This is a genomic window from Flavobacterium petrolei (assembly GCF_003314435.2).
Taxonomy (GTDB): domain Bacteria; phylum Bacteroidota; class Bacteroidia; order Flavobacteriales; family Flavobacteriaceae; genus Flavobacterium; species Flavobacterium petrolei.
Window position 1 is genome coordinate 230,687 of record NZ_QNVY02000004.1, and the last position, 57,671, is coordinate 288,357.

The following is a 57,671-nucleotide window of genomic DNA, read 5'->3' on the forward strand; positions in this document are numbered from 1 at the left end:
AACACCAACTTGAAATTACTCATAACGACCAAGAGTATAACGTTAATTTAGTAATTGAACTCCGCCAAACATGACCGTAAGAAAATGTATTATTGTTGATGATGAACCTGCTGCGCATTATGTGTTGGTGAACTATATCAGCCAAAACCCGCAGTTGGAGCTGGTACAGCAGTGTTACAATAGTATTGAAGCTTTAAATTATCTTCGGTCGAATCCAGTTAATCTGATGTTTTTGGATATTGATATGCCTGAGATTAGCGGACTGGAACTTTTACGAACCTTGACAGATCCACCCAAAACAATTTTGACCACAGCATATTCAGAATTTGCATTGGAAAGTTATGAATTCGGTGTTTTTGATTATCTATTGAAGCCCATTTATTTTCCGCGTTTTTTGATATCTATGGAGCGCTTCTTTTCCGCTTATGCTGATGAAAAGGCCGAAATAATAAATCCGATTATTGCAGTAAAAATTGATGGATTTATGCTCGATTTGAATGTAAATGACATTCTTTTTGCCCAAAGCTGCGGTAATTATGTCAAAATTTTTACGTTAAAAAAAGTTTATCTTGCTTCGATGACGACAAATGAACTGGAAAATAGTCTTTCTCCGGAACTTTTCATGCGAGTTCATAAATCCTATATTGTAGCCATTGCAAAAATTAAGGATTGGGAGCGGAATATGGTCATCATCAATAACGAGAAAATCCCGGTGGGCATTACTTATAGAAGGGCATTGACGGAGCGATTAAATCTAAAATAGTCTACAGACTAGAAATTGAAATTGAGTATGAAATTGATATTACTCATATTTGTTTTATTGAAAATATAATTTTTATTCCCGTAAGTTTCTCCCACATTGAACTTGTGTACATACAATAATTGCGCATCAAACCCTTTTAGAATTCCTTGAAATTGGTAACGAACATCAGCATTAGTCTGCACATAAGAAGGTAATCCGTATTTATTCATTGCTACGTTTTTTACATCCGGTAAATCAAAATAACCTACCGCCAGATGAGATTTGAAAGTCTTTTTAGGATTCGTGTATTGTATTTTAGTCATTACCGCTTGTACATCTCCAAAACCTTCATTTCGTTCTCTGGCCATGAAAGTATAAAACGGGTCTCGTCCCCATTCTCGCGGCATTAAATACCTTCCTTTAGCCGTTATTCGGTTGTAATTTAAAGTAATTTCTATTTTTTTATTTTGCCAGCCTAATCTTCCTCCAAAAGTTTGAGAATTGCCATTTTTTTCAAAATAGGTTTTGCTTGGATCCTCATTACCACCAGAATTCAAAGCGTTTTGGTATATCGTCTGAAAACCTAAAAGTAATTTTGAGTTTGGATTTAAATCGTATTTATAATCCATTTGGAACAATGCCGAATTGAATATATTTTCTGCGTACTGATTCCATAAAAGTGTTTTTAAATTTTTTATCGATTCATTTTGTATCCCAACAATGTAAATTCCATCACTGTCTAAATTTCCTGCATAACCGGATTTTGTTCCATCAGGATTCACACCAGTTGGATAAATCCCTATGGATTCACCAACTCTAAAATATTTCATGGTGCTTCGGGGTGAAATTCCGTATAGGTAACCCACATTAATTTTAGTTTTTTTTATTTCATTATAATCGATCCAAATTCCATCCACTTCTGTAGGCCGCATTCTGCCATCCTGTAGGTTTATGAAAGAAGTGTTCAATAACTGTTTTCCTAGGGTTCCATTAGAATTTTTGTAGTTGTATTTTAAATATAATTCTTCTAACCGGCTTAAATTACCTTTACTGGATGCATTTTGAAAATCAAACAGCGCTACTTCGTATCTGTTGGATAAATTGGTTACGGGGTCCTTTTTAGAAAAATCAGAGGAACCGATATCATAAATGTAATAACCGCTGACACCAAATTGAAAATTATGAAATTTAGCCGTTTCAAACTTCACACCGCCACCAAGGGCATTGGCATAATAATCAGATAAGCCACTTTCATTGTTAGTCGCCATGAAAAAATAGCGAAAATGACCACTGAAGTTTCCGTTTTTGAAAGCATTTAGAATCGATGTGGAATCAATTTTTTCATCACTTTTTTCTTTCCAAACAGTTGGTTTGTCGGAAATTTCTTGATGTTGTGCCGAGGATTGGATGCTTACTAAAAGTAAAAAAGATGAAATTAATATAGAGAAAAAAGATTTCATTTGTAAGTTTTTAATTTTTGACAAAAATAAACCCAACTGTGATAAATAAATGTAACATTTATCACAGTTGGGCAAATTATATAAAAACTAAATGGTCAGAATACTATCTGAAGGTATAATCAACACCAGTAACCTGAGTTAATAGGGTTTCTGGAGCATCAAGAATTATCGCATTTTTTTGCGGTGTAGGCGTAACGGGAGAGTTTTGTTTTAAATATTCTTTCATTACCGAATGCAAGGTTGCATTTGTGTTTTTGGCATCCATAACACCTTTCATTCTGCAGAGCATGTCCACAGGGTCTCCGTCACGTTCACAGGCCATTATTGAATACATTTTTTCAGGATCTATTGGCGTGTTTTTTACAGTAATACTTTGCACTCTTTTCCCCATTTCGGCAAAAGCATTAAATTGCACTTCCATTCCCTTGAACTTCACTACCCAACCACCAAAACGTTTAGATGCGTCTTCGGCAAAAACATTGTTTAATTCTTTTTCTAACCAGTTTTTCAATTGTTTTCCGGTTACTTTTGCTGTTCTTACCGTGCTGTCCACGGGCAACATATCAAAAATAAATCCGTTTGTGATGGGGATATTTCCGGTTCGATCCGGAGTTGTTTTGGGCGGACAAAAACGAAATCCATTAGAAAGATTAATATCAATTTCCGGAAATTTCCAGTTCAAGGCATTGAGAATCATTGTGTCAATAGGATTTTCCACCACAAAATAGCGGTACAAAGGAATTGTGCTGTATCCAATAACCTGATTGATTTGTTCTTGATAAACAGACTCTTTTTCTATTAATAATTTTTCAATTGCAGCATCTGGTTTTATTTTTGGTGAATCAACTTCGAGTAGTTCATAGCTATCATCAATTACTTTTCCGTTTACAACGGTCAAATCTAATTTTCCAATAAATGAACCAAATGCTCCTGGTTCTACTACTTTTGAATATTTACAAATTATAGGTTTGCGGACTCTTTCGTGTGTATCACCTCCTAAAATATAATTGACACCCTCACATTCAGGGTGGTTTGCTAATGCTATTTGTTGCGATAAACCAAGGTGTGCAATCATAATTACATAGCTGCATTGTTCCTGATTTTTAAGGACATCCACGTAATGAGCCAGATTTTCTTCGGGATTGGTATAGATGATTCCTTTGCTGTAATTTGGGCTCTGTCTCAAGGGTACCAAAGGATCTGTGTAGCCTAAAAAACCAATTTTTGCTCCAGCTATATTCCAAATAGTATAGGGTTGAAAAATAAGTTCGCCTCGTTTTCCGTCGCCTAAATCATGGTACATATTGGTACAAATTTTTGGTGCATCCAGAGAACCCAAAAGGGTTTGCATTCTTTTTTTGCCGTAAATTACTTCCCAGTTTCCGGGTAAGTACAAATCGTAATCTAACGCATTTAAAATAGGTACAAAAGCTTCACCTGTTGTTTCTACACTTAATTCGCTGCCCTGAAACATATCACCAGTATCGATGATGTAGGTATTTGGGTTATTCTTTTTTAATTTTTTTAGCATCGTTGCCATATAAGCATAACCCCCCGTTTTTCTAAAAATAGCTTTTCCATTTTCCCAAAACAATTCGTCGTGCGGATGAATTTGGCAATGGACATCGGTAGTTTGAAGAATGGAAATTGTTTGAGGTTTGCTTTGGTCGATTGCTGCATCCAGTTTTATTCCCTCGGTTTCATTTGCATTTGCAATAGCAGAAAGGGGCGAAATAATCGCCGCTCCCAGACTTAGTGTTCCTACTGATTTTAGAAAATTTCTTCGATTGTTATTTGATTCCATTTTATTTATTTAAAATGATTATTATTTAAAACTATATTTTACACGAAATTTCCAGCATTAGTATACTTGTATTAAATTAAGACTTGTTATTATATTTTTCGGTTTAAAAGAACCAGACACTTAAAATTCAAATTAACAACATCTTATGCTAATTAGTACTGATTTAATGACCAATTGAATTCATCCTTATGTGGAAGATGGTTTTCATTTTAATATTTAAGAAATCGATTTCGTGTTTTTGCCACGAATACTCTATATATTTTCAAAACGATATTGTAAATTAAAAATATATCGAACGATTTATAATTGATTGGAAATGAAAAAATGTCGCGTAGCAGTTGTCATGTAAATTAGTATAACGATTTAAAACAAAACATAAACTTTAAATACGCTGATATCCCTGACAACTGCTAAGCGACATTGAATTTGCAGATATCTAATGGGAATTAATTAAAATCCTCCTATGATATAACTCCAACCTTGTTCTTGTTTTTCAACAATTTCGGCAATTCCGGCGGGCACATATTCTACTTCTGGAATCAATTGCTCTTTGGTTATCTTTCGGTTTTTCATGGTGTTTTCGCAAACTACAAAACGGACTCCTTTAGCATAAAGTGCTTTAATTGCTGCTATATGCTTTGATTTTGTAGCCATAACAAATTCTAATCCCATGTTGTAAACCACTACTTCATATTTTGCTTTAGGCCAATGGTCCGTTAAATTTTTCAGTTGGTTAGCAAATGCTTTTTGTTGTAAAGTATCGATAGCATTTGTAAACTGAAAAACTATTTTATGATTTTTCGGCCTTTTTTGGGCAAAGGTACTAACTGTAAATAATCCAAGAAGAATGAGTGTTGTTAGTTTTAAATTTTTCATTTGTTTTATGTCTTAGATTTCAATTTTCCCTCAGCTTCTTCCATTTTCTTTTTTTCCATTTTTATGGGTTTAAATGGCCCATATTTATGTTGTGTTTCGGTGTATTTATCGGAATAAGGTCCAAATGGATGATCTACTGGTTTTTTGGAAATATTGGGCCAATCCTGACTTAAATCTTTCGATGGTCTGTCCAGACTTTCCACATATGCCGCAATATCCCAGGATTCTTCATCTGATAATTGAGGGTTTTCGTACGTTGCACCCAGCGGCATATTGTATTTTATGTACCCTGCGAACCGACTAATTCTAAACAATCCCGCACCGCTATTATAGGAGTTTTTGCCCCAAAGTGGCGGGTAGGTGTATTCTTTTTTATCCGCTGCCAGAATCCCTTCACCATTTATTTGATGGCAACTGGCACATTTGGCATTATATAATGCTTTGCCTTTAAGAGGATCAGCAGCGCGATCTAAATATTCCAAATCATAGATTCCAGCCGCATTTGCTTCTTTGCCTTTTGGAACATTGCTGCCAATGTATTCAATATATGCAATCATGGCTTTCATTTCCCTTTCATCTTCTTTGAGAGGCTGACCGTTTAAGCTTCTTTCCATACAATCGTTGACTCTTTTGTATAGATTTTCTACTTGGCCACTACGCGCTCTCATTTTTGGATACATCGAATAAACGGAACCATAATTGTTTCCCCAAGGTTTTGTGCCGGCATCCAGATGGCAATTGTTGCAATTCATCCCGTTGGTGATTTGTTTCACACTGCCATTTGGACCCAAATATTTTGCCGTATGCGCAATTAAATCTTTGCCATATTCTACTTCTTGTTTTAAAGTGGCATCTGTAATCAAATTGAGATCAGCTGGCTTCCAGAATTTTGCCGTTTCATTTTGCACCATCACTTTTTTCTTAGCATCGATATAAAGAGAATCGAGGTTTGAATCACTATTTTGAAACCAAGAAGTGATGGATGAATTGAAAAACACTAGCAAGAACAACCCCATGACTAAGAAAATAATAGTCATAAAGAGATAAATCAGTCTTTTTACAAGCGATTTAAATTGTACGATATTTTGTTTTTCTGGAATCATAAATGTATTAATGAGGCAGTTTATCTCTAAAATAGCCATAAACCCAAGTTCCTACTATTGCAAAAAATAGGGTTACAATCATCACGGTTGCACCCGTTCCAATTTGTGCAAACAACGGTCCAGGACAAGCTCCGGTTACTGCCCAGCCCAATCCAAAGATGAGTCCACCATAAATCTGACCTTTGTTAAAGGTTTTGTCGTGGAACTCAATTTTTTCTCCATAAATGGTTTTAATATTGAATTTTTTTATCAGGAAAACGGAAATTATTCCCACCACAACGGCGCTTCCAATTACTCCGTACATGTGGAAAGATTGGAAACGAAACATCTCCTGAATGCGATACCAACTGATAATTTCTGCTTTGATGAAAACAATACCGAATAAAACACCAATGACTAAGTATTTTAAATTGTGGTACCATTTGTGTTCCAATTGACTCTCGTTGATACAAACCGTATCTAAGGAACGCGTTTCGAAATCTGTATTTTGATCTTTAATGTTCATAATTCGTAATTTAAAGTGAAAGAATAAATGGTAAAATAATGTTTGCCATAATCAATCCACCTATGAAGAAGCAACATGTTGCAATCAGTGACGGCAATTGTAAATTAGACAAACCGGAAATCGCATGACCACTAGTACAACCTCCCGCATAACGAGATCCAAAACCAATGAAAAAGCCACCAACGACCATCATAAAAAATCCTTTGAGTGTAAACAAACTTTCCCAAGAGAATAATTGTTCTGGCAACATTCCATAAATTTCAGTTATGCCGTAGCCTGCCAATTCAGTTTGTAGATTTCCATCAATGATAATCGGATTAGGATTTGACAAAAAGCTATACGCAATTACACCACCCAATAAAATACCGAAAACGAAAAACATATTCCAGATTTCTTTTTTCCAATCGTATTTAAAAAACTTAATGTTTGCCGGTAAGCACATGGCGCAAGTATGACGCAATGATGCACTAATACCAAATGCTTTGTTTCCAATGATTAACAAAGCCGGAACTGTGAGTCCAACTAATGGGCCTGCAATGTACCAAGGCCAAGGTTCTCTGATTAATTCTAAAATTTCCATATGTTTTTTTTATTCTTGTAAAATTCACTTTTAAAAAAGATAATTTGTGTAACTTATGTCACACAAGAAAAAAAAAATTGTAAAAAATGACATATATAAGAGAAATTATCCTATTTCATTTTTACTTAAATAGTTATTAATCTTGATGTATTAATATAAATAAGTGTTTTATTGAAATGGTGTTAAATAAAAAAGTGCTTGATTTCTCAAACACTTTTTAACAAATTAAAACTAGAATTTATGATTTTTTTTCGGCTTTTTTAGATGAACAACATCCATCTTTTTTACCTTTACCTTGCTCTTTTGTATCACTACCACAAGACTTTTTTTCTTCAGTAGAACATGATTTTTCTGTTCTTACTTTTTTCTTTTGTTTAGGTTCTTGCTCTTGAGCATTTATATTCATTGTAAATAATACTGTTGCTATTACTAATGATGAAACTATTTTTTTCATTTTATTATGTTTTATTTATTGAATTTGTAAAATTTTATTTTTTCTAAGTAAGAGTTAATCTCCGGAGGCTGCCAAATAGTATTAATGTAATTTGAAATTAGTTCTTTTTCGAAAAATAATTTTTGTTCACTTACAACCTCAAAATTATAGTTTTTTTTAAATATAAATTCTATTTGATTGATTATGAATTGCCCTATGTTAAAATTTAAAATACATCTCTCTTTTTGACAGCCATATGGCATACTGTTATTTTCAGCATTATTCTTTTGACAAGCCGACTCAGATTTTAGAGCATAATGCATTTTCACAAGTCTAACAGTTGGCAACACTGTCAGCATTATGATATAAAAGCACAATGTAGTTATCAAAAATTTCATCGTTATAAAAAGTTATAAAATATTTTTTTGTACTATTTTTTGAAATGATTTAAAATTTATATCGTCTTGTCTTCGGGTTTAAGCAGCTTTTCTATTCTGATTAATTATTTCCGCAGCCACCACTTGGAGTATTTATGATACTATTATATTCTTCTAAAGAAATAAATTGTGGTTCATAGCTTACCTCATTATTGCTCAGTTCAGTTGTAAAAGAACGAATGTGATTTTTTGAGCCACAGGTTAGATTATTATATACAGTTAATAAATCTGATTTTGAAGTATTTATTATAAAGTCATCAATATCATTTATATCTAAATCTTCAATAGTTGCACCAACTTTTAATGCTTCAATCAATGAAATATTAGATTGTGAAATTAAATTATTATACAACACTTGCAAATCCTGATTTACAAAAATGCCCATTTGAACAGAGGAAGGATCTGGAATTCCATATTTATTTAATAATGATAAAACACTATTCATGTGTGTTTGTTCACTTTGAGAAATGCTATTAAAAATAGCCAATTTGTATTTATTGTAGGAATAAATATAAACATCACGAGCTAGTTTTTCTTCCTCTCTTAAAAATTTAAGATCGTTTATTTCATTTTGTGTCAATGTAACTTCAGTATCGGTGTTAACATTGTCATTCGTACAGTTGCTAAACAGTAATACTGTTATAAAAGCAACAAATATTTTCATTTTCATAATTATATTTTTTGAATTAATATGAAGTAAATTTATTAAAAGAACTCTTTTTTAAATGTAACAATAGTCACTTAAAGAATTTAAAAAAGAGTCTTAAGTAAATATTAATTTTAATCACTTTTGATTAGCAGGAAACCTATTGTAAAATAATTAGGAGAGGAAGAGAACTTTCTTTCCCTTTTTTGCATTTAAAAGGATTAACTGTGCCATGATTAGATGGAAAAATAATATTTAAAGATGCTTGATAGTTTTTTATAAAGTCTTAAGAAAATTGATTAAGTCGATTTTATCTGTTTCTTTCATTACATACACCACGCCAGTATTTGCATGAGTATCATCGCTCTTGGTTTCGCTATCAATAAAGCGTTTAATCAAATCATCATTATAAACGGGAGTATAAATGGAAGTGTTTGTCAAGTCATAGTAGGTAATTGAGCCTGTTTGTTTGTCTCCGCCACCTCTAAATTTACCTTTACCGTTATCTCCATGACAATTTGCACATCCATGTACTTTTTTTATTTCAGATTGCGAAATATCTTGTAAAACAGTACCATGAATATTTATTCCTGTTCTAAAAATTGTTTCTCCATTAGTAGCGTACGTTTCATTATCATTTGAACAAGAGGTAAAACCTATAAGTGTAAATAATGCTATTATATATTTGAAATTTTTCATTTTTGTGTTTCTATATTAAAGAGGAATTAATTTACTAGTACTTTTTGTGAAACATAAAATTTGTGATCGAAAATAAATGTAAGTAGTACCATTTGCGTATTTGCATTTTCTAAACTAAAGTTCATGGTATTATTCCCAATTTTTACTCCTTCAATTTCACCGTCATCCAATATTTTTCCGTCTAGCGATGAAATGAAATAATCTAAAGTTGCTAGGTAAGGTAGATTAAATTGAATTTTAACGATTTTATTAGCGGTAGGATTTGGTGAAACAGTAAAAGTAAAGGGGTTTTTTCCATCAATTGTTACCACGCTCAAGTTCGTATTCTTAATTAGCTTAACTTCATAAATAGTGGGGTCAGCAGAAGTAACAGTAGTTACATTATCCGTAAAAGCGCTAATGGTCGGACTTTGAATTCCCCCATAGATATGACCAATTATAAATTCATCATCCGATATTTCACTCAACTTAATTACCTCATTTTCATAATGTGGCAGATTGGTGTTTGGAATAAATTCTGCGCCTGCACCTTTAAGATTAGGCATTTCTATCGGTAGATTGTGTTCTGTTAAAGTACCATCTGCAAGTCGGGTAACTCTACTGATTGTTTTTACAAATGGGACATTATTATCTTGGATTAAAGTTGTTCCATTATAATAATATTGGCTAATTCCTCCAAAAAAAACAGTATGCATTTGGTTTTCTGTTTGGTCGTATAAACCTACTTTTCCGGAGTGATAGTTGCTTAAATATTGGTTAAATTGTGTTTGTGGAAAATAGCCGCTGCTTTTAATGTCTACAGGATAGAGAAAAGGTAAATCAGCATTGATTTGAAAAACTCCTGAAGAAATTGTGTAGCCTTCTTCTCCGTTTGGAAAGACTTGAGGAACTAAGTTATAATCTCTTCGATGCAAGTTAACAGCATCAGTAACCGTTGAATAATTATCATAACTTAATTGTATTCCAGAATTGTCAATGGTAAATTTTTGAATTTGACTTAAATAGGATTGTACAAAAGAACCTCCATTATTTGGGTTATATCTACCTGTAAAAACCTGTCCACCTACTAAATAAAAATCAGTGCCGATTTTACCTAATTGTCCACCAGTATTCTGAAAAATAGGATCAGAAATTTGTTTAAAATAGGGTGTAATTGGAGTTCCTGCAATTACTGCTGTAATTAGGTTAGGAACATCGACTGAAGTTAGTTTGTCAAATGTAATATGATCATTTGCAGTTGCTGAAAAAGCATAACCACCAATAATATACAATGTATTTCTATCTTGGTGAAAATTCATATTGGTAGACTGTAATTGTTCTGCAATTCCAGCTGTTAGTGAATTTAAAGAAGCTGACCACAATTGTTTTGTATTTACATCAATCACATAAATATCGGTATTGTTTTGTGTTTGAGGAAATGCATTGAAAGGTTGTCTGGCATGAATGCCATCTTTTCTTCCTCCAATTACAAGCCATTTACCATTATGTTGTGCAAAAACATAAGAATGTAATCCAGGTAGATTAGCTATAGCAATGGGGGTAAGTTGCACATCAAAAGAAAACGAATTTTGTGCTACTGTTGCTTTGAAGGAAAGCAGCAGTATGATTATAAAAATGTATTTTTTCATTTTAATTGCGTTTTTAAATTATCCGTATTTTGAACATCGTTCAAATTAGTTTTTTCGATGTTGACTTGTTTGGTTTGAGTTTGAGTTTTTGAAACCTGAATTGATTTTTTATTAAAATTTTCAGAATAATCTTGTACACTAATTCTGGTACTATCTTGAACAATCGGATTCTCGTTTTGACAATCGTGACACTTTGCGCAACTCACCATTGCTTGTGAAAAATAGGATTTGTGCTTTTTTAAATCAAAATTTTTTTTTGTATTTTTTATGATACTCTTATAATTTTGACTGTTGTCTATAAGTTGAAAGCTTGAAAAAGCAAATAATGCTATCATGCTTGTAATTATTATTTTAGTTTTCATTTAGGTATATATTATAGTATTACCTCATAACTAGCAAACTGTTATGGGCTTTGTTCTTTCTTATTTAGAGGGGTATTAAACTAAAGAAATAATCTTTGGCGGTTGCCAAATGGAGTTGAAATATTGGGAGATAAAAATCTTTTCGTAATTGGATTTTTCTTTTTTTATCGTTTCAAATAAAGGTGTAACTGAAATAAATGGTATGAATTGCTCCTTAATGCATTGTGTAGGACTAAAGTTTAAATTCATTATAAAATTTCCCTTTTCACAACTTGATTGGGAATTATCAACTGTATTAGTTGTAGAACATGCGGATTGATTTCTTTCAATAAATTGCATCTTTAATACTCTAACAGATGGGAGTGCAGTTAGAGTAGTTAAATAAAAACATAATATATACGCAAAAAATTTCATGGTATAAATTTATTGTTCTAAACAATTAAATCAATTTTTTTATAAAAAATCAACTAAAAATCATAAAGAGTGCCATTAAAATCATAACTAGATCTTCAATAATAGTTACGGTACTCATAGGCAAATTAAATACGGAACCCAAACAAGCACATTTTATTTTTCGCTTATTTAGATTACTTTCTATAACACCTATTATGCTAATAGTCAATACAATTAAAGTAATGGTATTGATTAATTTTGGGTTGTAGTTGATGAGATAGGCGAGTCCTAAACCCAATTCAATAAATGGGTAAATAAATCCATAAGCAGGAATTTTCTTAGCCAAAATATCATACATAGCATAACTACTGGCAAAACCTTTTAAGTTTAATAATTTGAAAAATGAAAAAACAATAAAAAAACCAGCCATAAAACTATTCATAAATGACATCCATTTTATAGTTTCATTTTGATATGAAGTGATAAGTGAAATTCCAGTGATAAATGCTACAATGAGCAGTAATGGAAAATAAGTAGCTAACCAAGATTTTTTAATTTCAGAGTTTTCAATTAGTGGAACTATAGTTTCTTTCTTTAAAATTGTAAATTTTGGTTTTTGAGCTAAGGCTCTTACTAATTCATCCAATTTTATTTCATTATTGGCGTGTATCGTTGCTGTTTCAGTTTCTAAAATTACAATTGCTTGTGAAACCCCTTCCACTTTGGAAAGTATTTCCTCGACAGTAGTTCTGCAGCCATTGCAAGTCATTCCATTTATAGTAAATTCTGTAGTCATTCTTGTTTTATAATTCATTCAATTCCTCCGAAAAGTTAATTTACATTGAAATTCAATCATTCTGTTTTATTAGATTAATGTTTTTTTACTTGTTAATTTTTAATTTTTTTTCAGCAAACTATCTAATTTTTTTCTAAACGAATCACTATTCCAATCAGCAGCACCAATTTTTGCTAAAACTAAATTGTTTTGTTTATCAATAAGATAAGTAGCGGGTATCGTTGACGAGTCCATTTCTGAAGGAGGGTCTGATAAAGATTGATATACCGGAAGGTCTAAACTTTCTTTGATTAAAAAAGTATTTGCTTTTTCGAAGGAATCAGTCGTGACGAATAAAAAAACAATTTTATCTTGGTAGTCGGCATATAACTTCTGCATGCTTGGCATTTCGGCAATACATGGAGGACACCAAGTGGCCCAGAAATTAATGAATACTATTTTTCCTTTATATGCTTCTAATGACACAATCTTTCCAGTGGCGTCTTTTAATTTCCATTGGTAAGTGGAAAGCATTTTCTGATCACTTATAGCAATAGTTTTAGGTGAAAAGGCAATTAATCTATTCAGTTGTACTTTTACAAAAGTACCCAACGGACTGAACAGCAGCAGTGCAATCAATACTATAAAAACAATATTTTGAATAGTAGATTTTTTTGATTTTTTTGGTTCCATTTTTTAATTATTTTTATCTAGAAAGAGATTGTTTTCTATTCAATTTTAGCTGTTTATTCTTTTATATAGTGTCTTTTGGCATTCGGATTTCAATAATTAGCGACGACACAATGGTGATAAGGCCTATTAATATAATAGCATAATTTATTCCAAATATATCAGCTGTTATTCCTGAAATAATCGCGCCTATCGCATATCCTAAATCCCTCCAAAGTCGGAATGTACCTATGCTTTCGGCTCTCTGATGTGGATTTGTCGCTTGCGCAATGGCAGATAAAAAAGTGGGATAAACTAAGGCCGTCCCTAAACCTAAAAAGGCTGAAATGGCGGCCAATTGGTAGAAAGCTACCGCAAAAGGAATAAAAAGAATCGCAACTCCCTGCAGTAACATTCCCCAAAACAGCATCTTTTTTTTTGAATAAATATCAGACATTTTTCCCGTTAGTAATTGCCCAAAACCCCAAACGGTAGGGTAAATAGCGGTTATAATTCCAATATTTTGAGAATCATAATTCAAGGAAAGTAACACAATAGGCAAAAGCCCCCAAATCATACCATCATTCAGGTTATTGACTAATCCTGCTTGCGTTATGGCGCTTAATGTTTTGTTTTTGAAAGTGGTTTCGAGAAAAATATTTTTTAATTTTTCGGTTTTATTCGTTGTGTTTTCTTGGTGTACAAATACTCGAGTATCTTTCACAAAAAATAAAGTCAATATAAAACCAATTATTGAAATTCCAATTCCCAAGTAAAAAGGGTAGGGCGTAATGCCATATTTTTGAGCGATATAGCCAGAAAGAAATGCAACTAATCCAACGGCAAAATAACCAGCAAACTCATTAAGTCCCATCGCCAATCCGCGATCTTTTTCTCCTACCAAATCAATTTTCATCACCACCGTACTGCTCCAAGTAAGGCCTTGGCTAATGCCCAAAAGAATATTGGCGAAAATTACCCAGTTCCAAGATTGTGCATTTATCAAAATAAAAGGAATCGGTATGGCCAGAAGCCAACCAAATAAAAGCAAATTTTTTCTTCCAAAACGATTCGCCAATTTGCCCGTAAAATAATTGGTAATGGCTTTTGTAATTCCAAAGGCAACGATGAAAGATAGAATAGCCGATTTTGAAGCAATGCCAAATTCAATCTCAGCAAATTTTGGAATAATAGTTCTTTCCATTCCTATCATTCCGCCAACAAAAGCATTGACAATAACCAAAATGGAAAACTGTTTCCAATTTTCTTTCAGTCCCAGTTTTGTTGTATTTGTTTTCAATTGTTGTGTTGTTATTGATTATGAATCTTCGTTTGGAAAAGAAATTTGGTACAAAAAGAGTTACTGTTATATTTTATAATATTCTAACTGGTAATCTCCAATATGTTTTTTATTTTCTGAAATTGATATTTTATGTTTGAAATAGTTGATTGTTCCAAATACAAAAATCACAAAAGAAGTGATAAAAAGTACAATCTCTATAATTAGACTGTTTTCAATTTTCAATAAATTTCTTAAACTCAAACCTGCTATCAAGAAGTACATTGATGTTCTTAAAAATGCCAAGAAAGTAGATTGATTAGCTAAAATAGTTCGTTGTAAAGCTAACCTTTCTCTTAAGATTAAATCTTTATTAAGTGCGTTATCGGTTTTCATTTTTTTCGTGTATTTATTCCAAATGGCAAATACAAAGGACAAAAACTTGTAAACGATGTTAAAATGAAAATACCCGCAAAAGCGCCAAGTACAATTGCTAATGTGCCATTAATTAAGCCAGTATAGTATAGTACTCCAACAAGAATAGCACATGCAGAACGAATGATTTTATCAACAGTACCCATATTTTTTTTCATAGTAATCTATTTTAGATTTATAAAAGTAGTTTTTAAAAATAAAAAGCTATGTAACAAAAGTCACATCGTTTCAAATAATAACAATAATAATTTTTGTTATTATTATATTATGAAGTGATCTTCAATAATTTCAGACAAGGGCATTCCCTTCTGAAATTTTTTGATAATCGGTATTTATCCCTTATAAATCGTTAATCGTCAACGAATGGTATTCTTTCAAGGAAAAGATGGATATCCAAGTTTAGAAAAATAATTTTTAATTCAGCTTCTAAAGTAGTTCCATTCTAAAACCCAATTTCTTTTTTATAGATGCGTTTTATTCCTTAAGTATTGTTTTTGCACACAGATTTGAGTTAATAAAAGAAACAGTTGTTGATTAATATATTTTTCAAATAAATTGTAATCCAACTAATAAACCCAAAAGAATACTATTAAAAAAAGTAAAATAATTAGAAACTACTAATACAAATAGTCCTAAACCTAAAGAAAAAATTATTCCTAGGGGATTTGTTTTTATATTTTTCATAATTTTTTTTAGCTAATACTATTTTTAGTTTTTTGTATTTTTAAAGCTTTTACGGTTATATTTAACAATAGATATTCTGTTAATCCAGTATTTAAAGATGAATTAACAGTTTTTGTGTAGAGAATAAGTTGTAGGAATACAGTCTATATCTAGGTAGAATACATATGTGAAATAATTTTGATTACTATTGCAATTTCATTAATGATGACTACTATTTATATTATTTAATTACTTTTTTCTAAAATGACATTTATTATTTCATCGGTTGATAAAACACCGGATTGTCTCCACAATTGTTTTCCATTTTGAAATAGTAGTAATGTAGGAACGCCACGAACTTTATATTTTTCTGCTATTTTAGTATTTTTATCAACATCTATTTTGATTATCGTAACGCGTTTTCCCAGACGGTCTTTCACTTGCTGTAAAACAGGAGTTAACATTTGGCAAGGACCACACCAGGTGGCAAAGAAATCAACTAGAACTGGGTTTTCTGAATGAATAGTATCTTTAAAATTACTCTTTTCCATAGTCCTGTTTTTTTGATTTTGGAATAGCACAACCATTGCTGCCACAACATCCTGTGTTGAAAAGGGCCATGCCTGTAAACAAAACACCCGGGATGACGAATAAATAATTTTTGGTAAATATAGCTTGTGAGATTACTATTATACCCAGAATCAGTCGAATGGCTCTAATGAAACTCCAATTGGTGAACATTGTATTTAGCATACTTTTTAATTAAATAAATTTTTTGATATTTATCATAAAACCAAGGTGAATTGCCTCATGATAATTGTTGAAACTTATTGCTTCTTCTATTGAAGACAAATGAAAACCTATTGATGTCACATACTCCTTAAAGTTTAGAAATTTTCCGTCCTCATAGTCGTCTCTTGTTTGTTGAATATGACATAGTAACAGACTTTTTATTTCATCTACTTCTTCTTGTGTTGCTGGTTTTGTGGGGAATGTTCCAATTTTATATTTGTTGTGAAATTCTTTTGAAATTGTTACCGGTAAACCGGATAATCTGTAAATTAAACCTTGTTGAGTAGCTATAATATGTCCAATGTTCCAGATAAGATTATTTGTGAAACCAGAGGGGGTTTTATTGAGTTGTTCTAATGAAAATTGTTCTAAAAATTCGATATGTAGATTTCTGTTAGTTTCCCAAATTTTGAATGTTGATTTCATACATCGTTGTATTTAATAAAAATAGTCCAATGTAAAAAACAGGCATTAATCTGTTTCAAACTGAACTATTTCTGTGTGGTATTTACTATTTATTTGTTTATAATTGCATTTACATCTTGCCAGGTACCACCATTGGTAATATTAGTAAAACCATTTTGCTCTAAAATTGCTTTAGCCTGAGTACTACGATTACCAGTTCTACAGAAAACAACGATGTTTTTTTTACCTTTAAACTTTGGGAATTGGTTTTGTATTTGATCCAAAGGAATATTAACTGCACCTTTTACAGTGCCTTGAGCAAATTCATCAGGCGTTCGAACGTCTACTAAGAAAGGTCTTTTTTTCAACACTCTCTTTAGTTCAGTTGTTTTTGCTTTTTGGGATAAAGTTTGAGTTAATACATTTGGAGTATTTTGTGCAGCTATAAAATTGCTTATAAAAATTATTATAAAAAATAATATTCCTTTTTTTACTAAATTCATCCTTTATTTATTAGGTTGTTAACATCTTGCCAAGTGCCACCATTGGTAATGTTATTAAAGCCCTTTTGTTCTAAAATAGCTTTAGCTTGAGCACTTCGGTTTCCACTTCTACAAAAAACAATAATATATTTTTTTCCTTTAAATCGGTCAATTTTATTTGCTACCTGATCTAAAGGAATATTTATGGAACCTTTTACATTCCCTTCAGCAAACTCTGCTTGTGTGCGAACATCTACAAGTAAGGCACCTTCTTTAATTAAGTTTTCCATTTGAGAGTTATCTGATTTTGAAAACATTTTTTTTAATATTTTGAACATAATGATTGTAAGGTGTGTTTGTTTTTACTATTTTAAAACTTTGCTTTGGCAAACGAAATCGGTTTTAGGAATATTTGTTTTAGATATGGCTCCAAAACCACCCTCAATTTCAGAAAAATTCCTGTACCCTCTAGCTTGTAATATTGACGCAGCCATCATGCTTCGGTATCCACCGGCACAATGCATGTAGAAATGTTCTTTTGGGTTAATATCTTTTATCCATTCATTTATGGATGCTAATGGACGACTATAAGCTTCATTGACGTGTTCTGCTTCGTATTCACTTTTTTTGCGTACATCTATGACTTTACTTTCTCCAATTTTTACTTCGTTTTCAAATTTTTCTGCAGTTATTCTGTTGATGCTATCAACTTCATAACCTGATTGTTTCCATGCTTGAAATCCATATTTTAAGTGGCCAAGTAGGTTGTCAAAACCTACACGGCTTAAGCGTGTAACTGTTTCTTCTTCAAAACCTATTTCAGTAACTAAGACAATCGGTTGTTTTACATCGGCAATTAAAGAACCTACCCAAGGAGCAAAATCACCATCAATACCGATGTTTATCGATTGTGGTACATATCCTTTTGCAAAATCACTATTGTCTCTTGTGTCTAAAATTAATGCTCCGGTTTTTTCAACTACACTTTCAAATTCTATTGCATTAATACCTCTCATACCATTATTGAATACTTCTTCAAAACTTTCAATCCCCGTTTTATTCATAGCTACATTCATACCAAAGTAGGCAGGGGGAGGTAACAATCCTTCAGTAACTTCTTGTACAAATTCGGTTTCCGTCATATTAGCGCGTAAAGCATAATTGGTAGCTTTTTGTTCGCCAATTGTTGAAACAGTTTCTTTACTCATGTTTTTTCCACAGGCAGAACCGGCACCGTGAGCTGGATATACAATTACATCATCAGCTAGCGTCATTACTTTATCTCGTAAGGAATGGAATAAGACTGCAGCTAATTCTTCTTGCGTCATGTGTGCCACTTTTTGAGCTAAATCAGGACGGCCTACATCACCAATAAATAAAGTATCGCCAGAGAAAATAGCGTGGTCTTTTCCATTTTCATCAATCAGTAAGTAGGTCGTACTCTCCATAGTGTGACCTGGGGTGTGCAATACTTTTATTTTGATAGTACCAATTGTAAATTCCTGATTGTCTTTGGCCGAAATGAATTCAAATTCTGGCTTTGCATTGGGACCATATACAATTTTAGCACCTGTTTTTTTACTCAAATCTAAATGTCCAGAAACAAAATCCGCATGAAAATGGGTTTCAAAAATGTACTTTAATTTTACTCCGTCTTTTTCTAACCTTTCCATATAAGGTTCTGTTTCACGTAGCGGATCTATAATTGCTGCTTCACCATTTGAGGTAATATAATACGCTCCTTGTGCTAAGCACCCTGTATATATTTGTTCTATTTTCATCTTATTTCTAATTTGAATGTACTGCTATTAATTATGCTATTACCGGATTGCCTTCATTCACCCATTCATTCATTCCTGGGGAATAATTTAAAACATTCGTATACCCATTTTTTATTAATAGGGAATAACCAATTGAAGCTCTATCACCGCCTTGGCAATGGATTACAACTTTTTTGTCTTTACTTATTTTATCTAAATTATTTACCATAGTCCCTACAAAAACATTGTCTGCTCCTTCTATATGACCGGCATTAAATTCAGCAACGCCACGAAGGTCTATGATCTGAACATTTGGATCCCCTTTTAATGCTTTTAGTTCTTCAAGAGAAATGAAATGGGATTGATCCAAATTCCCGGTATAAGTCTCGGTAGAAGGGATGTAGCCATAAATGTTATCAAGGCCAATTCGCATTAATTTTCTGGTGAGATCATCTAATTGGGACTCAGGAGCAAGTATCATAAAAGGTTCCTCGTAAGTTAAAAACCATCCTGCCCAAGTGGCAAAAGAATTATTACCTTGAATGTTGATGCTTCCCGGTATAAATCCTTTTGAAAATTCAGATTTGTCTCTGGCGTCAATCAATTTGATTCCTTTTGCTAATGCTTCTGTTAATTCTATTTGATTTAACTTTCTTAATTTAGGAACCGCTGTCAAAAGTGGACGATCAACTTTATTTAAGTGCTTCATCATCGCAAAATATTTTGGTGGTTCGGGCTGATCCGTCAATAAATATTTTACAAAACCTTTTTCATCATGCTTGTATTGAAATGCCCAATTTCTCACTTTCTCGTATCCCACTGTTGTGCTTGGAACTGATCCTAAAGATTTGCCACAAGCAGAGCCCGCACCGTGCCCAGGCCATACTTGAATGAAATCTGGAAGTTTATTAAATTTTTGTACAGATTGGTACATTTGTAAAGCACCAGCATCAGCTGTACCAACAACACCAGCAGCTTTCTCTAGTAAATCTGGTCTTCCAATATCACCCACAAATACAAAATCCCCTGTGAAAAGCATTACTGGCTCATCGCTCGCAGGAGTATCTGTAAGAAGGAAACTGATACTTTCAGGAGTATGTCCCGGTGTATGTACAACTTCTAATATAAGATTTCCAAGTTTTATTTTTTGACCATCTTTTAATCCAATATGAGGGAATTCATATTCCCAACCTTCTCCACCTTCATCTGAAAGATACATATCTGCTCCAGTTAAAGCGGCTAATTCTCTTGATCCTGCAAGAAAATCTGCATGAATGTGTGTTTCAAGAATGTGAGTAATTTTCATGTTATTTTGCTTTGCAATTTCGAGGTAGGTATCTACATCTCTTTTTGCATCAATTACAGCTGCTACTCCTGCTTTTTGACAGCCAATAAAATAACTGGCTTGTGCTAAACTTTTATCGTAAACGTGTTGAAAAAACATATCTTTTATTTTTAGATTAATTACTAATTAGGAACCAAAATTACGTATTGCATTTATTAAAAACTGTGACATAAGTTACACAAGCTTTTTATAACTATAATTGTATTATTTTACCAGTATGAACATCGTAGCGCATGGATACAATTTTTGGATGCTTCTCTTTTACAATAGGATTTTGTTTGATTAAATTTGTTGAATGTGCAATGTTAGCATTTATTGATCCTAATAAATTTTTATCCTTCGGCATTTTTTTTTCTTCTTCTTGTTCTTCTTGTTCCTGAGCAAGAGTTTCTACAATATCATCAATGTGACTTAAATGTTTTTTATATAAATTATCTTTATCAGCTATATAGGCTTTAATGGCACCACATTCTGTATGACCCAAAACAACAATTAATTTTACATCAAGATGTTCTACGGCATACTCAATACTTCCCATGTCAATATCTGAAATTAAGTTTCCTGCATTTCTAATGACAAACAAATCACCTAATCCTTGGTCAAATAATACTTCAGGAGAAACCCTGCTGTCAGAACAAGTAAGCACTACAGCAAAAGGATGTTGTTCATTTTGGTTTTTTAGCACTGTTTTTTTGTCTTGATGCGGATGAATAGATTTTTCGTTTATAAAACGTTGATTTCCAGAAATTAGTTGTTCTATTGGTTCTTGGTTTTCAGCAATCGGGTTTGCTATTTCTTCTTTCTTGCAACCTATTGTAATACTTAAAATTGCAATTGCTAGGATTGTTTTTCTCATTTTACTTTCTAATATTTCTTCAAAAGTAGCTTGTGAATTTTGTATTTATTGTAACTTATATCACATAGCAAAAAAAGAGATTGCCTTTTTTAGACAATCTCTTTATAATAAAAAACAATGAATTATTTACAACAGCGTTGTTGGACAAACATAGTCTGATTTTAGAAGATTGGTGTTTTTGATTTCGGCAAATCCACCAATAACGTCAACAAAGTTATCCCATCCGCGTTGTTTTAAAATTGAGGCAGCAATCATACTACGATATCCACCGGCACAATGCAAAATAAATTTTTTCTCTTTTGGAAATTCTGCCAAGTGATTGTTGATTTCGTTTAAGGGAACATTAATTGCTCCGATAAGATGTTCCGATAAAAATTCGCTTTTCTTTCTGACATCAAAAATTAGTGTTGCATCAAAATCAATAGTGTCTTCCAGTTGTTTGGCCGTAATTCTGTTTACGGTATCCAATTCAAAACCTGCCTTTTTCCAAGCAGTAATTCCACCGTTCAAGTAGCCAATAGTATGATCGTACCCAATACGCGAAAGGCGTACCATACTTTCTTCTTCCTTACCAATTTCAGTAACTAATAAGATTTCTTGTTTGATATCAGCAATCATTTCTCCCACCCACATCGCAAAACTTCCGTCTAAACCAATGTTAATACTGTTCGGAATAAATCCTTTAGCAAATTCAGATGCGTCACGTGTATCCAATACTAAAGCTCTGGTTTCATTGGCCACTACTTCAAATTCGGTTGGATTTAAAGGTGTTTTCGCTTTTTTTAGTATTGCATCTAAACTGTCATAGCCATTAATATTCAGTAACACATTGGCTGGAAAATAGGCAGGAGGATTCGTTAATCCGGTCAAAACAGCGGTAACAAACTCATCTTCGGTCATCTTTGGGTTCAAGGCGTAATTGGTTTTCTTTTGGTTGCCCAAAGTATCGGTAGTTTCTTTACTCATCATTTTCCCGCAAGCCGAACCCGCACCGTGATTTGGATATACAATTAAATCATCTGACAAAGGCATAATTTTAGTTCGCAAAGAATGATACAAATGACGCGCTAATTTGTCTTGAGTTAAATCAGCCACAACATGTTGCGCTAAATCTGGACGACCAACATCACCAATAAACAAAGTGTCGCCGGTTATAATTCCGTGTTCTTTTCCGTTTTCATCAATCAGTAGAAACGTAGTACTTTCCATGGTGTGTCCCGGTGTATGAATCACTTTTACTTTATAGTTTCCAATTTCAAAAATCTGTCCATCTACAGCAGAAATAATTTCATACGCTGGTTTAGCCGTTGGTCCGTATACGATTTTCGCATTCGTTTTATTTGCTAAATCCAAATGTCCTGAAACGAAATCAGCGTGAAAATGAGTCAAAAATACATATTTGATTTTGGCGTTGTCTTTAAATGCTCTATCAATATACGGTTGTACTTCGCGTAAAGGATCAAAAATGGCGACTTCTCCATTATTTTCAATATAATAAGCTGCGTGTGCAATACATCCGGTATAAATTTGTTCGATTTTCATAATCAGGGTTTTTGAATTAATAATAGTTTCAGATCAATAAGATTGTGGCAAATTTAGAAGACACTTTTAATTTCCAAAGTGATAATTATCATACTAAAACAACTATTTTATCAGTAAATATAGTATGTGACAAAAGTCACAGAAGGAAATACAACTGTTGTTTTTTATTTATTACAAATAAAAAAACCATCACAAGGATGGTTTTAATTAATGAAAGATTAGAGTTGTTTAAAGTGATTTTTTGGCTAAATACCAGTCCACCATTTCTAAATTACTTTTCTTTCTTTCTGCTAAAGCTTCCACAGTTTTAGGCGCTGGGATAATTACTTTATCGCCCGGTTGCCAATCAAGAGGCATGGCTACTTTATGCTCATCTGAAGTTTGTAAAGCCAGTAGAGAGCGTTTAATCTCTGCCATGTTTCTACCTACATTTAATGGGTAGTACATGATCAAACGTACTTTTCCTTCTGGATCCATAATGAAAACGGCTCTAACAGCGGCAGTTTCACTTTCTCCTGGTTGTAGCATTCCGTATAATTTTGAAACCTCCATACTAATATCGGCAACTATCGGGAATTCAAATAAAACGCCTGTTTTTTCATGAACTGCATTAACCCACGCAATATGAGAGTGGATACTATCAATACTCAAACCCATCAGTTTAGTATTGTGTTCTGCAAAAAAATCTTTTTCAAGAGCAAAACCACTCATTTCTGTTGTACAAACTGGTGTGAAATCAGCAGGATGCGAAAAAAATACAACCCAACTACCTTTATTGTATTCTGAAAATTTTAATTTTCCTGTAGTTGTTACAGCTTCAAAATCTGGAGCCATATCGCCAATTCTTGGCATTAAAAATGCTTTCTCTTCCATAATATTATTTTTTGATTATTAATTTACTGATGCAAATATAATTTAGATAAATCTTACTAAAGGTGACTTTAGTCACATTAAATAGAAAAAAATTATAATATTTTTTTTATAATAGATTTTTACTATTATTAGATTTGTAGAATTTATTGTAAGCCATTTAGCTATGAATTAGAAATATATAAGTTATTTGCTATATACTATTTAAAAATAATATTCAATCAATAATAAATTGTACTAAGTAATTTAGAGTTTAAAAATAAAATTTTAAATTTGGTTGTTTAAAGGAAGTTTGGGTTTTCAATTTACTGTAATTTGATTTAGAATTTAAGAAAACAATTTTTAGAAATTTAAAAACATTTTAAAATGAAAGTCAGGTATTTTATTCTAATTCTATTGATTGGTTTTTCTAGTATACTAAGAGCTCAAACGGATACATTGTATGTTTATGGCCCTGGCGGTCCAGCAGCTGCAATAGAGGAATGTGCAAAAATATTTTCAAATAAAACTTCTATTCCTGTAAAAGTAAAAGCAGGTCCCGAAGTGGAATGGATTCAAAGAGCTAAACAAAATGCTGATCTAATTTTTGGAGGATCAGAGTATATGCTTACACAATTTACTATGCAGCATGAAGGTTTAATTGATACCGCTACACGAACGGAATTATATAAAAGAGGCGCTGCAATTTTAGTACGTCCAAACAATCCTAAAAATATTACTTCATTAAAAGACCTGACTAAAGTAGGTATTCGAATTTTAGATGTGAATGGTGCAGGGCAATTAGGTATGTGGGAAGATTTAGCTGGCAGACAAAATCTGATAGGAGGAATTCAAAAAAATATTTACAAATCTTTCCCTAATACAGCAATGGCTATTAAAGCATGGAAAGAAGATAATACCTATGATGTATTTATTAGTTATACATCATGGTATTTGAGATTAAAAGATGTCTCAACGTTAGTTACGATTCCTGTCAGAAATACGGTTTATAGAGGTACTCCTATTGCAATAACTACTGTTACTATACAGAAGGCAGAGGCACAGTTATTTATTGAGTTTATGCTTTCAAATGAAGGGCATGCTATATTTAAAAAATGGGGATGGGAATAATTAGCTAGAATTATAAAAGAATTGACAACTCTTTATCCACTGTTCACCTAACTATTTGGCAAGTTCTGATAGGTATGTTCAATCATAACTTAATTGAACCGCCTTATTTTTAGAAGCTTTCCCATAAATTTTGTGCATTTGTTTTAGAAGCTGAAATTAAGTTTTATTTTTTAACTTCCTTTGATGGCTAGGTTAGCATGCCCAGTTTATAAACTAAAATAATTTTGGATTACCATTAGCAATAATTTTTAGTGGAGCAGAAAAAAAGTACTATTTTTTAGCGGAAATCTTAATTTAAATTAATCATATTGAATGATAGAAATTAATTGCAAGTAAGCAAAGTAAATAAATTCAGTGATTGGATAATTTTAAATAATTTTGAGCCAATTTTATTCCGTTTTAAGGCGGTTATTCCAATAAAACATAAGTAGCATCGTAACAATTACTGAAGATGCTATACCTTCAATAAGTGTACAAATTATACAGACATTTATGGATGAATTTCCACCTAACCAAAAATTTTTGGGTAATGCTTCCATATAAGCATCGCCTCCTTTTATATAGCTGTAGATTACTAATCCTATTACGCTTAAGAGCACTCCTATTAATCCTGTACTTAATGCTGAAATGGAATCAGATGCAAAATTTATTTTGCCTTCTGCCAGTTTCATTTTTAGAGTTCTATTAATTCCGTAAAAAATAAAAAATACATTAAAGTACCGTAAATACATTATATCAGAAAAACCAAATATATTAATTAGTAAAAAATATACTCCTATTCCAATGAAAATAATAATTCCATTTAATAATTCTTTTGAGAGTTTCATTTATTTAATTTTTAAATTAATATTTGTTATTGACTTGATAATTAAACTAATAAGAATTAAAATTACAAAATAAAATTATGTTTTACTAATGATTAATAATCTATTCAAGTTATAGCTTTTATCATATTATTTGAGTTAATCATAGAATTAAAACTAATTAATTTTTTTGAAGGAATTATTTTTACGATATCGTTACCAATTTCCTGTTTTGTAAGAGGTTCTTAATTTTTTTTAATAAAAAGCGTATGCAGGTTGAATTTTTTTTTGTTTTTTAATTTAAAAAGGTAGAGTAGCTCATTTTGAGAGCATCTCTACCTTTTAGGATTTTACTTTTCTAAAGTATTCAGCGCATAAAGGTCCGTTTTATTCTTTGGATTTTGCTAAAATGTATAATTCACAAAAACGGTAAAATTTCTTCCTATTTCGGTTATTGGAGTTCTTGAAAATCCAGTTTGGCCGTTGAAAGCATAACTTAAATGATTGTTGTACTGCTTGTCAAAAAGATTCAAAATTCCCATTCCTAGATTTAGGTCTTTTATAGGAGTAACACCCGCTTTTATGTCCATGATTTCATATCCTGAAGTTGGAATTTCATCATAGGATTTTGATATTTTATTTTGCTCAGCAGTCAATGTATAATGAATTGCTGCCCAAAAAATGTCCTTTTCAAAACCAAGTTTCAATCGGGTTACCAAAGGCGGTGTAAGGGGTAAACTCTCCTTATAATCTTTATTCTCTGTGTAAACATAAGCAACTTCCGTCAGGAAATTAAAATGCGTTGCAAATTTTATATCTCCAAAGATTTCGAATCCTGTTTTGAAAGCATTTTCAATATTTCTAAAAACTTTTGGATGGATAGGTGGAGTAGTAGGGTTGTATTTTCTAATTAAGGTTTCATCAACCACTCCCATAATGTAATTTTCATAGATTGAATAGTAAATGGAACTTCCGAATTTTATTTGTTCAAAAAAACTGGAAATAGTTTCTTTTCCTGTCAAACCTAATTCAAACTGATTATTGGTTTCCGCTTTTAGATTTGGATTTCCAATGTATTCGTAAGGGTCACGACCGATATTGAAATAGGAAATATAACGCTCCTCAATATTGGCAGCACGAGTTCCTCTCCCGTAGGCAATTTCCAAAGTATAATCTGGAGAAAGTAATCTTTTATACGAAATGGTTCCGCTGAAGTTAGCCTCATTTCTTTGTTCTAAGTTTGGATACAATGCTGCAAAATTAGGATCTAGATCCCTTGCTTCAGAAGTAACAAAATCTATTCTTGCCCCTATATTGAAAATTGATTTTTCAGAAGCAAACCACTTAGCTTCCGCAAAGGTTCCAAAAGTATTATTGTAACTGTCTTGCCACACTTTGTCATAATAAGCCATTGGAGTTGGTAATACCATGCCCGCCATATTTCTTTTGACCAGTCGATCTCGTCCGCCTTCACGAGAAATGTTAACCATATCAAGACCAGTGAAAAGTTTCCAACGTTCAGTAAAATTCCATTCTGCTTCCAGTTTTCCTCCATAAGTCGTGGCATTTACTGCAGAAGACGCTTCGGTACTGGCATAAGCAGCTCTTCTTGTATTACTCATCAAGTGATCTACAAAAGAATAATAGACTTTAGCAGATAATCCTTTGAATGTTTTACTGTCGCTTATCCATTTGTAATCTAAACTTCCAATGGAGCTGTCATCAATGTCAGTATCCATAGACAATCCGGCATGAAGAACATCTCTTCCAAAATTCTGACGAAAATTGGCTTGTAATCTTTGATTATCAGTAAAGTTATAGCCTACTTTTAGGCCATAGCTGGTACTTTTAAAAGAAGAGGGGATTTCAGTACCGTCACCATCTTTATAATTCCCATAATCTCGATAACTCAGATTTCCTGATATATCAAATTTGCCAAAGTTTCCGGCTAAATGTAGCATGTTTACTAATGAATTGCCATTGCTTTCATAACCAGAAGATAAGGAACCGGATACTTTTTTATCACTATCCTTAGCGTTTCTAGTCACTAAATTTACGACTCCTCCAAAAGTATTTCCATAGCGAACCGAAAAGGGACCTTTGATAATTTCTATTTTGCTGACTTCCTCAGGATTTACTAATGTGGTAATCGGATCCATTCGGTTGGGGCAGGCGTGCGATGCTTTGGTTCCACCATCGAACTGGACATTTAACTGTTCGTACTGACTTGCTCTAAAAGCGGGATCTACGGCATAGCTTCCTCTTTTAATCAAAGAAAAACCGTTGATATCACTGAATAATTCCCCTGCATTTTTTGGTTGGACTACTTTTTCCTTGTAATCTTGTTTTACGATAGTAAGTGTTGGGTCCGTTTTTGTGTTTCCGGTAACGATAACCTCATTTAATAATATCGTTTTTTTGTTTACTGTATCTTGCTTGTTTGTAGTTTCTTTGGTTTGTCCAAAGGATACAACAGAACACCATAGCAAAGCCACAATGAATGTATTTTTCATTTTAAAGTTTTAAAATTGATAGGATTTTTTTAATTTACGAAAATGAAAAAAAGTTTTGTGGAGGGTGAAAATTATTTCCAAAACTATTGAAATTATGCAGCTTACATTTTGTTTGGATGTTATTTTTTATTGCAATAAACAATTTGAATTCAATAATTTCGATGGGTTGAAAAAAGAGTACTATTTCTTTTTCAATACTAATATCTTTATCAGGATTTTGGTTTTCAGTTGCTTTCGCTATTTTTGCCAAAGCACACTTTCCATTACATTTCAAGATTGGTTTATCCTTGTTTTCGCAATATTTTTCGGTAAAGTCAGTATTATTTAATGAAAAATCAAGAATAGAATAAGTCATTCTTAAATTATAAAATAAAATAGATATTAAAAATACCGTTACAAATATATATTTCAGTACTGTTTTCAAAAGAGAAGTGAGTTAACAAGAGATTTTTGTAATCTTGAACAAATTTAAAGTATAATTTTTATGTGTAAGGTGATAAAAGTCACGTTCAGTTATTAGTTGGTTCTTTATTTTTTGGTTCCAACAAATCGAATGATATCGGCTTTGCCCTTATGAAATTCACCTTCATTTAATGCTACACTTTGTATTTCGCTGATATCACAATTTAATTCTTCAAAATCTTCAAGTATCATTTCTTTTGTGTAAAGCATCGCCAAATCTTTAGGTCCACCAGAGTTATTTTGCAATTGATTCGGATTAAAGGCTTCTATTATAATTTTGCCGCCGGGCTTCAACCAAGTGATTGCTTTTTGGTGTATTTTTTTTCGAATTGACGCAGGGAAATGCGCATAGATAAAAGCAACTGCATCAATAGTATTTTTTTCATAAGTTACCGTGACAGCATCTTCAATAGTATAATTTATGGATACATCTTTACGAGTAGCTAATTGAATTGCTTTTGATTTTCCTATTATACTGGTATCAAAAGCATGTACTTCCCATCCATTGGCGGCAGCATAAACGGCATTTCTTCCTTCGCCTTCACAGGGTAGAATGATTTTTCCGGGAGCTAACTGTTGGAGTTGTTCAGCGAAAAAAACATTAGGTTCTTCTCCATAAACATATTCTCTTTCGCTGTATCGTTCATTCCAAAAATTTTTCATATTTGTGTATTCTTTATTTTTTTACGGATTAAAATAAAATGCTATTTCGAATTAATAACTTGTATCATCTAGTTTCACTTTTCCGTTGAATGTGCGGTATAAAAAGATAAAATAAGCTGCAAGGAGGGGCGTGCCAATCACCACAATAGTCAACATGATTCCTAATGATTTTTGCGACGATGCGGCATTGTAAATGGTTACGCTATACTTTGGATCGATCGTAGAAATTAATAATGTTGGATACAATTGTAAAGCAACCAAAACAAGCAAAAACGCCATTGTCAGAGAGGAAAAAACCAGTGCGAGCATATATCTTTTTTTTGATGCTAAACGCGGAACATTGGCTACAGCCAAGAAAGAAATTAACGGAACAACGAAATAAAGTGGATTTGCTCTGAAATTTTCGGTAACTTCCGGTATAAAAACTAAAGTGTAAAGTGTGGTAATACCGAAGCTTATAATGAAAAATATCATTCCTTTTTTCAATAAGAAAGTAAGTCTTGCATGAAGTCTTCCTTCTGTTTTTAGTAATAAATAAATAGCGCCTTGGGTCATAAATAGCGATAAAGTGGTCAACCCAACCATTATTGCGTAAGGACTTAAGAAAGAGAAAAACATATCGCCTTTGTATGCGAAATTGGGTCCCAGTGCAAAGCCTTGTAAAATATTACCTAAAACTACACCAAGCAAAAATGAAATCATAATACTGGAAATACTGTATACGTAATCCCAAGTTTTTCTCCACCAAAGCATTTCTTCGTCACTTCTGAATTTGATAGCTACGGCACGAAGTACATTAAACATTAGAAAGAGCATAAAGGGAACATACATTGCCGATAACATTGTGGCGTACATTACCGGAAACCCAGCAAATAAAGCACCACCACCAATAACGAGCCATACTTGATTAGCATCCCAAACAGGAGCAATAGCATTGATAGCAATTCTGCGACTTAAATCTTTTTTTAAAAATAGATGCCATGCACCAGCTCCAAAATCAAACCCTTCTAAAATGGCATAACCTGAAAATAAAAGCCCTATGACTAAATACCATAAAGTAGGATAATCAACTCCTAAAAAATATTCCATAATTGATAATTTTTAAGTTTTTTAAATGGTTGTGAAATTTACCGGTTTCTCAGCTTCTTCATAAGGGCCGTGTTTGATTTTTTTGTTGACCATATAGATGAATAAAACAAAAAGGATCGTATAAACCACTAAAAATAAGATTAAAGAAAAGAGGATGTGACTGGAAGTCACTTCTTGTGAAAAAGCTTTATCGGTTCGTAACAGACCATAAACTACCCAAGGTTGTCTTCCCATTTCGGCTGCAAACCATCCTACTTGGTTGGCTATTTGTGGTAAAATTACAGCGAACGAAAAAATCCACAACAGCCATTTAGTTTCAAATAATTTTCCACGCCACCACATAAAACAAGCAAACAATGATAATCCAATTAAAGCCATCCCAATAGCAATCATAATATGATAAAACTGAAAAACAGCATTAATCTGGCTTGGTCGGTCTTCCACCGGAAAACTATTCAACCCCGTAATCGGCGCTTTAAAATCTTGGTGCACTAAAAACGATAGCCCGCCAGGAATACCAATCCCGGTAACTTTTTGTTTTTCTTTATCAACCCAACCCAAAAGATACAAGTCCGCTGGTGCTGATTTTTCGAAATGCCCTTCCATTGCCGCTAATTTTGCGGGTTGGTTTACTGCAACGCCATCTGCTGAACTGTGTCCAGACACTAACTGGCCTAAAGAAAAGATAGTTGCTACAACAAGCGCTATTTTAAATGCTTTTTTAGAAATTTCGACAAAACGACCTTTTCTGATATAATAAGCATGTACACTTAAGACCAAAAATGCTCCTGCCAAAATCGCTCCTTGCCAAGTATGGATGATTCGGTCTACGCTTGAGGGATTGAACACCATGGCCCAAAAATCAGTTACTTCGGCACGTGCCATTAATCCTTCACCCACGATGTGGAATCCTGCGGGTGTTTGTTGCCACGAATTAGCGACTACAATCCAAACTGCCGAAAACATCGAACCTAAAAAAACACCTAATGTAGAGACAAAATGAACCCAAGGCTTTACTCTGTTCCATCCAAAAAGCAAGACACCAAGAAAGGTGCTTTCTAAACCAAAAGCAAATAAACCCTCGGCGGCTAAAGCACTACCAAAAATATCACCTACAAATCTTGAATATACGGCCCAGTTGGTACCAAATTCAAATTCCATGATAATGCCGGTAGCCACACCAATACCAAATGTTAAGGCAAATATTTTAATCCAAAAGCGCGTTAAAATTTCATATTCTTTATTTCCGGTTTTAAGGTAAAGTCCTTCCATAAGAACCATAATCAAACCGATTCCAATGCTTAAAGGGGGATAGATATAATGAAAAGCAATGGTGAAAGCAAACTGAATTCGAGCAAGAATCTCTACGTCCATAAGTAATTATTTTTTAGTATTATTGGGGTGAAATTTATCATCACCATGAAAAAACATTGTCAACCACAACACTCTTGATAAACGCATTAACCACGGTTGAAGTGCGATAAGCAGTATTACATTTAGAGGAAACCACAACAGCACTTCTTTATTTTTGAAGCCGTAACCTGTAGCAGCAATCCATGCGATAAAAGTTACTATTGATATGCCAACTGTTAATCCGTAACTGACATAGCCGGTGCCTTGATAAAACCCAGGTTCTAATTCAGTGCGCTGACTGCAGAGGGAACATTTTTCGACCATTTTATTGCCATCGGTGATATTATACCATTTGTTTATGAACAAGTTTCCTTTATGGCATCGGGGACATTTGAATGAAAATATATTTTTTAAGAATTGAAGCATATTTAATATTTTAATCAAAAATAGTTTTTAAAGACAAGGTAGTGTGTGATAATTGTTACTTAACAAGAACTTGTTTGTTTTAAATTTGGTAGAACTGACTTGTATTTATAAATTTCCGTTTGAATGCATCAGGGGTTATGTTTTCATACTTCTTGAAGAAGCGACCAAAATAGGAATTGTCTTCAAAGCCTAATTCATAAGCAATTTCAGCAACCGTTTTTTGTTCGTGGATAAGTAAGCGCTTGGCTTCTAGCAGGATTCTATTTCTAATTAATTCCCCGGCTGCTATATTTACAACATCATTGCAAACGGAATTGAGGTAATTGGGACGAATATACATTATGGAAGCATACTCTTTTACAAAGTGTTTTTGTTTATAATGTTTGTCTATCAGTTCTTCAAAATGATGAACAAGTTGCAAGGATTGACTGAATTCAGTGTTTTTAGGTATAGGTTCAAACAATCGGTTTAAATCTATTAATAATAAATTAAGCAGGGAACGTAAACTTTTCTCATAATCAGCTTCATTGGTTTTATATTCATTTAACATCCATATTGCAATAGATTTTAACCGTTCAAATTTTTCTACAGCAATTTTTAAATAGGGTTGCTTATGACGATAGGTGAGAAACGAAAATTCACTTAATTGATAGTTTTGATACCGAAGTGCAAAAAAATCACTTTCGAATACTAATATATATCCCTCAATTTTATCAAAATCCAGCCATTGGTGAATTTGTCCATTATACATGCATGTTACAGATAGCGGTTCAATGGGAGATTCTTTAAAATCAATCAATTGTGATCCTGTATTTTTTTCATTAAGCAAAATCATGTAATAATTATGGCGGTGCGGAATATTTAATTTTTGCATAAAAGGTAAAAAATCCGAAGTATGGTACACCGCAAACTTTAGTTCATTTTGTGTTACTTCACTACATTTGATATTTTTAATTTCATTCATAAATTAATTATCCTAAAGAAGTTATTATATAATAAATTGCCCAAGCAACAAAAACAATTATAGCAGCCCACAACCAAGACGGTACATTTTTAGGCGTCTCGCTTCCGAAAATTAAAAATTGTTTTTGATTTCCTTTTCCATAGGCATTAATCATCATAGGCAAAATTCCATCAACAACATCATTGTCATTTAATCCATCTAGGGTTATAGCGGGACCGTTGCGAACGGTAAAAGGAATTATTCTGATGCCTTCTTTACCAGATGGATCCTTACTAACTATTTTTAGTTGATGTAAGCCATCAGTCAGTTTTCGAGTATCTAACTCAAAATTTACAGGGACATCAAATTCTCCGATGGGTTGAATTTCATCATCTACAAATATAATTATTTTGCTTTTACTGTCCATTTTATTCGAAATTTATAACGGTTCTTTTTATATGATTTGCATCGGTTTCTTTTGGTTTTACCAAATATTTTATGGCAAAAAATAAGGTAACAAAAACGGTAGCCACCATAGTCCATACAATTACATAGTCCAAGTTACTTTCGGGACCTGCACCATGTGCTATACCTCTTAAAATTTTGGGCTGTTGCTTTTCACACATCGGACAGGCATAAGTTGCTATTGATAGTATTGAAAACAGAATAGAAAATAGTGACTTTTTCATCTTACTTATTGTTTAGGTGCACTTAATTTTGCGAGATCCATTAATTTTTGTACTTGTTCCGGTGTTACCTTTTTAGCTGTGTTTCCCCAACTTGTTTTCTCATGGTTCATTATGGCTGCAACTTCTTCCGCTTTTAAATTTCCGTTAGTTCCTACTGCGGGCATTACTCCATAATCTTCTCTTGCGTCGTAGCCATTCATAATGATGCCTACCATAATTTCAGGATTGTCATCTAATACTATTTTACTTCCTTTTAAAGGAGGAAAAGCACCTTTTAAACCCTCACCATTTTGTTGATGACAACTCATACATTGGGCAGCATATAATTCGGCACCATCTAATTCCTTTGCACCAGCACCTGTCGTATCATCTGTTTCTTTTTTCTCTTTTTTATAAAGAAAATCTGGATTAGGTGTGCCATCTGGTAATTTTACTTGTTTTAATGATTGAAGATACGCTACTAAATTTAATGCCTCTTCAGTAGCTACTACATCTCCAATTTTACCATGCATAAATTCACTAGGTACATTCACTTTTATATCCCCTTTTTCTGCTTTTGATTTAATTTCAAATAACCAGGGATAAGGTGCCATAATGGATTGAGGCATGACAGTCCTGGGGTTATATAAGTGAACCAAATGCCAATCCTGGCTCGGTTGCCTTACACCAATATTGGTTAAATCCGGACCGGTTCGTTCTGTACCCATTAAAGTTCCAGCATTTTGCCAGATACTTTTTCGCGTACTTAGAGCATAGTCAGCTGCTATTCCGGGTCTGTCGCCCCAAGTTTTATCCATATCTACATTTCGAACTTGTTGCGAGTGACACCCGACACATCCCTCTCGAATGTAAATTTGTCGTCCGGCTTCTTGCTCTTTAGTAAGCGGAATACTTCCATATAATGGAGCATTATTTTCTTGGTTGTACTGTGATGGAAGAACGGCAACAAAAAGCGTTAGTGTACCAAAAAGAATTGTAGCAAGTGAAAAGAGTTTCTTATGTTCGTGAAATAGACTCATCGTTATTTATATTTTAGTTTCAACTGCATTAGTTTCAATATTTTGATTGATAAATTCAAATGCTTTTTCTTTTATATCAATCTCAATTGTAGGTTTCATCATTTTATACATATTGTAAGCTAAAACAATATGAGAAAGCCACATTAACGTTCCTCCGATAGCTCTCCACAACCAATACGGACCCATCATTACCACACTATCAATAAATGGTTTTCCTTCTGCCCACATCAATCCTTTGAGCGTACCACCAATCATAAGTGGTATGGTGTAAAATTGTAAGCCTATTAAAGCCAACCAAAAATGAGCACCAACACCCAGCTGTGGTGGTTCTTTGCCAGTAAGTCTTGGCACAATGGCATAAATACTTCCAAACAATAAAAAGGTAATGATACCATACATGGTTATATGAGAGTGGGCAATAGTAAAATCAGTAAAATGCCATATTAGATTAGTAGATCTGAAGGCTTCCGCAGTACCTTGGAAAGAACCTGTAAAATAATAGATAACACCCACAAAGAAGAATGGAAGAGAATAACTATTACTTATTTTTCCCCAAGAACCTCTAAATGTCATTAGATAATTTATGGTACCAGCGGTAACTGGAATAAGCATACCAACGCTTCCAACAATAGCAACAGTTTGCAGCCACCAAGGTAAAGCACTAAAAACAAAATGATGAGTTCCAATTACAGTATAAAAAAGAATTTGTGACCAAAAGGCTAGCACTCCTAAACTGTAGGAATAGATAGGTTTGTTCAGTTGTTGTGGCAACAGGTAATATAAGACCCCAAGCATAGAAAACATAAACCACATTCCAACGGCCTGATGCATATAATATCCTTGTACTATGGTTTCACCAATACCATCTTGCCCCATTGGGATATATGCAATTATAGCAACAATAAGGATGAAAATGTACGAAGCAATAATGAACCAGTTAGAGATGTATATTTCATGTGTGGTTCTTTTTGCTACAGTTTTAATAAAGTTAATCACGGTAAGCATCAAACCATAAGCCCATACTGCCATTATTGGCCAAATAATTTCACGATATTCACCACCACCATTATTAATTCCAGCCATTAAAGATATGCCACCAACCAACATCGCTACATTCACACATATCAAAGCCGTCCAGCCATTTTTTATACTGTGCAAAGGGGCATTACTCACCATTGGAACGATATAATAACCCAATCCCATGATTCCGATAGTTGCCCAAGCCCAAAAAACTAAATTGGTATGAACTGCTCTAAGTCTTCCTATGCTCAACCAACTGAAGGTATCTGCATCCGGTGCAATAAATTTAATACCTACATATTCACCAACACTACTTCCTATAAACAACCAAAATACAGCTGTGCCCAAAAACCATAAAATCAATTTAGTCAGTTGTGGATCAATTTTAGGGCGTTTTATTGGGGGACGTTTTACAGCAAAATAACGATAGTTTGTTTCTGAACTAATGCTTTTCAGTAATCCTTTTTTGTCTTCAGCTATTTCAGTGCCGGATAATTCAGTTGATGATAGGCTATAATCTAGTTTTTGTTTCAGTTCTTCTAATTTTTCAATTGGAGGAATGTTTTCTGGACTAGAAAGATATGCTGCTAATTCTTCAGCTTCTTTTATTTTTTGTGAGTTGAAGAACTGATTAAATCCCTTGTTCACTTTTATCGCTAAATATAAAAGAGCGAAAAATAAAGGAATAAATACCAAAACTAAAGTAATAATAACTCCCGGTTCAGAAAATAAATGTGCTCTATTTGCAGGTGCAGTTTGTGCGAAAGTTATTTGCGGCAGCAGTGAAATAACACCGAGAATCAGAACCGATATGATTTTATTGGATTGATTTTGTTTCTTTTTTAAAATTTCAATTTCAGAAGTACTTAAGTTATTGAAGTATTTTTTAAATTTATCTTTTTTAGTCAAATTTTTATCATTGAGAAAATGAGCAGTAACGGTATTTAGTTTTAGGACTAAAAGGAAAACCAGCCCCACAATTATTATAATTAAGCTTGTCATTAATCCTAAAAAACCTATTGATTTATTTGGAAAAAAACTTACTCCATTATCCGTTTGAGCACTTGTTGCTAATGGTAAAAGGAAAGTCAATGCTACAAAAAGGATCTGCTTTGAAAAGGTATGTTTCATTTGAAAAGCCATAATTATTTGTTTTAAATTATATTGTAGAATTCTTTTAAAGATAATTAAAAAAAGAGTTAATAGTGGTGCTTTATATTTTTAAAAAGATATCTATTACGCTGTTCCTTTCAATATTTTATTCCAATATAGCCAGGGTAAAACTTTTGTTTTTAAGATCCACATTGACCATCTTGGTTTTGCTTGATCAATAGGAAAAGACATTTTTGGAGTATTGCTGTAATCAAACTCAGCTAACATTAATTTTCCGTATTGAGTAGGAATTGGGCAAGCTGCATAACCATCGTATTTTGCTGTAGGTTGTTTATAGTCTAGTATCGAAAGTACATTTGCAACAACTACAGGAGCTTGTTTGCGTATGGCTGCACCTGATTTCCCACAAGGGGCGCTTGAGCTGTCTCCCAATGAAAATACATTTGAAAACTTATTGTGTTGCATTGTATATTTGTCAACATCAACATATCCTAATGGGATTGTCAGATTCGTGAGTGGGCTTTCTTTAATAAAGTCTGGTGCTGATTGTGGGGGTACAGCATGGCATAAATCAAATGGAATTGATTTTCGTTCTACTTCACCGCTACTATTTTCCTGTTCGTAATACGCAATTTTTTTATCCCCATCAATTTCAGTAACATCAACTTTAAAATGAGTTTTTATATTTCCTCTTTTTACTACTTCATCCAAAGTTTTCGCGTATTCTTTTATTCCAAAAATGATACTTCCACCAGAAAGGTAATGAACATCACATTTATCGAGGATTCCTTTTTTACGCCAATAATCGACAGCTAAATACATAACTTTATGCGGTGCTCCACCACATTTTATAGCGCCCTTCGGATTGGTAAAAATTGCGGTTCCTCCTTCAAAGTTTTTTATGAACTCCCATGTTTTCGGTGCAAATTCAAAAGAATAATTACTGCTTACATTATTTTTTCCTAACGTTTCTTTCAGACCTTTAATTTTTCCCCAATCTAATTGTATGCCTGGACATACAATTAAAAAATCATAACTAATTTCTTTACCATTAGTACAAACGACTGTATTCAGTTGCGGTTCAAATTTAGTTACTGCTTCTTTTATCCAAGTAGTTCCTTTTGGTATAAAATCCTTTTCCTTCTTTACCGTTTTATTGATATCATAAACTCCTGCACCAACTAAAGTCCAAGCTGGCTGATAATAATGTTTCTCGGAAGGTTCAATAATTGCAATATTTAAATTGCTTCTTTTTCGAAGTAATTGCGAAGCTACTGAAAGACCAGCATTTCCTCCACCTATGATTACTATTTGATAATGACTTGACATTTTGTTATAAATTTTAATTATACAAATTAAATCAAATTCAAGAATAGGTGTGTGGTGCTTTAATGGGTTTTAATGGTACTTTTTACTTTAAATAAAAAACACTGATAAATGTCATTGTTTATAAAATAATTCCATCGGCCATTTCAATAATTCTATCACTGGCTTTTGCAAAATCATTGTCGTGGGTTACCGCAAGTACCGTTTGATTAAATTCGGTCGTCAGATGTTTGAACAAATCAAAAACAATTGCTGCATTTTTACTGTCTAAATTCCCCGTTGGTTCGTCGCCCATAATGATTTTCGGATCGTTTATTAAGGCTCTCGCAATGGCAACGCGCTGTTGTTGTCCACCTGAAAGTTTGGAAGCGGGTTTTAATGCTTGGTCTTTCAAATCTAATTTTTCTAAGATGGAATACGCTCTTGATTCAATTTCTTCTTTAGAATATTTTCCTAATTTGAGTGCTGGTATCATTACGTTTTTTAAACTCGAAAATTCAGGTAATAAATAATGGAACTGAAAAACAAAACCTATTTTTTCATTGCGAATAGCAGCTAACTGTTCTTTTGTTTTTTGGGTTAAATTTTCACCGTCTAAAATAATATTTCCTTCATAATCCGTATCCATTGTTGAGAGAAGGTATAACAAAGTCGATTTTCCCGAACCTGATTTTCCTACCATAGTTACAAATTCTCCTTTATGAATGTCAAAAGAAATATCGTTCAATACCTTAAATTTTTCGGGTTCGTAAAAATATTTACTAACTCCTTTTGCTTGTAATAATAGTTCTGATTGTATCATTTTCTAAAAATTGTTATAGGATCTAATTTAGCTGCTTTTCTGGCCGGAATATATCCCGCCAATGTGGTTACGATTAATCCGAATCCTATTCCTAAGCCAAAGAATTTTGGGAAAAACCGAATCGGGAAAAAACCAATATCGCCGCCAACCCACATATTACCCATTACTTTTACTAAAAGCATCGCTAACACCAAACCAAATGCAATCCCGATTAATCCAATAACAATAGCTTCTTTTACAAAAATTTGGATGACATCTTTGCCTGAAAATCCAATCGCTTTGAGAATCGCAATATCATTCAGTTTTTCCATGATAGTCATATTCAAAATATTGTAAATGCCAAAAGCCGCTACCAGCATTATCGAAAATGAAATAGACATGGCCATCATTTTCCTGATTTTATTCGCTGCCGCTGCCGAAGCATTGGCTGTTTCCCAATCTTCAACTTCATATCCACTTAACTGTTTGAATTTTGGAATTAGTTTTTTAGCCGTTTCATAATCATTGATATTCACATAAATATCGGTTATGAAACTTGCGCCCTGTTTGTTGAGTTGTTGCGCTGCCGAAATGTTGGTATACGATAGTGTTTTGTCAGTATTTGTAACTCCGGTTTTCAATAACGCAACCACTTTCATCACTTTAGAAACGCCATAAGCTGTGGTGACCGAAATATTATCAGCCAACCGAACATTCAGTTTTTCAGCAATTCCAACCCCTAAAATGATTCCGTTTTGATTGGCTTTTAAGTCGGAATATTTACCTTCAACAATGTATTGTTCCAATTGAAACATCGTGTTTTGCTCCTCGATATTCACTCCGGATGTTCTTCCTGTTACTTGTGCTTCTCCATTATTGTAAAACACATTTGCCGAAACATTTGGCGTTACGCCAATTACCTCAGGTTGTTTTTTTAGCGCTTCGATGAGTAAATTCGGATTGATTAATTTTTTGCTTTCTTTGGTAATTTTAGGATTGGTAAGCAAGGCTAAATCGGTTTTGCTCGTTTTAACTAAAGGCTGGCTGATGTGTTCTTCTTTATAAATGCGTAAATGTGGCGTCGATTTAAATAAACTTTCAACAGAATATACTTCAAAACCATACATCAGCGAATTCATAAAAATAAAAATTGCAATCCCAACCGTAACTCCTAATGCAGCGACCATCGTCTGTTTCTTTTTGGAAATCAAATGGATAAAAGCAATTTCAGAATTGATATTGTGTTTGTAATTTTTCATCAGTATAGTTCTTTTAATACGATTTGATTTTCTTTTAAACCCGCTAGTATTTCAACATAATTAGAGGAAACAATCCCTGTTTTTACTGCTATTGGTTTTCTGTCTTCATCCAAAACTTTGTTACCATAACCCAAAAAACTTCTTGGAATAACTAAGGCATTTTGCTTTTTATTTACAAAAATATTAGCTTCTAATTGGGTTCCGGAAATAGCAAAATCCATAGGTTCTGTAAAAATGGCTTTTATGATAAAAGATTGCGACTGCTCATCAAAAGTGGGCAGTATTTCTGAAATAACGCCTTGGTAGGTTTTGTCACTGTTTACGTTCAGTTTTACCACGATTTGCTGGTTCAATTTTATCTTTCCCATATTGCTTTCGTCGATATTCAAATTGGCGTAGATTTTCTGGTTATTGGCAATCACCGCAATAATATCACCCTTGCGGACATAGTCGCCCACTTGCTTTTTCTGTTTGTAAATTTTACCGTTTACCAAAGCTTTTACTTCATTAAAATCCCGAAGAACCTGACTGTTTTCCAGTTGTTGGTTTTGAACAATTACTTGCTGATTGGCTTGAACCAAAAGATTTTGATATTGTTGTTCCAATGCCGAGACTGAAGCTCTCGAATTGCTCACGGCAACCAATATATTTTCGTACTCAACCTTAGCAATGCTGTTACTTTCAACGAGATTTTTATATCGAACAGCCAACAATTCATCTTGCTGCAGTTTTAATTTTGCTGCGTTCAGATTGGCTTTTGATTGTTGTAAAAGTGGCGCATTGGAACTGGTATTTGCTTTTGCGATTTGCAACAATTTGGAACCACTTTTAGTATTGATACTACTTTGCGGATTGTCGATTACAGCCAAAATTTTTCCAACAGCCACTTCATCGCCCTCATTAAAATTGATTTTGGTGATGTATCCTTCGGTTTGAGCCATCAAATTGTATTCGTCATCGGCTTTTAAAGTTCCCGATGCAAAGACCATTTCGGTGATATTTTTGCGTTCTACTTTGCTTTCTTCCGTTTTTTTACCACAGGAAAAAAGCAGTGCGAGTGATGCTAAAATTAGTGTGCTTTTTACTATTGTTTTCATTATTGAATGGTGTTGTTGAGGTTTATTTTTGTGGTCAAATAGGAAATATTAGTGGCTATCACTTTTAAGTTGAGTTCTGCATTTAATTTATCATTAAAAGAAATCATTAAATTATCAAGCGAAATCAAATCCTGATGGTATATTTCTAAATTTTTAGTGTAGGTGTCAATTTTCAGTGCAGCAATTTTTTGGTTAATCACATAACTGTCAACTGCTTTCTGATACTCTAATTTCAACTGTTGGTTTTGATTGTTTTCCTGAAGCAAATTGTGTTTTGCATTATCTTCGGCAATCGCAGCAGTTGTTTTTAAATTTCTTTTTTGCAGATATTTAGAAGCGTCCGGCAGTGCATAATTCAATCGAAGTCCTACATAAGAGGCTTGAAACGTATTTGAATTTGGATTAAAAAAGCCGGCATTGCTATTGTCTTGATACATCCAGTTTCCCACTAATGAAAGTGTTGGAAAAAACGAAGAATTGAAACTTTTCAACTCTTGATTGGAAACCTCTTGAAGCAACTTGCTCTGTTGACTCAATAAAGTATTGGTAACATCCAAAACAGTATTTTCCGTTGCATTTTCTTGTGTATCACTTATTTCTAAAACAGTTGTAATTGGAATATCACAGGCTGTTTTCAAAATGTTATTCTGTTGGAGTAGGACAGTAGCTAGTTGTGTTTCTTTATCTTCAATCTGCAATACATTTGCAGTAGCTTGATTCAAATCTTGTTGCCTGGCCAGACCTTCTTTTTGTTTGTTGGAAACAATGTCTTCAATCTTTTTAGTATTCGAATAATTGTCATGCAGTATTTCAATTTGTTTTTGAATGGAAACGATGTTGTAATAGGTGGTTGCTATGGTCTCAAAAAGATTTTTCTTAACCAATAAAGTCGTTGTAACGGCATAGTTTTCATTAATTTTAGACGCTTTTATTTTCTGCCAAGCTGGAATATTTATCAAATCAATCTGTGGTGTAATTGCAATGGTACTGATGTATTGTTGTCCAAATTGTGTTTCTTTAAAAGTACCGGGAGTACCCCCAAAGATTTCTGCCGGCAAATAATTAGAAGGTAATTGTAAATTATCCGTAGCCGAAGCCGTTGCATTTGCTCGTGGATTAAAAGCATTTATTTTTGAAATTAAAGTTTGGTACTTTGACAATGCCACTTGTTCGTTAGAAATTTTAAGTATTGCCGCATTTTTTTCGGCATAATGTAAAACTTGATCAATGGAGTTAAAAGAAACCACATCTTGGGCTTTTGATTGAAAACCAAGCAAAATGAGTAGTAGTATTTGAAATATATTTTTCATTATAATTTATTTAATGAGTAGTAAATTGCTGTCCATTTTTGCGTTTATCCAATGTTTTACATTTGCTTCAATAATTATATAGTCACCTGTTAGGAGTATTTCTTTTTTATGATTTTCATTCTCAAAAATTACATTCCCATCAATACATACTAATAATGCTGGTGTTTTTGTACTATGTTCTTTGAGTTGCTCATTCTTTAAAATTTTAAGCGCAATAACATTTCCTTCCATTGCTTTAAATAATTGCAATGTTGAAACAGCTTTGTCACTAATATGTAGATTGTTTAGTTTCATTTTAATTTTATTTTATATGGATTAAAGTAAGTATAGATTGTATCATTTTATTTCCTTCGATTTCAATATCAAATTGGAATTCTGCCATGCGCCATTTGTACATTTGGAGTCGAAAAGTTCCCATTACGATATGCGTTAAATCATCAGCAGAAATGGCTTTGGTGAAAACGCCTGATTGCTGACCTTCAATCAGTAGTGGTTTTAGATGTTTAATTTTTACAGTCATTATTTTATATATCATTTCGTTGATGCGCTGGCTTTCTTCCATTAAACCATCTGAAAAAACGGCTACAACAAAGTGTGGATTTTGTTTAAAAAATGAATATTGATTCTGAAATAATCGAACAAACTGCTCTTTTTGATTTTCATTTTTGGAATACGATGCTGTTAATCTTTCATCCATATTGGTGGCTAGAAAATCCAGTAATGCAAGGATGATTTCCTCTTTGCTTTCAAAATGCCTGTAAATCGCGCTTTCAGAAAATTGCATTTCTTTGGCAAGCTCTTTTATGGTCAAACCACTAACGCCCGATGCAGTTAGAATTCTTCCGGCCGCCTTAATTATCTCCAGTTGTTTTGCTGAAATTTCCATTTTAAATTGATTTAGAAACAAGTAAGTGAATGTTCACTCTGTAAATTTCCGAATATTAATTCCTTTGTAGTGTGATAATTGTCACATACGCCAAAAAAATCCCTTTCAATTTTACTCAAAAGGGATAACAAACAAAAAAATAAATGGGTAATAATTATTATGCAGTTCCTTTTAAAATTTTATTCCAATATAACCAAGGTAATACTTTTGTTTTAAGGATCCACATGGCCCAATTTGGTTTTGCCTGATTTATAGGAAAAGTCATTTTTGGCGTATTAGTATAGTCAAATTCGGCTAACATTAATTTTCCGTATTGAGTAGGAATAGGGCAGGCGCTATAGCCATCGTATTGTGCTGTCATTTTTTGATTATCCATAATTGCCAAAAGATTTTCTACCACAACCGGAGCTTGTTTTCTAATTGCCGCACCCGTTTTACTACACGGCGCATTGGTGCAATCTCCAAGAGCAAATACATTTGAAAAACGAGTATGCTGCATTGTGTTCTTGTCAATTTCCACATATCCTAATGGATTTGCGGAGTCGCGCAATGGACTGTTTTTTATAAAATCAGGAGCTGATTGTGGTGGAACTGTATGGCATAAATCGAAATTCAATGTTACTTTTTTAAGTTCTTTATCAGCGCTATTTTCTATTATACCGTAGCAGCCGGCATTTTTAGAAGATAATTTCTGGTTTAGGTTTTCATCAATTTCTTTAGTTTCAAATTCAACTGTTTTCTTTTCACCATCTATCGCCGTAACATTAGCACCATAATGAACGTGAATATTATATTTAGCCACAACTTTTTTTAATGTATCGGCATATTCTTTGACACCAAATATTACGCCTGCTCCAGAAATATAATGAACATCACATTTGTCCAAAATTCCTTTTTTACGCCAATAATCGCAAGCCAAATACATAATTTTGTGAGGTGCTCCACCACATTTGATAGGTGTTGTTGGGTTTGTGAAAACTGCCGTACCGCCTTTAAAATTTTCAATCATTTCCCATGTGTAAGGTGCGTGCTGAAAGGAGTAGTTGCTGCTGACATTATTTTTTCCAAGCGTTTCCTTAAGTCCTTTTATTTTATTCCAATCCAATTGAATCCCGGGACAAACCACTAAGTAATCATAAGTGAATTCATCACCTGTAAGGCATTTTACTCTGTTTTCATCAGGCATAAATTCAGCTACAGCCTCTTTGATCCAAGTTGTATTCTTTGGAATTACATCTTTTTCATTACGAACGGTTTTATTAATATCAAATATACCGGCACCAACCAATGTCCATGCAGGTTGATAATAATGTTTTTCAGATGGATCAATGATTCCGATGTTTAGATTACTTCTTTTGATAAGTAATTGGGAAGCGACAGAAAGTCCTGCATTTCCACCACCGATGATTAGTATTTGATAATGATTAGCCATTTTTTTTGATTTTTTTATTGTGAATATAAACGTAAAGAATTTACAAACAGACTATTGTGACTTTTGTCACATACGTGTGTTATTTTAGGAATAACTCTTTGGTGATGATATAAATACCCATTACCAAAACAAACCAACCAAAAGCAGGTTTTAGTTTTGCACCATCAATCTTTTTGGATAATGCAGTTCCAATAAAAATTCCAACAATTGCAAAACCTGAAATGGTAAATAAGAACTGCCAATCAATAATACTTTCTCCACCTTCTCCAAAAAAGCCTATTAATGATTTGGCTGCAATAATTACAAGCGATGTTCCAACCGCTTCTTTCATGGGTAATTTACTCAGAATAACTAACGCAGGAATTATTAAAAATCCTCCACCTGCACCAACTAAACCTGTAATAATTCCAACAATTGCACCTTCAATAAGTATCAATGGATAATTGAATTTTTGTTCTCCGGCTTCTTCTATTGTATTTTTTTTATCTTTTTTAATCATTGTGTAAGATGCAATAACCATGATTACAGCAAAAAGTAACATTAAAAAAAGATCTTTAGTCAATGTGAAACTTCCTGTCGAAAAGATCTCTTTAGGTATAGCGGGAACGATAAAAGCTCTTGTAGTAAAAACGGCAATTATGGATGGGATACCAAAAACAATGGCTGTTTTTATGTTTACCAACCCTTTTTTGAAATAACCAACAGTTCCTACTGCACTGGTTAGACCAACAATAAACAACGAATAAGCAGTTGCTAGTACCGGTTCAACTGCAAATAAATAAACTAAAACGGGTACAGTAAGAATGGAGCCACCGCCACCTATCAGTCCTAAAGCAACGCCAATCAGAATTGACGCAAAATAACCTATATATTCCATAATTATAAATTTTATACTGCAAATATTGCTAGTTAAAATTTTATAATCTGTAACATTTATCACATAGGAAGATTTATTTTAAAAGTTCAATATTATTGCGATGCATTTTTAGTACCCCTCGTTGCTCTAGTTTTTTGAGTAATCGAGATATAACTTCTCTAGAAGTATTCAATTCACTTGCAATTTCTTGATGCGACAATTTTAAATCATCACAATCACAAGCATCTCTATGCCTTTTTAAGTAAAATTCCAAGCGTTCGTCCATTGCTCTAAAAGCAATACTGTCAATCACATCAAGGACTTCTTCAAACCTACTTCGATACGTATCAATTACAAATTCATACCAACTGCGATGTTGCATCATCCATTTATCCATCAATTGCAATGGTACCATAATTAATTCAACATCCTCAACTACTTTTGCCATAATTTGGCTTTTTTGATTTTTTGTTGCGCATATCATTGAAATAGCACAGGCTTGACCTGGCTGTAAATAATACATGAAAAATTCGCTGCCTTCTTCATCTTCTCGATAGATTTTTATTTTACCGCTCAAAACGAGCACAGTATTTTTTATGTACTGACCTGTTCGCATAATGACATCTCCAGCAGCAAAAGATTGCTGTAGGGCATTTGTATTAACGTCTATTAGAAGAGCATTTGAGAAGGATGGGAATTTTTTTTTAAGGATATCGTTCATTTATTTGTTTTTTGAAAGTTCATAAAAGTAGTCAAAAATAGATTTTAGAATTTATTTTTTTTAAATAGTTTGATTATTTTAGCTAATACATTTATTTTAATAACTTCAGTTTAGTAGTATAGTAGGCGCGTTGTAAACGCTTCGACTTGTTTTTATAAGGTAAGTATGCACTCATTTCAAACGAGAACCAGTTAGCTAGGATGCCGAAATATAAAACTATTACCGCAAACATCAAGGCAAGAACGTAAAGAGCGTCATTATTAAAATAGCCCATAAATTGGCACGAAGAATACTCTCGATGATTAAAACCGAAACACCCTATAAAATTAATAGAAATTTATTGTTAGAAAAATAAAAATAACATTCTTAAAAAGCTCAACCATACCAGAGAATAAACTACAAAACAGCTAGGGTGATTCCATAAAACGAAGGCACATTTTGTAGCAAGCATCTATTTTTATTCTTATAATCAAACAGATACAGGTGGTCTCGTTCTAAAAAACGAAAACCACATATAGGAGTTGGATTTTCAAGCATTTAAAAGAAAGACTATGAAATTAAAGAGATCAAAATACGTGGCATTATTGAAAAAGTTAGAATAACTTTTTCAGTCTAAGCCTTCGGCGGACAAAAAGTTGTTTCCAACTTTTTCAACAAGCCGTAGGAGCGGAATTTTATACTCGAAAAATAACCAACATATATCCCTCTCAAAAGTTGTGAATAACTTTATGATGCTTTACATAGGAGTGGCTGTTATAGGGCGTTTTTTTATTTATTTAGATTGTCAATTTACACTTTCAATAAAAAATTCGCTTTTTAGTATGTTTTTATATTTTTTTGCTTTACGAACTTTTATTTTTTGGATTTTATAAAGTATTTTTTCAATTAACGTTTCTCAAAATTTCAGTCTTCAAGTTTCTACTTTTCAGATTACAATTTTCAATATAAATCGCTGTTTAATATTTTATTCGCGAAATTTAGACGTTGACATATGTTTTACAATTTCTTTGATTTCTTCAGTAATCAGTCCTCTTAGGTTCTCAATTGCTGTGTTTTTTTCAGCTACAGGAACAGTTTGTATTTCTTCTTCAAAATCGTTTAATGCTTCATTTCCAATTTTAATTAATTCATCAGATAACATTACAAGTGTTTGCTTCATTGCTTCTAATTTATTTTGTAAGTTGGCAAAAACATCATTACTTTTTTGAGGTTGAATACTATTATAGATGCTTTGAGATTTATCTAATAACTGCTTTTTTATCTCGCTATTGAAAAGTGCGTTGACACGAATGTCTAAACTATTTTCTAAATTATTCATTTTCTAAATTGTTAAATTATATTTTTTTCGATCGTTGTCTTTTTTAAAATGCCCTATAACGTTATGCCATTTTGAGCTAGCTGGAATTTAGTGAAATTATAGTTTCACATCGCGTTTTCGTTAAGCCGAAAATTGAGCGGTTACGAACTTCCAGCTAGCTCAAAATGGCGGTTAGCTGACGTATTTTTACACTGCTTTTCTAAGCTGAGCACTTACTTTTTCGTCAATTAAATTCGGATATTCATTTTCAAATTTTTCTTTTACTGATTTATCTTTAATTGATAATTGATTATGTAAATAGCCTAATTTTCTTTTATTTAACTCAATAAGTTCAGACCAAGTCATTACATAAACCTCAATGTTTTTTTCAGTTTTTCGGTCATATAAAAATGGATTATCTTTATAGTTTTCCCTCTGAGATTTTACTTTTGATTTTGCATAACTATTTAATTTAGATGAAATTAATAAAAGTTTATACTTCACTTTATCACTTGGTAATGCTGAATTTTCTTCAATAGTGAATGCATAACGATCAATTTGATTAAGCTCTTTTTGACCTATAGAGCATTTTGGTGATTTTAATTCAACGACCATAATTTCACGAGTATCGTTATCAGTTATTCTTTCATTGTAGAAAAATAGGTCTGTAATATCGTCCATATTACCTTCTGTCTCAATTAAATTGTCGTCATTTTTTGACGGTATATAATTGAAATATTTATTTCTTAATTCATTTAGGATGTTTCCAATTTTTTTATCTGACCATAAATGTGGTGATCCATTATAATTTTCACCAAATAACCATAATTCATTTTCAACAATTTTATGTAATTGGCTTCTTTCTTTTAAATGTTTAGATATTTCACCATATACTAGCTCGTGTAAGAAGTTTAAAAACTCTAATTTTTCAGAAACTTGACTTGCAAAATGAATAACATCTTCTAAATCTGTTTTTTGAAGAAGTGAATTAAATTTTTCTAAATTCTCTTCGGATAATTTTAGAATTTTTTTAAATATGTATTCGATATTACCATTACTAATAGCTTTATCTAATAGAGGATATAGAAAATTTCTAATTTTTTCATCTTTTTGAATTAAATGATGTTCATCTTCAAGTATATATGCTATTTTTTTAAAAACAACTTCTTGAGAAGTTGAAGCTGGTTTATTATCTAAATAAGGATAGAATTTATCTTTTTCTAAGCTAGCGACAAATTTTTCAAATCTTTTATTTCTTGCTTTAAAAAAATCATTGATAGATTCTTTAACAGTATTTTTTAAGTTTTTAATTTCTTCTTCACCAAGTGATTCGATATCTAAATTTCTAAATAGATCAATGTCAAAAAAATCTGATTCAACATATATAAACCAAGTTCCTAAATCGGTTGTGTACCAATCGGAAGAATAGGTGTATTCATAAGCGACCGATTTAACTCCATCATTCTCAGTTTGAAAGAAAACTTTAACTTTATTAATTTGTGATTTTATATTGTAAAAATAAAAATTGATGTCGTGGTCTTTTCCGTTTTTATCAGTATAAGGAACGTTTTTAAATATAGGTTGTCCAATGACGAAATCGGATTTTGATAATTTGTGGTCGTTTACAAAAAAACTTATTTTATCATTAAAAATTTCATAGGGATAATTTTCAAAAAGACTTTGAGTTATGTTTTCACTTAAAAAGTCAGTAGCTATCTTATTTTTATTAAAAACTTTTGGTTGAGTATTATGATGAAAATTTTCAATTTCTACTTTGTAATAAGTATCTAGTTTTTTTTCTTCAAAATACTGAAAATCAATTTTTAAATCGGTTTTCTCAAGTTCAATATCTTTTAAATCGGTTGTATCTATTCCAAAAAGTGTTTTGCTGAATTTTTTTTCCTTTTCATCATATGCTACAGTTTCAATTTTCATTAACTCTCCAATTTGAAAAGAGCTAAATCTTCCAATACCTTGTCCTTTTTCTTTAACATTTGTACCAATTTGTAAAATTTTGGTTTTAAATTCTGAAAAAGGGACACCATATCCATCGTCAACAATTGATATTTTTTCAATACCTGATTTAACGGTAATAGAATTATTGTAGACAATCTCAATTTTTATATTTTTTGCCTTAGCTTGGATTGAGTTATTTATTAATTCCTTAAAGGCTTTAAAAGTATCACCGTATTTTGTTAGATGACTTTTAATGACTCTCGAGTTTGTCGTTAGTTTTTCTGTAATTGATTTCATAAATTATTGATTTCTCTCATTTTTTGGTAATATGTCAGCTAACGTCAGTCTGTGAAAAAACCTCCGTTGTATTATCATCAAATATAACAAAATACTAGTATGAAAAGAAGATTTTTCGTATTTTTAAGAATGCAACACATCACAGGTATTTTCCGTTAAAAAAAGTGTTTTTCAAGTTTAGAAGATACTAGTATATGTCCCGATAATCAGCTGCGATTTATCGATGCCTTTGTCGAATATATTGACTTCTCTAAGCTCGATTTTGCTATAAAAACGCTCAAGACCGAAGGTCGCCCGAGTTTCAATAGTAAATTGTTTCTAAAGATGTATTTATATGGTTATCTCAACGCAATTAGAAGTGATCGAGATCTAGAAAAGTAGTTTTTCAGAAACATTAAAATGCAATGTCTTTTAGTAGAAATTCGTCCCAATTATCAAAGCATTACCCATTTCATAAAAATAACCCAATCGCATTAAATAACACTTTCAATCTATTTGTTTCGTTCTTGAAAGATGCTGATTTGATAAGTGATGAAACCATAGCTACCGATCGTTTTTTGGCGGTAGCCAAAACAAAATTTCCTGTCAAAACTAATTTTATGGGTAAGGTAACTTGTGTTCAAAAGTGAAGGAAAATACGAAACCAAATCCAAAATACTTCTCTAAAAAAAAGAGGACACTAAATCCTCTTGAAATTCTCCTTTAAAACTTTACGATAACTCCATAGTTCCTTCCAGTGAACGGTTCCGTTCAACCGGAGTTTCATTGTTCGTGCTGCGCACGCAACGAATCTCTAGCTGTTATGCCCAGTTTTTTTTTAAGACCCTGTTTAAATTCTAATAACTAAAATTTAAACAGGGTCAAAATATAATAAAAATAAAATTTTGAATTCTTTATTTTCTGATTGAAGAAAAATACCAATCTCCTATAGCTTTATCAGATAAACTTGAATCAAGAAGAAGTTTCCATTTGTTAGACCAATCAATCCATTTTGATTTACGTTCGTCAAAATCTAGCATAAAAGTGTCATAAGTCCCAAAACTTTTACCTTCACTTTCCAAATCATCATTTATTTTCTTATTTATTTCACGTGCTTTTTCCCAACCTTCTTCACTATCTCTACTATCCATTGTAAAATTAAATAATGATTTCAAAAAGAATGTTCGTTTTATTACTTCTTTTGGTTTCAGGTTCGTCTCTTTCAAATAATCTCTGAAAAGCTCAATCTGTTTCTCTTTATCAAATTCTAATTCTATTGTCTCATCAGTATGGAAATGCGAGGTCATTGGTACAAAATCATATTTAATTTTGAGGTCTTGTGCATCAAACCATTCTAAAATTTTTTCTAAAGGTGTCATAGTTTTTTTTTTGTTTTTTTGTATTATTTTTTAACAATTTTTAATTGTAAGTATCCATTTCTGCGGTAAAATTGGGCATAACGTTATTCTGCTTTGAGATGGCTGGAAGTTCGTAACCACTCAGTTTTCGGCTTAACCGAAACTTGATGCGAAACGATAATTCGACTAAACTCCAGCTAGCTCAAAATGGCTTTTGGCAGATGTATTTATTTTTTCGTCCAATTTATAAACTCATTCATAACTTCTTTCCAATGTTCTTTTTCGTAATTTGCTCTTCCATTATCATTAACTTCAAAAAAGTTATGTTCTAAATTTAAGTATCTTTTATATGTTAAATTATCCTTTGCGTTTTGGATATAAAATAAAGGAACTAAATCACATAAATCAGAAGCAATATCATTTGTACCATAAGCTAAATAAGTAGGTATTTTGATTTGTAACCAATCATTTAATAATGGTCTTGAGAAAGATTTCCAAGCTAATAAATTTGGATTTTCTTTTAAAGTTTCTTTATTATAAGCTTCTCTATACATTTGATATGTGTTTTCGATATATTCATTAGCTTTTTCCCAAGTGATTTCTTTTCTTTCGGCTTCCTTTCTATAGTTTCTAATGTTTTGGTCAATTCTTCCAAATGGGTTTGCACCAAATAATCCCAAATGTGTAACTTTCTTGTTGTTTAAAGCAATAAGTGTTGCAACTTTAGAACCTTGAGAATGTCCAGCAACTACTAATTTTGAATTATCTACCCATTTCTGTCTTCGCAAAAAATTTAAAACTTTCTCTGCTCTATATTCATAATTCTCTAAAAAATCTGCTTTTACATATTCCTTATCAAATTCATCGGGTTTTCTACATTTGGAATATAGCAATAAGATTTATTTAAGTTTTTTTCATTAACAATTACAGGAGTTTTCGGCATTGAAATGACAATTAAATGATAGTTCTTTTTTATTTCATTTATTTCGAAATTTGTTATTCCACCGCCAATCATCCATATATTTTCTTTTGCTGGTTTTACGAATAATGGCATTGGCAAAGAACCTTGACAAAATAAAAAAATAGGTTTTATTTCGTCTAAATTAGTATCGATTAATACAAAATTGATAGTATCCTTTTCTTTTTTGATACTGAATTGAATAGCTTGATTATTTATTATATTTAGTTTCTGTCCAAAACTTATTTGGATTAAAAGCAATAAAAATAATGTCGTTTGTAGTTTTTTCATAATATATATGCCAACGTCCCCGCTGCTTTGAGATGGTGTGTGGTTCGTAACCTTTCAATTTTCGGCTTTGCAGAAAATTGATGCGAAACGATAATTCCACCAAATTACACACTAGCTCAAAACAGCTGTTGTGCGTTCGTTTTTTATTTACGATTGTTTTAAAAGTTCATCTAAAACTCTTTTGCCATTTTCATTTCCTGGGTTTAGTTCAACAGATTTTTTATACATTTTAATTGCTTCTTCTCTTTTATTAATTTTCAATAGTATGGCTCCATAACTATCGTAAGCATTTCCGCTTGTAGGATTTAATAATACGTTTAGTTTGAAAGTTTCTAAAGCTTTTTCATTTTCGTTCTTGTTTAAATATTCATAACCTAAATTATTTAGGTTGTCTTCCGAATGTATGTAGGCACTATTTTCTTTCTTGACATTGTTTAATGAACTAATTGCATAATTTAGCGTACGTTCATAAACTTCCGTTTTCTGTTTTTTATCTAGTGTTTCGGCATAACTTTTCGCTATTGTTGTTATAACTAAAGTTGGATTATCAAACCAAATTCCGTGACCACATTCAAATGCGGTAATACCGATACTTTTTGGATGACTGGCAACAAAGTTTTTATGACATTCTTTCCAATGTTCTACTTTTTCAGTTTCTTTAAAAGATGGAATTCCACTAACTAAATCTACAACTGGAATATTTTGTGGAATTGAAATTTCACTCATCATTTTTACAGTTTCACGTATATTTGTAGCCATATAATATATAGCAAGTTTGTTTTTTTTCCACTCTGGAATAAGCAGTTCTTGCTTTTTTAAATCGCTTTCTACAAACTTTTCCATAAAATTATGGTTTACATCTATTAATACAATCGATTTTACAAGATTTGGATTCCTTACTGAATATAAAGTTGAAAAGTAACCGCCAAAAGAATGAGAAACTAACATAATTTGTTTGTTGTAGCCCAATTTTTTTAATCCAGTTTCTAAATCCACAAGGCTATTTAACATATTGTGTTTTGAGTCTTCAGTTTCTAAAGTATTCATAGTGCTTTTACCTAAACCTTCTCTATCATATGTTATTATTGTTGCTCCAGTTAAATCTGCAATTGGTTGCAGAATAGAATTCCAAACTCTTCCAGCACTTCCAGCACCAGCTTCAAAAAGAATTGGAATTCCTGAACCTTTTATAATGTTGAAATGTAGTTTATGATTTCCTACATCCACTAAAGTATCAATTGTTTGAGACTGACTTTTTATTGAACTAAAAAGTATAAAAAAGATAATAACTTTTAAGAATAATTTCATTTTAAAATTTTAAGTTTTTGTTTTTTCGTTTTTCGGTTAGTTTTGGTAAAATGACGCACAACTAGTAGATGGGTCTGATAAAATCACACCTATCACCCTAAATTTAGAGAGATAGGTCTGACTACGGTCAGACTTTGTTTCAGATCAAATGTATAAATATTTTTTTACAAATCATCAAATGGACTTTTTATCTGCTGAATACTTTTCGTACTTACATAAGTATAAATTTAAGTTATTTTACTACTATTATGACCCGGTAATTCTTGTATATATGTTTGAACTGAGCTTAGTATATACAACCTTTTTGGTTAAATTACTGAAAGTTCATTTCGATAATTTATATTCAATAACTAACGTACAAAACCCTTTCTAAAATTCTTTACGGTTTTCCAAATAGGCAATAAAAAAAATGCCTAAGCATCTTTTTATTTTATTTTTTTATCCGTTATTGTTCTCTATCAGTGTTTACTTATTTTACTTCCGTTTTGCATTCTCTTTAATAAACTTATCTACATTAATTTCTACATTTAAGATATTGATAGTTTTGAGATTTAATGCTTTACCAAGAAAAATTAATTTTTCTAACGTAGGATTAGCGCTACCTCTTTCGATTGTACCAATTAAATGTTTTGTCAAACCAATATTTTTATCAGCAAGTTCTTGCTGAGAAATATTTCCATTATTATAGTCTGAGCTTGGTATTTTTTCACGGAGTTTTCTCATTTCCTCTCCTAACTTTTCTTTTTCAGTCACATCGTTTTTATTAGCTTTTGCTAAAATTCATTCTTATTTGTGAAATTAATGGTATGATATATCATACCGTGTTATTTTTTTTATTATGTTTGTAATATAATTGCATATTAAATGTAATTTTGCGATTCTTCATATAAAATATTTGAAGCATTCGCTTTGAATCTCGCGTCGAAAAACTGGTACTTTAAGCAACGAGATGATAAGTTAGATGCTCACGTCCCATGGCGTGGGCTCACTTATTGTTGCACGGTATACCAGTACCTTCGGCGCAGTAAGCTGAGTTCCATGCCATTTTTTATGCGCAAAAGGTACTCCTTTTATTCTTAGCAAATCTTCTTTTTTACAGTATCGTAAATCAATCAATTAATTGAATTAGTTAGTTTGGAAACGCACTGCCTGCGTTGGGCTGCAACTGGCAACGGCAGTGTACTTTCCTAAAAAAAACAACAATATAAATTCAAAAGCTTTTGCACCCAAAAAAAGAGTGCTCTCAAGATCTGTGGTAACAGCAATGGCGCAAATCGAAATAATGAATTGAAAAACAGGAAACAACAACGAAAACATGAAATACTATAAAACTATAAAAGTTACTTTAATTCTAGCTTTAATTACACTGATAATTTGTTGGCTTTATGGTTCCGATGCTTTTATATAAACAGCAATAACTAAGAAAAATAACTATTTATTTTCACATCATACAGCTTGCTTAGATGTGACAAAACCTAATAAAATACAGATAACGCCTATGACTTAAAAAACAAAAATCTATGCCTTAGCGCTTTCGAGGCTAATCACTAAAAAAAGGCCCTCTAACTCTTCTTGGCGGACGAATAGAGGACCAAAGCAAACTAAACCGAAGTCTAACTAAACCAATTCAAAAGTATGAAAAAAAAATCATTTTTGAAGTTTTGGACAACAACACAACTGTCCAAACTGTACTGCATCCTTTTCCTGTGCTTCATAACAGGATTAAATGCTCAAACACGATCTATCAAAGGTAAAATTACCGATGATACCAGCACAGTTCCTGGTGTAACCATAAAGGTTAAAAATAAGCCAACAACAGCATTTTCTGATGAAAATGGAAATTACACCATACTAGCAGGGGAGAATGATGTTTTGGTTTTTTCCTATCTAGGCTATAAAACGATTCAAATTGTAGTTGCAGATCAAGCAACTATCAATGTAAAATTGACTGAAGATGCAACGACTTTAAAAGAAATCGTAATAAATGCCGGATATTATTCTATTAAAGAAAAAGAGCAAACCGGTAGCATTGCAAGAATGACTGCAAAAGATATCGACAAGCAACCTGTCACAAATGTACTAGCCGCAATGCAAGGAAGAATGGCAGGTGTCAATATCATTCAAGATGGGGGAACTCCCGGCGGTGGTTTCCAAATTAAAATTAGAGGTCGCAACAGTATTCGCCTTGATGGAAATGAACCATTATACATTATTGATGGAGTTCCCTATTCAAACGAGTCCATAGGAAGCACGAATACTTCAACGGCATTACCAAGCCAAGCCAGTCCGCTCAACAGTATTAATCCCAATGACATTGAAAGCATCGAAGTATTAAAAGATGCTGATGCGACTGCAATTTACGGCTCAAGGGGAGCAAACGGCGTAGTCTTAATTACTCGAAAAAAAGGAAAATCAGGTAAAACAAACATTTCAGTAACTGCCTCAACAGCCGTTGGTACAGCGACTAAATTTGTAGATCTGATGAATACGGAGGAGTATTTATCGATGCGTAAACAAGCATTTATCAATGATGGAATTCCAATATCGGATACCGATTATGATTTAAATGGAGCTTGGGATCAAACTCGATATACCAATTGGCAAAAGGAATTATTAGGCGGTTCAGCAACAATTAATGACTTTAGAACCAGTATCTCTGGTGGTAGTGAAACAACACAATTCTTGATTAGTGGGAACTACAGAACCGAGGGAACAGTCCTTCCGGGAGATTTCAGGTACATTAAAGGAGGGATTCTTAGCTCAATAAACCACACTTCTTTAGATAAGAAATTCAAAATCTCTTTTTCGGGAAATTACACGGCACAAGATAATCTACAAGCAGCGACAGATTTGACGTTAACAGCGCGTTATTTGGCACCAAACGCTCCAGCACTCTACGATTCAAATGGAAATCTGAACTGGGAAAATGATACCTTCGAAAATCCTTTGGCACCTCTAAAAAGTACCTACCGTGCGAACACCAATGACTTAGTAGCCAACAGCGTGTTGTCTTATGAATTAATTCCAGGGTTAGAAATAAAATCAAATTTTGGTTTTACCGATTTAAAAACGAAAGAAGTCCGAACGATACCATCCACGATTTACAATCCCGTTTACGAAGTTGGGAGTGACAATTCATCAATGTACTTAAACCTTACCAGCAGACAATCATGGATTATAGAGCCACAACTAAGAGGTTTCAAAAATTTTGGAAACCACAAATTTGATATACTAGTGGGGATGACAAGCCAACAGCAACGTACAGAACGCCTATTCCAATCAGGTATTGGTTTTGCAAACAATAATCTGATTAACAACTTAGCTTCTGCAATTACAAAAAACACAACCAATAGCGATACCTTTTTATACCGTTATCAAGCTTTTTTTGGTCGCATCAATTACAGTTACAACGAAAAATACTTTTTAAACTTTACAGGTCGTCGGGATGGATCCAGCCGATTTGGACCAGGCAAACAATATGCTAATTTTGGTGCTATTGGAGCTGCATGGATTTTTAGCAAAGAAAAATTCAATCCAGAAAATAGTAAAATGAGTTTTGGAAAACTCCGTTTTAGTTATGGAACTACGGGTAATGATCAAATTGGAGATTATCAGTTTTATGATACTTACGGTACAACTGGTGCAAATTATCAGGGCATAATTGGGTTACAACCTACACGACTTTATAATGCCGATTTTGGATGGGAAACCAATCGTAAACTAGAATTAGCTTTAGAAACTGGTTTTTTTAAAGACAGAATTTTTAGTACGCTAGCGTTGTATAGGAATCGTTCGTCGGATCAATTGGTGGGTAT

The 57,671-nt window shown here is 32.6% G+C and carries 61 protein-coding genes (2 of these 61 running past the window's edge); 6 read left to right on the forward strand and 55 right to left on the reverse strand.

Annotation, left to right across the window (positions count from 1 at the left end; genetic code table 11):
- Positions 1-74 carry the end of a sensor histidine kinase gene (locus DR871_RS12720; protein WP_113666550.1) on the forward strand. It extends 958 nt beyond the left edge of the window, so only the last 74 of its 1,032 coding nucleotides appear in the window; its start codon lies off the left edge, out of view; its stop codon occupies positions 72-74.
- Entirely contained in the window at positions 71-763 is a 693-nt protein-coding gene (locus DR871_RS12725; RefSeq protein ID WP_113666549.1) for a LytR/AlgR family response regulator transcription factor, read from the forward strand. Before DR871_RS12720 ends, DR871_RS12725 begins: the two co-directional genes overlap by 4 nt.
- An 8-nt stretch (positions 764-771) precedes the next feature.
- Here the strand turns inward: DR871_RS12725 and DR871_RS12730 are convergent, their stop codons facing one another.
- From DR871_RS12730 to DR871_RS12855, 26 genes are all read right to left on the reverse strand, one after another.
- On the reverse strand, positions 772-2,202 hold the full coding sequence (locus DR871_RS12730; RefSeq protein ID WP_113666548.1) for an OprD family outer membrane porin: 1,431 nt from the start codon (positions 2,200-2,202) through the stop codon (positions 772-774).
- Positions 2,203-2,305: 103 nt separating this feature from the next.
- Positions 2,306-4,006: a bifunctional metallophosphatase/5'-nucleotidase gene (locus tag DR871_RS12735; RefSeq protein ID WP_113666547.1), complete on the reverse strand. Its 1,701-nt coding sequence runs from the start codon at positions 4,004-4,006 to the stop codon at positions 2,306-2,308.
- 450 nt (positions 4,007-4,456) lie between these two features.
- Positions 4,457-4,882: a DsrE family protein gene (locus tag DR871_RS12740; protein WP_113666546.1), complete on the reverse strand. Its 426-nt coding sequence runs from the start codon at positions 4,880-4,882 to the stop codon at positions 4,457-4,459.
- Between the two features lie 5 nt (positions 4,883-4,887).
- Entirely contained in the window at positions 4,888-5,919 is a 1,032-nt protein-coding gene (locus tag DR871_RS12745) for a c-type cytochrome (RefSeq protein WP_113666694.1), read from the reverse strand.
- Between the two features lie 73 nt (positions 5,920-5,992).
- Entirely contained in the window at positions 5,993-6,490 is a 498-nt protein-coding gene (locus tag DR871_RS12750; protein WP_113666545.1) for a DUF6691 family protein, read from the reverse strand.
- A 10-nt stretch (positions 6,491-6,500) separates the two neighbouring features.
- Positions 6,501-7,070, reverse strand: coding sequence for a YeeE/YedE family protein (locus tag DR871_RS12755; RefSeq protein ID WP_394335942.1), 570 nt, complete (start codon positions 7,068-7,070; stop codon positions 6,501-6,503).
- A 238-nt stretch (positions 7,071-7,308) separates the two neighbouring features.
- Positions 7,309-7,524: a hypothetical protein gene (locus DR871_RS12760; RefSeq protein WP_072944172.1), complete on the reverse strand. Its 216-nt coding sequence runs from the start codon at positions 7,522-7,524 to the stop codon at positions 7,309-7,311.
- Positions 7,525-8,001: 477 nt separating this feature from the next.
- Positions 8,002-8,610: a DUF2202 domain-containing protein gene (locus DR871_RS12765; protein ID WP_113666543.1), complete on the reverse strand. Its 609-nt coding sequence runs from the start codon at positions 8,608-8,610 to the stop codon at positions 8,002-8,004.
- 252 nt (positions 8,611-8,862) lie between these two features.
- Positions 8,863-9,285, reverse strand: coding sequence for a c-type cytochrome (locus DR871_RS12770; protein ID WP_113666542.1), 423 nt, complete (start codon positions 9,283-9,285; stop codon positions 8,863-8,865).
- Between the two features lie 26 nt (positions 9,286-9,311).
- A complete protein-coding gene (locus tag DR871_RS12775) occupies positions 9,312-10,913 on the reverse strand; it encodes a hypothetical protein (protein ID WP_113666541.1) in 1,602 nt (533 codons plus the stop codon).
- The gene (locus DR871_RS12780; protein ID WP_113666540.1) at positions 10,910-11,275 is read right to left on the reverse strand and encodes a hypothetical protein; all 366 of its coding nucleotides are present in this window, start codon (positions 11,273-11,275) and stop codon (positions 10,910-10,912) included. The genes DR871_RS12775 and DR871_RS12780 overlap by 4 nt, the downstream gene beginning before the upstream one ends.
- A 463-nt stretch (positions 11,276-11,738) precedes the next feature.
- Entirely contained in the window at positions 11,739-12,464 is a 726-nt protein-coding gene (locus tag DR871_RS12785) for a heavy-metal-associated domain-containing protein (RefSeq protein WP_113666693.1), read from the reverse strand.
- Between the two features lie 99 nt (positions 12,465-12,563).
- Complete coding sequence (locus DR871_RS12790) at positions 12,564-13,136, reverse strand: TlpA family protein disulfide reductase (RefSeq protein WP_113666539.1); 573 nt, start codon at positions 13,134-13,136, stop codon at positions 12,564-12,566.
- Between the two features lie 61 nt (positions 13,137-13,197).
- A complete protein-coding gene (locus DR871_RS12795; RefSeq protein ID WP_242497114.1) occupies positions 13,198-14,412 on the reverse strand; it encodes an MFS transporter in 1,215 nt (404 codons plus the stop codon).
- 66 nt (positions 14,413-14,478) lie between these two features.
- On the reverse strand, positions 14,479-14,787 hold the full coding sequence (locus tag DR871_RS12800; RefSeq protein ID WP_113666538.1) for a DUF202 domain-containing protein: 309 nt from the start codon (positions 14,785-14,787) through the stop codon (positions 14,479-14,481).
- A complete protein-coding gene (locus DR871_RS12805; RefSeq protein ID WP_113666537.1) occupies positions 14,784-14,984 on the reverse strand; it encodes a YgaP family membrane protein in 201 nt (66 codons plus the stop codon). The genes DR871_RS12800 and DR871_RS12805 overlap by 4 nt, the downstream gene beginning before the upstream one ends.
- A gap of 750 nt (positions 14,985-15,734) precedes the next feature.
- Entirely contained in the window at positions 15,735-16,040 is a 306-nt protein-coding gene (gene trxA / locus DR871_RS12810) for a thioredoxin (protein ID WP_113666536.1), read from the reverse strand.
- A complete protein-coding gene (locus DR871_RS12815) occupies positions 16,027-16,242 on the reverse strand; it encodes a hypothetical protein (protein ID WP_113666535.1) in 216 nt (71 codons plus the stop codon). The genes trxA and DR871_RS12815 overlap by 14 nt, the downstream gene beginning before the upstream one ends.
- A 9-nt stretch (positions 16,243-16,251) precedes the next feature.
- The gene (locus DR871_RS12820; protein WP_113666534.1) at positions 16,252-16,707 is read right to left on the reverse strand and encodes a DinB family protein; all 456 of its coding nucleotides are present in this window, start codon (positions 16,705-16,707) and stop codon (positions 16,252-16,254) included.
- An 89-nt stretch (positions 16,708-16,796) separates the two neighbouring features.
- Positions 16,797-17,189, reverse strand: a complete 393-nt coding sequence (locus tag DR871_RS12825) for a rhodanese-like domain-containing protein (RefSeq protein WP_113666533.1) — start codon at positions 17,187-17,189, stop codon at positions 16,797-16,799.
- Positions 17,186-17,485 carry a rhodanese-like domain-containing protein gene (locus DR871_RS12830; protein WP_242497115.1) on the reverse strand — a complete coding sequence of 100 codons (300 nt, stop codon included), beginning with the start codon at positions 17,483-17,485 and terminating at the stop codon, positions 17,186-17,188. The genes DR871_RS12825 and DR871_RS12830 overlap by 4 nt, the downstream gene beginning before the upstream one ends.
- A gap of 48 nt (positions 17,486-17,533) precedes the next feature.
- Positions 17,534-18,949, reverse strand: a complete 1,416-nt coding sequence (locus DR871_RS12835; protein WP_113666531.1) for an MBL fold metallo-hydrolase — start codon at positions 18,947-18,949, stop codon at positions 17,534-17,536.
- Between the two features lie 31 nt (positions 18,950-18,980).
- Positions 18,981-20,372 (reverse strand): MBL fold metallo-hydrolase, encoded by a 1,392-nt coding sequence (locus DR871_RS12840; protein WP_113666530.1) that lies wholly within the window; start codon positions 20,370-20,372, stop codon positions 18,981-18,983.
- 94 nt (positions 20,373-20,466) lie between these two features.
- Entirely contained in the window at positions 20,467-21,129 is a 663-nt protein-coding gene (locus tag DR871_RS12845; protein WP_113666529.1) for a carbonic anhydrase, read from the reverse strand.
- A 126-nt stretch (positions 21,130-21,255) separates the two neighbouring features.
- Positions 21,256-22,671: an MBL fold metallo-hydrolase gene (locus DR871_RS12850; protein WP_072944134.1), complete on the reverse strand. Its 1,416-nt coding sequence runs from the start codon at positions 22,669-22,671 to the stop codon at positions 21,256-21,258.
- Between the two features lie 228 nt (positions 22,672-22,899).
- The gene (locus DR871_RS12855; protein ID WP_072944131.1) at positions 22,900-23,544 is read right to left on the reverse strand and encodes a peroxiredoxin; all 645 of its coding nucleotides are present in this window, start codon (positions 23,542-23,544) and stop codon (positions 22,900-22,902) included.
- 363 nt (positions 23,545-23,907) lie between these two features.
- Between DR871_RS12855 and DR871_RS12860 the strand changes: the two genes are divergently transcribed.
- Positions 23,908-24,651, forward strand: coding sequence for a substrate-binding domain-containing protein (locus DR871_RS12860; RefSeq protein WP_113666528.1), 744 nt, complete (start codon positions 23,908-23,910; stop codon positions 24,649-24,651).
- A 389-nt stretch (positions 24,652-25,040) separates the two neighbouring features.
- Here the strand turns inward: DR871_RS12860 and DR871_RS12865 are convergent, their stop codons facing one another.
- The 24 genes from DR871_RS12865 to DR871_RS12985 all read right to left on the reverse strand — a co-directional run bounded on the left by DR871_RS12865 (position 25,041) and on the right by DR871_RS12985 (position 49,962).
- A complete protein-coding gene (locus DR871_RS12865) occupies positions 25,041-25,478 on the reverse strand; it encodes a hypothetical protein (protein WP_072944127.1) in 438 nt (145 codons plus the stop codon).
- Positions 25,479-25,858: 380 nt separating this feature from the next.
- Positions 25,859-27,967 (reverse strand): TonB-dependent receptor domain-containing protein, encoded by a 2,109-nt coding sequence (locus tag DR871_RS12870; RefSeq protein ID WP_113666527.1) that lies wholly within the window; start codon positions 27,965-27,967, stop codon positions 25,859-25,861.
- A 34-nt stretch (positions 27,968-28,001) separates the two neighbouring features.
- Positions 28,002-28,322 (reverse strand): hypothetical protein, encoded by a 321-nt coding sequence (locus DR871_RS12875; RefSeq protein WP_113636882.1) that lies wholly within the window; start codon positions 28,320-28,322, stop codon positions 28,002-28,004.
- Between the two features lie 173 nt (positions 28,323-28,495).
- Complete coding sequence (locus DR871_RS12880) at positions 28,496-29,092, reverse strand: class I SAM-dependent methyltransferase (protein ID WP_113666526.1); 597 nt, start codon at positions 29,090-29,092, stop codon at positions 28,496-28,498.
- A gap of 51 nt (positions 29,093-29,143) precedes the next feature.
- Complete coding sequence (cydB, locus tag DR871_RS12885) at positions 29,144-30,181, reverse strand: cytochrome d ubiquinol oxidase subunit II (RefSeq protein WP_113666525.1); 1,038 nt, start codon at positions 30,179-30,181, stop codon at positions 29,144-29,146.
- A 21-nt stretch (positions 30,182-30,202) separates the two neighbouring features.
- The gene (locus DR871_RS12890) at positions 30,203-31,555 is read right to left on the reverse strand and encodes a cytochrome ubiquinol oxidase subunit I (protein WP_113666524.1); all 1,353 of its coding nucleotides are present in this window, start codon (positions 31,553-31,555) and stop codon (positions 30,203-30,205) included.
- 6 nt (positions 31,556-31,561) lie between these two features.
- Positions 31,562-31,960, reverse strand: coding sequence for a DUF983 domain-containing protein (locus tag DR871_RS12895; RefSeq protein ID WP_242497116.1), 399 nt, complete (start codon positions 31,958-31,960; stop codon positions 31,562-31,564).
- 79 nt (positions 31,961-32,039) lie between these two features.
- Positions 32,040-32,924, reverse strand: a complete 885-nt coding sequence (locus DR871_RS12900; protein ID WP_113666523.1) for a helix-turn-helix domain-containing protein — start codon at positions 32,922-32,924, stop codon at positions 32,040-32,042.
- A 7-nt stretch (positions 32,925-32,931) separates the two neighbouring features.
- Entirely contained in the window at positions 32,932-33,330 is a 399-nt protein-coding gene (locus tag DR871_RS12905; protein WP_113666522.1) for a cytochrome C, read from the reverse strand.
- Between the two features lies 1 nt (position 33,331).
- Positions 33,332-33,592: a hypothetical protein gene (locus DR871_RS12910; RefSeq protein WP_113666521.1), complete on the reverse strand. Its 261-nt coding sequence runs from the start codon at positions 33,590-33,592 to the stop codon at positions 33,332-33,334.
- A gap of 5 nt (positions 33,593-33,597) precedes the next feature.
- On the reverse strand, positions 33,598-34,611 hold the full coding sequence (locus tag DR871_RS12915; RefSeq protein WP_113666520.1) for a cytochrome c: 1,014 nt from the start codon (positions 34,609-34,611) through the stop codon (positions 33,598-33,600).
- Positions 34,612-34,617: 6 nt separating this feature from the next.
- Entirely contained in the window at positions 34,618-36,774 is a 2,157-nt protein-coding gene (locus DR871_RS12920) for a cbb3-type cytochrome c oxidase subunit I (protein ID WP_113666519.1), read from the reverse strand.
- A gap of 93 nt (positions 36,775-36,867) precedes the next feature.
- Positions 36,868-38,073: an NAD(P)/FAD-dependent oxidoreductase gene (locus DR871_RS12925; RefSeq protein WP_113666518.1), complete on the reverse strand. Its 1,206-nt coding sequence runs from the start codon at positions 38,071-38,073 to the stop codon at positions 36,868-36,870.
- A gap of 118 nt (positions 38,074-38,191) precedes the next feature.
- A complete protein-coding gene (locus tag DR871_RS12930; protein ID WP_113666517.1) occupies positions 38,192-38,872 on the reverse strand; it encodes an ABC transporter ATP-binding protein in 681 nt (226 codons plus the stop codon).
- On the reverse strand, positions 38,869-40,110 hold the full coding sequence (locus DR871_RS12935) for an ABC transporter permease (protein ID WP_242497117.1): 1,242 nt from the start codon (positions 40,108-40,110) through the stop codon (positions 38,869-38,871). The genes DR871_RS12930 and DR871_RS12935 overlap by 4 nt, the downstream gene beginning before the upstream one ends.
- Positions 40,110-41,207, reverse strand: coding sequence for an efflux RND transporter periplasmic adaptor subunit (locus DR871_RS12940; protein WP_113666515.1), 1,098 nt, complete (start codon positions 41,205-41,207; stop codon positions 40,110-40,112). Before DR871_RS12940 ends, DR871_RS12935 begins: the two co-directional genes overlap by 1 nt.
- Positions 41,207-42,517 carry a TolC family protein gene (locus DR871_RS12945; protein ID WP_113666514.1) on the reverse strand — a complete coding sequence of 437 codons (1,311 nt, stop codon included), beginning with the start codon at positions 42,515-42,517 and terminating at the stop codon, positions 41,207-41,209. The genes DR871_RS12940 and DR871_RS12945 overlap by 1 nt, the downstream gene beginning before the upstream one ends.
- 6 nt (positions 42,518-42,523) lie before the next feature.
- Positions 42,524-42,811 carry a cupin domain-containing protein gene (locus DR871_RS12950; protein WP_072944091.1) on the reverse strand — a complete coding sequence of 96 codons (288 nt, stop codon included), beginning with the start codon at positions 42,809-42,811 and terminating at the stop codon, positions 42,524-42,526.
- 7 nt (positions 42,812-42,818) lie between these two features.
- Positions 42,819-43,403 (reverse strand): TetR/AcrR family transcriptional regulator, encoded by a 585-nt coding sequence (locus tag DR871_RS12955; RefSeq protein WP_113666513.1) that lies wholly within the window; start codon positions 43,401-43,403, stop codon positions 42,819-42,821.
- A gap of 157 nt (positions 43,404-43,560) precedes the next feature.
- A complete protein-coding gene (locus DR871_RS12960) occupies positions 43,561-44,835 on the reverse strand; it encodes an NAD(P)/FAD-dependent oxidoreductase (RefSeq protein WP_113636849.1) in 1,275 nt (424 codons plus the stop codon).
- Between the two features lie 79 nt (positions 44,836-44,914).
- Positions 44,915-45,712, reverse strand: coding sequence for a sulfite exporter TauE/SafE family protein (locus tag DR871_RS12965; RefSeq protein WP_113636846.1), 798 nt, complete (start codon positions 45,710-45,712; stop codon positions 44,915-44,917).
- A gap of 73 nt (positions 45,713-45,785) precedes the next feature.
- Positions 45,786-46,412 carry a Crp/Fnr family transcriptional regulator gene (locus DR871_RS12970; RefSeq protein WP_113666512.1) on the reverse strand — a complete coding sequence of 209 codons (627 nt, stop codon included), beginning with the start codon at positions 46,410-46,412 and terminating at the stop codon, positions 45,786-45,788.
- Between the two features lie 964 nt (positions 46,413-47,376).
- Positions 47,377-47,730, reverse strand: a complete 354-nt coding sequence (locus DR871_RS12980; RefSeq protein WP_113666511.1) for a hypothetical protein — start codon at positions 47,728-47,730, stop codon at positions 47,377-47,379.
- A 186-nt stretch (positions 47,731-47,916) separates the two neighbouring features.
- Positions 47,917-49,962: an ATP-binding protein gene (locus DR871_RS12985; protein ID WP_113666510.1), complete on the reverse strand. Its 2,046-nt coding sequence runs from the start codon at positions 49,960-49,962 to the stop codon at positions 47,917-47,919.
- A 324-nt stretch (positions 49,963-50,286) separates the two neighbouring features.
- Between DR871_RS12985 and DR871_RS16565 the strand changes: the two genes are divergently transcribed.
- Both DR871_RS16565 and DR871_RS12995 read left to right on the forward strand, forming a co-directional pair.
- Positions 50,287-50,343 (forward strand): hypothetical protein, encoded by a 57-nt coding sequence (locus tag DR871_RS16565; RefSeq protein ID WP_242497119.1) that lies wholly within the window; start codon positions 50,287-50,289, stop codon positions 50,341-50,343.
- Between the two features lie 23 nt (positions 50,344-50,366).
- Positions 50,367-50,591 carry a hypothetical protein gene (locus DR871_RS12995; protein ID WP_113666509.1) on the forward strand — a complete coding sequence of 75 codons (225 nt, stop codon included), beginning with the start codon at positions 50,367-50,369 and terminating at the stop codon, positions 50,589-50,591.
- Positions 50,592-50,855: 264 nt separating this feature from the next.
- On the opposite strand, the gene DR871_RS13000 is transcribed toward DR871_RS12995, so the two are convergent.
- The 5 genes from DR871_RS13000 to DR871_RS13025 form a co-directional block, all read right to left on the reverse strand.
- Complete coding sequence (locus DR871_RS13000; RefSeq protein ID WP_113666508.1) at positions 50,856-51,320, reverse strand: hypothetical protein; 465 nt, start codon at positions 51,318-51,320, stop codon at positions 50,856-50,858.
- 206 nt (positions 51,321-51,526) lie between these two features.
- Positions 51,527-52,192, reverse strand: a complete 666-nt coding sequence (locus DR871_RS13005; RefSeq protein ID WP_165355337.1) for an alpha/beta hydrolase family protein — start codon at positions 52,190-52,192, stop codon at positions 51,527-51,529.
- The gene (locus DR871_RS13010; RefSeq protein WP_113666506.1) at positions 52,141-52,548 is read right to left on the reverse strand and encodes a hypothetical protein; all 408 of its coding nucleotides are present in this window, start codon (positions 52,546-52,548) and stop codon (positions 52,141-52,143) included. The genes DR871_RS13005 and DR871_RS13010 overlap by 52 nt, the downstream gene beginning before the upstream one ends.
- Positions 52,549-52,695: 147 nt before the next feature.
- Positions 52,696-53,856 carry an alpha/beta fold hydrolase gene (locus DR871_RS13015; protein ID WP_113666505.1) on the reverse strand — a complete coding sequence of 387 codons (1,161 nt, stop codon included), beginning with the start codon at positions 53,854-53,856 and terminating at the stop codon, positions 52,696-52,698.
- Positions 53,857-54,330: 474 nt separating this feature from the next.
- A complete protein-coding gene (locus tag DR871_RS13025) occupies positions 54,331-54,609 on the reverse strand; it encodes a helix-turn-helix domain-containing protein (RefSeq protein ID WP_113666504.1) in 279 nt (92 codons plus the stop codon).
- A gap of 882 nt (positions 54,610-55,491) precedes the next feature.
- Here DR871_RS13025 and DR871_RS13030 point away from each other — a divergent pair.
- On the forward strand, positions 55,492-57,671 hold the 5' portion of the coding sequence (locus DR871_RS13030; RefSeq protein ID WP_129752545.1) for a SusC/RagA family TonB-linked outer membrane protein. Its footprint extends 814 nt past the window's final position; the window shows 2,180 of its 2,994 coding nt (coding positions 1-2,180); the start codon lies at positions 55,492-55,494; its stop codon lies off the right edge, out of view.

What these genes read in the sequence shown, in the direction of transcription:
- DR871_RS12850 (WP_072944134.1), bottom strand. Translation starts at nt 22,671, where the DNA reads ATGAAAATCGAACAAATTTATACCGGATGTATTGCACACGCAGCTTAT.
- DR871_RS12945 (WP_113666514.1), bottom strand. Translation starts at nt 42,517, where the DNA reads ATGAAAAATATATTTCAAATACTACTACTCATTTTGCTTGGTTTTCAA.
- DR871_RS12725 (WP_113666549.1), top strand. Translation starts at nt 71, where the DNA reads ATGACCGTAAGAAAATGTATTATTGTTGATGATGAACCTGCTGCGCAT.
- DR871_RS12905 (WP_113666522.1), bottom strand. Translation starts at nt 33,330, where the DNA reads ATGGACAGTAAAAGCAAAATAATTATATTTGTAGATGATGAAATTCAA.
- DR871_RS12920 (WP_113666519.1), bottom strand. Translation starts at nt 36,774, where the DNA reads ATGGCTTTTCAAATGAAACATACCTTTTCAAAGCAGATCCTTTTTGTA.
- DR871_RS12890 (WP_113666524.1), bottom strand. Translation starts at nt 31,555, where the DNA reads ATGGACGTAGAGATTCTTGCTCGAATTCAGTTTGCTTTCACCATTGCT.
- DR871_RS12955 (WP_113666513.1), bottom strand. Translation starts at nt 43,403, where the DNA reads ATGGAAATTTCAGCAAAACAACTGGAGATAATTAAGGCGGCCGGAAGA.
- DR871_RS12915 (WP_113666520.1), bottom strand. Translation starts at nt 34,611, where the DNA reads ATGAGTCTATTTCACGAACATAAGAAACTCTTTTCACTTGCTACAATT.
- DR871_RS12740 (WP_113666546.1), bottom strand. Translation starts at nt 4,882, where the DNA reads ATGAAAAATTTAAAACTAACAACACTCATTCTTCTTGGATTATTTACA.
- DR871_RS12820 (WP_113666534.1), bottom strand. Translation starts at nt 16,707, where the DNA reads ATGAAATCAACATTCAAAATTTGGGAAACTAACAGAAATCTACATATC.
- DR871_RS12870 (WP_113666527.1), bottom strand. Translation starts at nt 27,967, where the DNA reads ATGAAAAATACATTCATTGTGGCTTTGCTATGGTGTTCTGTTGTATCC.
- DR871_RS12785 (WP_113666693.1), bottom strand. Translation starts at nt 12,464, where the DNA reads ATGACTACAGAATTTACTATAAATGGAATGACTTGCAATGGCTGCAGA.
- DR871_RS12840 (WP_113666530.1), bottom strand. Translation starts at nt 20,372, where the DNA reads ATGTTTTTTCAACACGTTTACGATAAAAGTTTAGCACAAGCCAGTTAT.
- DR871_RS12940 (WP_113666515.1), bottom strand. Translation starts at nt 41,207, where the DNA reads ATGAAAACAATAGTAAAAAGCACACTAATTTTAGCATCACTCGCACTG.
- DR871_RS12770 (WP_113666542.1), bottom strand. Translation starts at nt 9,285, where the DNA reads ATGAAAAATTTCAAATATATAATAGCATTATTTACACTTATAGGTTTT.
- DR871_RS12805 (WP_113666537.1), bottom strand. Translation starts at nt 14,984, where the DNA reads ATGAAAAAAAATATGGGTACTGTTGATAAAATCATTCGTTCTGCATGT.
- DR871_RS13000 (WP_113666508.1), bottom strand. Translation starts at nt 51,320, where the DNA reads ATGACACCTTTAGAAAAAATTTTAGAATGGTTTGATGCACAAGACCTC.
- trxA (WP_113666536.1), bottom strand. Translation starts at nt 16,040, where the DNA reads ATGGAAAAGAGTAATTTTAAAGATACTATTCATTCAGAAAACCCAGTT.
- DR871_RS12900 (WP_113666523.1), bottom strand. Translation starts at nt 32,924, where the DNA reads ATGAATGAAATTAAAAATATCAAATGTAGTGAAGTAACACAAAATGAA.
- DR871_RS12800 (WP_113666538.1), bottom strand. Translation starts at nt 14,787, where the DNA reads ATGAAAACCGATAACGCACTTAATAAAGATTTAATCTTAAGAGAAAGG.
- DR871_RS12995 (WP_113666509.1), top strand. Translation starts at nt 50,367, where the DNA reads ATGTCTTTTAGTAGAAATTCGTCCCAATTATCAAAGCATTACCCATTT.
- DR871_RS12880 (WP_113666526.1), bottom strand. Translation starts at nt 29,092, where the DNA reads ATGAAAAATTTTTGGAATGAACGATACAGCGAAAGAGAATATGTTTAT.
- DR871_RS12855 (WP_072944131.1), bottom strand. Translation starts at nt 23,544, where the DNA reads ATGGAAGAGAAAGCATTTTTAATGCCAAGAATTGGCGATATGGCTCCA.
- DR871_RS12950 (WP_072944091.1), bottom strand. Translation starts at nt 42,811, where the DNA reads ATGAAACTAAACAATCTACATATTAGTGACAAAGCTGTTTCAACATTG.
- DR871_RS12730 (WP_113666548.1), bottom strand. Translation starts at nt 2,202, where the DNA reads ATGAAATCTTTTTTCTCTATATTAATTTCATCTTTTTTACTTTTAGTA.
- DR871_RS12930 (WP_113666517.1), bottom strand. Translation starts at nt 38,872, where the DNA reads ATGATACAATCAGAACTATTATTACAAGCAAAAGGAGTTAGTAAATAT.
- DR871_RS12755 (WP_394335942.1), bottom strand. Translation starts at nt 7,070, where the DNA reads ATGGAAATTTTAGAATTAATCAGAGAACCTTGGCCTTGGTACATTGCA.
- DR871_RS12775 (WP_113666541.1), bottom strand. Translation starts at nt 10,913, where the DNA reads ATGAAAAAATACATTTTTATAATCATACTGCTGCTTTCCTTCAAAGCA.
- DR871_RS12895 (WP_242497116.1), bottom strand. Translation starts at nt 31,960, where the DNA reads ATGCTTCAATTCTTAAAAAATATATTTTCATTCAAATGTCCCCGATGC.
- DR871_RS12845 (WP_113666529.1), bottom strand. Translation starts at nt 21,129, where the DNA reads ATGAGAAAAACAATCCTAGCAATTGCAATTTTAAGTATTACAATAGGT.
- DR871_RS12760 (WP_072944172.1), bottom strand. Translation starts at nt 7,524, where the DNA reads ATGAAAAAAATAGTTTCATCATTAGTAATAGCAACAGTATTATTTACA.
- DR871_RS12765 (WP_113666543.1), bottom strand. Translation starts at nt 8,610, where the DNA reads ATGAAAATGAAAATATTTGTTGCTTTTATAACAGTATTACTGTTTAGC.
- DR871_RS12815 (WP_113666535.1), bottom strand. Translation starts at nt 16,242, where the DNA reads ATGCTAAATACAATGTTCACCAATTGGAGTTTCATTAGAGCCATTCGA.
- DR871_RS12965 (WP_113636846.1), bottom strand. Translation starts at nt 45,712, where the DNA reads ATGGAATATATAGGTTATTTTGCGTCAATTCTGATTGGCGTTGCTTTA.
- DR871_RS12985 (WP_113666510.1), bottom strand. Translation starts at nt 49,962, where the DNA reads ATGAAATCAATTACAGAAAAACTAACGACAAACTCGAGAGTCATTAAA.
- DR871_RS12935 (WP_242497117.1), bottom strand. Translation starts at nt 40,110, where the DNA reads ATGAAAAATTACAAACACAATATCAATTCTGAAATTGCTTTTATCCAT.
- DR871_RS12970 (WP_113666512.1), bottom strand. Translation starts at nt 46,412, where the DNA reads ATGAACGATATCCTTAAAAAAAAATTCCCATCCTTCTCAAATGCTCTT.
- DR871_RS12860 (WP_113666528.1), top strand. Translation starts at nt 23,908, where the DNA reads ATGAAAGTCAGGTATTTTATTCTAATTCTATTGATTGGTTTTTCTAGT.
- DR871_RS12875 (WP_113636882.1), bottom strand. Translation starts at nt 28,322, where the DNA reads ATGACTTATTCTATTCTTGATTTTTCATTAAATAATACTGACTTTACC.
- cydB (WP_113666525.1), bottom strand. Translation starts at nt 30,181, where the DNA reads ATGGAATATTTTTTAGGAGTTGATTATCCTACTTTATGGTATTTAGTC.
- DR871_RS12745 (WP_113666694.1), bottom strand. Translation starts at nt 5,919, where the DNA reads ATGACTATTATTTTCTTAGTCATGGGGTTGTTCTTGCTAGTGTTTTTC.
- DR871_RS12735 (WP_113666547.1), bottom strand. Translation starts at nt 4,006, where the DNA reads ATGGAATCAAATAACAATCGAAGAAATTTTCTAAAATCAGTAGGAACA.
- DR871_RS12750 (WP_113666545.1), bottom strand. Translation starts at nt 6,490, where the DNA reads ATGAACATTAAAGATCAAAATACAGATTTCGAAACGCGTTCCTTAGAT.
- DR871_RS12830 (WP_242497115.1), bottom strand. Translation starts at nt 17,485, where the DNA reads ATGTTTTCAAAATCAGATAACTCTCAAATGGAAAACTTAATTAAAGAA.
- DR871_RS13010 (WP_113666506.1), bottom strand. Translation starts at nt 52,548, where the DNA reads ATGAAAAAACTACAAACGACATTATTTTTATTGCTTTTAATCCAAATA.
- DR871_RS12980 (WP_113666511.1), bottom strand. Translation starts at nt 47,730, where the DNA reads ATGAATAATTTAGAAAATAGTTTAGACATTCGTGTCAACGCACTTTTC.
- DR871_RS12780 (WP_113666540.1), bottom strand. Translation starts at nt 11,275, where the DNA reads ATGAAAACTAAAATAATAATTACAAGCATGATAGCATTATTTGCTTTT.
- DR871_RS12925 (WP_113666518.1), bottom strand. Translation starts at nt 38,073, where the DNA reads ATGTCAAGTCATTATCAAATAGTAATCATAGGTGGAGGAAATGCTGGT.
- DR871_RS13015 (WP_113666505.1), bottom strand. Translation starts at nt 53,856, where the DNA reads ATGAAATTATTCTTAAAAGTTATTATCTTTTTTATACTTTTTAGTTCA.
- DR871_RS12960 (WP_113636849.1), bottom strand. Translation starts at nt 44,835, where the DNA reads ATGGCTAATCATTATCAAATACTAATCATCGGTGGTGGAAATGCAGGA.
- DR871_RS12910 (WP_113666521.1), bottom strand. Translation starts at nt 33,592, where the DNA reads ATGAAAAAGTCACTATTTTCTATTCTGTTTTCAATACTATCAATAGCA.
- DR871_RS12790 (WP_113666539.1), bottom strand. Translation starts at nt 13,136, where the DNA reads ATGGAACCAAAAAAATCAAAAAAATCTACTATTCAAAATATTGTTTTT.
- DR871_RS12825 (WP_113666533.1), bottom strand. Translation starts at nt 17,189, where the DNA reads ATGAATTTAGTAAAAAAAGGAATATTATTTTTTATAATAATTTTTATA.
- DR871_RS12865 (WP_072944127.1), bottom strand. Translation starts at nt 25,478, where the DNA reads ATGAAACTCTCAAAAGAATTATTAAATGGAATTATTATTTTCATTGGA.
- DR871_RS12835 (WP_113666531.1), bottom strand. Translation starts at nt 18,949, where the DNA reads ATGAAAATAGAACAAATATATACAGGGTGCTTAGCACAAGGAGCGTAT.